General features: G+C 70.7%; 47 protein-coding genes and 1 pseudogene (1 of these 48 only partly in view). 23 read left to right on the top strand and 25 right to left on the bottom strand.

Annotated features, from left to right (window positions below; all coding sequences use genetic code 11):
• Positions 1–276: 276 nt before the first annotated feature.
• Positions 277–993 (top strand): transcriptional repressor LexA, encoded by a 717-nt coding sequence (lexA, locus tag ACQPXB_RS12610; protein ID WP_364046754.1) that lies wholly within the window; start codon positions 277–279, stop codon positions 991–993.
• A 661-nt stretch (positions 994–1,654) separates the two neighbouring features.
• Here the strand turns inward: lexA and ACQPXB_RS12605 are convergent.
• From ACQPXB_RS12605 to ACQPXB_RS12595, 3 genes are read right to left on the bottom strand one after another with little or no spacing between them, the layout of a single operon-like run.
• The gene (locus ACQPXB_RS12605) at positions 1,655–2,680 is read right to left on the bottom strand and encodes a hypothetical protein (RefSeq protein ID WP_432851645.1); all 1,026 of its coding nucleotides are present in this window, start codon (positions 2,678–2,680) and stop codon (positions 1,655–1,657) included.
• Positions 2,681–2,733: 53 nt separating this feature from the next.
• Positions 2,734–4,167 (bottom strand): GTPase HflX, encoded by a 1,434-nt coding sequence (gene hflX, locus ACQPXB_RS12600; protein ID WP_366583775.1) that lies wholly within the window; start codon positions 4,165–4,167, stop codon positions 2,734–2,736.
• A gap of 42 nt (positions 4,168–4,209) precedes the next feature.
• Positions 4,210–4,713, bottom strand: coding sequence for a winged helix-turn-helix domain-containing protein (locus tag ACQPXB_RS12595; protein ID WP_366583774.1), 504 nt, complete (start codon positions 4,711–4,713; stop codon positions 4,210–4,212).
• A gap of 63 nt (positions 4,714–4,776) precedes the next feature.
• On the opposite strand from ACQPXB_RS12595, the gene ACQPXB_RS12590 reads away from it, so the two are divergent.
• The gene (locus tag ACQPXB_RS12590; RefSeq protein ID WP_366583773.1) at positions 4,777–6,030 is read left to right on the top strand and encodes an MFS transporter; all 1,254 of its coding nucleotides are present in this window, start codon (positions 4,777–4,779) and stop codon (positions 6,028–6,030) included.
• 9 nt (positions 6,031–6,039) lie between these two features.
• Positions 6,040–8,571: a valine--tRNA ligase gene (gene valS / locus ACQPXB_RS12585; protein WP_432851642.1), complete on the top strand. Its 2,532-nt coding sequence runs from the start codon at positions 6,040–6,042 to the stop codon at positions 8,569–8,571.
• Between the two features lie 89 nt (positions 8,572–8,660).
• Here the strand turns inward: valS and dapF are convergent, their stop codons facing one another.
• Together dapF and miaA are read right to left on the bottom strand one after the other, a co-directional pair.
• Entirely contained in the window at positions 8,661–9,488 is an 828-nt protein-coding gene (gene dapF, locus ACQPXB_RS12580; protein ID WP_432851640.1) for a diaminopimelate epimerase, read from the bottom strand.
• A gap of 10 nt (positions 9,489–9,498) precedes the next feature.
• Entirely contained in the window at positions 9,499–10,419 is a 921-nt protein-coding gene (gene miaA, locus ACQPXB_RS12575; protein WP_432851638.1) for a tRNA (adenosine(37)-N6)-dimethylallyltransferase MiaA, read from the bottom strand.
• A gap of 218 nt (positions 10,420–10,637) precedes the next feature.
• Between miaA and ACQPXB_RS12570 the strand changes: the two genes are divergently transcribed.
• A complete protein-coding gene (locus tag ACQPXB_RS12570) occupies positions 10,638–11,951 on the top strand; it encodes a DUF349 domain-containing protein (RefSeq protein WP_366583769.1) in 1,314 nt (437 codons plus the stop codon).
• 308 nt (positions 11,952–12,259) lie between these two features.
• Here the strand turns inward: ACQPXB_RS12570 and ACQPXB_RS12565 are convergent, their stop codons facing one another.
• Together ACQPXB_RS12565 and miaB are read right to left on the bottom strand one after the other, a co-directional pair.
• Positions 12,260–12,736 (bottom strand): Rv2732c family membrane protein, encoded by a 477-nt coding sequence (locus ACQPXB_RS12565; protein ID WP_366583768.1) that lies wholly within the window; start codon positions 12,734–12,736, stop codon positions 12,260–12,262.
• Positions 12,733–14,220 (bottom strand): tRNA (N6-isopentenyl adenosine(37)-C2)-methylthiotransferase MiaB, encoded by a 1,488-nt coding sequence (gene miaB, locus ACQPXB_RS12560; RefSeq protein WP_432851636.1) that lies wholly within the window; start codon positions 14,218–14,220, stop codon positions 12,733–12,735. Before miaB ends, ACQPXB_RS12565 begins: the two co-directional genes overlap by 4 nt.
• A 132-nt stretch (positions 14,221–14,352) precedes the next feature.
• On the opposite strand from miaB, the gene ACQPXB_RS12555 reads away from it, so the two are divergent.
• Together ACQPXB_RS12555 and ACQPXB_RS12550 are read left to right on the top strand one after the other, a co-directional pair.
• Entirely contained in the window at positions 14,353–15,189 is an 837-nt protein-coding gene (locus ACQPXB_RS12555; protein WP_432851634.1) for a YwqG family protein, read from the top strand.
• A gap of 40 nt (positions 15,190–15,229) precedes the next feature.
• Positions 15,230–16,159 carry a TAXI family TRAP transporter solute-binding subunit gene (locus ACQPXB_RS12550; RefSeq protein ID WP_366583765.1) on the top strand — a complete coding sequence of 310 codons (930 nt, stop codon included), beginning with the start codon at positions 15,230–15,232 and terminating at the stop codon, positions 16,157–16,159.
• On the opposite strand, the gene ACQPXB_RS12545 is transcribed toward ACQPXB_RS12550, so the two are convergent.
• Both ACQPXB_RS12545 and ACQPXB_RS12540 read right to left on the bottom strand, forming a co-directional pair.
• Positions 16,156–17,553: a sensor histidine kinase gene (locus ACQPXB_RS12545; RefSeq protein ID WP_366583764.1), complete on the bottom strand. Its 1,398-nt coding sequence runs from the start codon at positions 17,551–17,553 to the stop codon at positions 16,156–16,158. The two genes, ACQPXB_RS12550 and ACQPXB_RS12545, sit on opposite strands and share 4 nt — an antisense overlap.
• A gap of 3 nt (positions 17,554–17,556) precedes the next feature.
• Positions 17,557–18,225 carry a response regulator transcription factor gene (locus tag ACQPXB_RS12540; RefSeq protein WP_366583763.1) on the bottom strand — a complete coding sequence of 223 codons (669 nt, stop codon included), beginning with the start codon at positions 18,223–18,225 and terminating at the stop codon, positions 17,557–17,559.
• A 344-nt stretch (positions 18,226–18,569) separates the two neighbouring features.
• Between ACQPXB_RS12540 and ACQPXB_RS12535 the strand changes: the two genes are divergently transcribed.
• The 5 genes from ACQPXB_RS12535 (at position 18,570) to ACQPXB_RS12515 (ending at position 22,697) form a co-directional block, all read left to right on the top strand.
• On the top strand, positions 18,570–19,298 hold the full coding sequence (locus tag ACQPXB_RS12535) for an amino acid ABC transporter ATP-binding protein (protein WP_366583833.1): 729 nt from the start codon (positions 18,570–18,572) through the stop codon (positions 19,296–19,298).
• 79 nt (positions 19,299–19,377) lie between these two features.
• Complete coding sequence (locus tag ACQPXB_RS12530) at positions 19,378–20,292, top strand: glutamate ABC transporter substrate-binding protein (protein ID WP_366583762.1); 915 nt, start codon at positions 19,378–19,380, stop codon at positions 20,290–20,292.
• Between the two features lie 84 nt (positions 20,293–20,376).
• Positions 20,377–21,024, top strand: coding sequence for an amino acid ABC transporter permease (locus ACQPXB_RS12525; RefSeq protein ID WP_366583761.1), 648 nt, complete (start codon positions 20,377–20,379; stop codon positions 21,022–21,024).
• Positions 21,021–21,914: an amino acid ABC transporter permease gene (locus ACQPXB_RS12520; protein WP_432851630.1), complete on the top strand. Its 894-nt coding sequence runs from the start codon at positions 21,021–21,023 to the stop codon at positions 21,912–21,914. Before ACQPXB_RS12525 ends, ACQPXB_RS12520 begins: the two co-directional genes overlap by 4 nt.
• A 129-nt stretch (positions 21,915–22,043) precedes the next feature.
• Positions 22,044–22,697, top strand: coding sequence for a class I SAM-dependent methyltransferase (locus ACQPXB_RS12515; protein ID WP_432851628.1), 654 nt, complete (start codon positions 22,044–22,046; stop codon positions 22,695–22,697).
• A gap of 16 nt (positions 22,698–22,713) precedes the next feature.
• Here the strand turns inward: ACQPXB_RS12515 and ACQPXB_RS12510 are convergent, their stop codons facing one another.
• The 11 genes and pseudogenes from ACQPXB_RS12510 to ACQPXB_RS12460 form a co-directional block, all read right to left on the bottom strand.
• Positions 22,714–23,739 carry a DUF4037 domain-containing protein gene (locus ACQPXB_RS12510; RefSeq protein ID WP_432851626.1) on the bottom strand — a complete coding sequence of 342 codons (1,026 nt, stop codon included), beginning with the start codon at positions 23,737–23,739 and terminating at the stop codon, positions 22,714–22,716.
• 43 nt (positions 23,740–23,782) lie between these two features.
• Positions 23,783–24,913 (bottom strand): amidohydrolase family protein, encoded by a 1,131-nt coding sequence (locus ACQPXB_RS12505; protein WP_432851624.1) that lies wholly within the window; start codon positions 24,911–24,913, stop codon positions 23,783–23,785.
• Positions 24,906–25,223, bottom strand: coding sequence for a hypothetical protein (locus ACQPXB_RS12500; RefSeq protein ID WP_432851622.1), 318 nt, complete (start codon positions 25,221–25,223; stop codon positions 24,906–24,908). Before ACQPXB_RS12500 ends, ACQPXB_RS12505 begins: the two co-directional genes overlap by 8 nt.
• A 15-nt stretch (positions 25,224–25,238) precedes the next feature.
• A complete protein-coding gene (locus tag ACQPXB_RS12495; protein ID WP_432851620.1) occupies positions 25,239–25,529 on the bottom strand; it encodes a hypothetical protein in 291 nt (96 codons plus the stop codon).
• Positions 25,526–26,272 carry a succinate dehydrogenase/fumarate reductase iron-sulfur subunit gene (locus ACQPXB_RS12490; RefSeq protein WP_285969195.1) on the bottom strand — a complete coding sequence of 249 codons (747 nt, stop codon included), beginning with the start codon at positions 26,270–26,272 and terminating at the stop codon, positions 25,526–25,528. The genes ACQPXB_RS12495 and ACQPXB_RS12490 overlap by 4 nt, the downstream gene beginning before the upstream one ends.
• A complete protein-coding gene (locus ACQPXB_RS12485) occupies positions 26,269–28,188 on the bottom strand; it encodes a fumarate reductase/succinate dehydrogenase flavoprotein subunit (protein WP_366583756.1) in 1,920 nt (639 codons plus the stop codon). Before ACQPXB_RS12485 ends, ACQPXB_RS12490 begins: the two co-directional genes overlap by 4 nt.
• A 64-nt stretch (positions 28,189–28,252) precedes the next feature.
• Entirely contained in the window at positions 28,253–29,083 is an 831-nt protein-coding gene (locus tag ACQPXB_RS12480; protein WP_386956021.1) for a hypothetical protein, read from the bottom strand.
• On the bottom strand, positions 29,080–29,367 hold the full coding sequence (locus ACQPXB_RS12475; RefSeq protein ID WP_220238087.1) for a hypothetical protein: 288 nt from the start codon (positions 29,365–29,367) through the stop codon (positions 29,080–29,082). The genes ACQPXB_RS12480 and ACQPXB_RS12475 overlap by 4 nt, the downstream gene beginning before the upstream one ends.
• Before the next feature lie 193 nt (positions 29,368–29,560).
• Positions 29,561–29,881 (bottom strand): annotated as a pseudogene (locus ACQPXB_RS12470) (tyrosine-type recombinase/integrase); the annotation flags it as partial.
• A 31-nt stretch (positions 29,882–29,912) separates the two neighbouring features.
• Entirely contained in the window at positions 29,913–30,479 is a 567-nt protein-coding gene (locus ACQPXB_RS12465) for a hypothetical protein (protein WP_432851617.1), read from the bottom strand.
• A 58-nt stretch (positions 30,480–30,537) separates the two neighbouring features.
• Positions 30,538–31,458, bottom strand: a complete 921-nt coding sequence (locus ACQPXB_RS12460) for a hypothetical protein (RefSeq protein WP_432851615.1) — start codon at positions 31,456–31,458, stop codon at positions 30,538–30,540.
• A gap of 1,005 nt (positions 31,459–32,463) precedes the next feature.
• Here ACQPXB_RS12460 and ACQPXB_RS12455 point away from each other — a divergent pair.
• The 3 genes from ACQPXB_RS12455 to eda all read left to right on the top strand — a co-directional run bounded on the left by ACQPXB_RS12455 (position 32,464) and on the right by eda (position 36,415).
• On the top strand, positions 32,464–33,690 hold the full coding sequence (locus ACQPXB_RS12455; RefSeq protein WP_432851613.1) for a cytochrome P450: 1,227 nt from the start codon (positions 32,464–32,466) through the stop codon (positions 33,688–33,690).
• 176 nt (positions 33,691–33,866) lie between these two features.
• Complete coding sequence (edd, locus tag ACQPXB_RS12450) at positions 33,867–35,792, top strand: phosphogluconate dehydratase (protein ID WP_432851611.1); 1,926 nt, start codon at positions 33,867–33,869, stop codon at positions 35,790–35,792.
• Positions 35,789–36,415, top strand: a complete 627-nt coding sequence (gene eda, locus ACQPXB_RS12445) for a bifunctional 4-hydroxy-2-oxoglutarate aldolase/2-dehydro-3-deoxy-phosphogluconate aldolase (protein WP_432851609.1) — start codon at positions 35,789–35,791, stop codon at positions 36,413–36,415. The genes edd and eda overlap by 4 nt, the downstream gene beginning before the upstream one ends.
• Positions 36,416–36,764: 349 nt before the next feature.
• On the opposite strand, the gene ACQPXB_RS12440 is transcribed toward eda, so the two are convergent.
• The 4 genes from ACQPXB_RS12440 to ACQPXB_RS12425 form a co-directional block, all read right to left on the bottom strand.
• A complete protein-coding gene (locus tag ACQPXB_RS12440) occupies positions 36,765–37,292 on the bottom strand; it encodes a regulatory protein RecX (protein ID WP_366583831.1) in 528 nt (175 codons plus the stop codon).
• Between the two features lie 412 nt (positions 37,293–37,704).
• The gene (gene recA, locus ACQPXB_RS12435; RefSeq protein WP_366583751.1) at positions 37,705–38,754 is read right to left on the bottom strand and encodes a recombinase RecA; all 1,050 of its coding nucleotides are present in this window, start codon (positions 38,752–38,754) and stop codon (positions 37,705–37,707) included.
• Positions 38,755–39,001: 247 nt separating this feature from the next.
• Positions 39,002–39,196 carry a DUF3046 domain-containing protein gene (locus ACQPXB_RS12430; protein ID WP_360605301.1) on the bottom strand — a complete coding sequence of 65 codons (195 nt, stop codon included), beginning with the start codon at positions 39,194–39,196 and terminating at the stop codon, positions 39,002–39,004.
• A gap of 75 nt (positions 39,197–39,271) precedes the next feature.
• Positions 39,272–41,113, bottom strand: a complete 1,842-nt coding sequence (locus ACQPXB_RS12425; RefSeq protein ID WP_432851606.1) for an Hsp70 family protein — start codon at positions 41,111–41,113, stop codon at positions 39,272–39,274.
• Positions 41,114–41,429: 316 nt separating this feature from the next.
• On the opposite strand from ACQPXB_RS12425, the gene ACQPXB_RS12420 reads away from it, so the two are divergent.
• Both ACQPXB_RS12420 and def read left to right on the top strand, forming a co-directional pair.
• Positions 41,430–46,106, top strand: coding sequence for an ATP-dependent helicase (locus ACQPXB_RS12420; RefSeq protein WP_432856587.1), 4,677 nt, complete (start codon positions 41,430–41,432; stop codon positions 46,104–46,106).
• A gap of 764 nt (positions 46,107–46,870) precedes the next feature.
• Entirely contained in the window at positions 46,871–47,371 is a 501-nt protein-coding gene (gene def, locus ACQPXB_RS12415) for a peptide deformylase (RefSeq protein WP_366583749.1), read from the top strand.
• A gap of 852 nt (positions 47,372–48,223) precedes the next feature.
• On the opposite strand, the gene ACQPXB_RS12410 is transcribed toward def, so the two are convergent.
• On the bottom strand, positions 48,224–49,219 hold the full coding sequence (locus ACQPXB_RS12410) for a hypothetical protein (RefSeq protein ID WP_432851603.1): 996 nt from the start codon (positions 49,217–49,219) through the stop codon (positions 48,224–48,226).
• A 200-nt stretch (positions 49,220–49,419) separates the two neighbouring features.
• Between ACQPXB_RS12410 and ACQPXB_RS12405 the strand changes: the two genes are divergently transcribed.
• From ACQPXB_RS12405 to ACQPXB_RS12375, 7 genes are all read left to right on the top strand, one after another.
• Positions 49,420–50,214, top strand: a complete 795-nt coding sequence (locus ACQPXB_RS12405; protein WP_366583747.1) for an IclR family transcriptional regulator — start codon at positions 49,420–49,422, stop codon at positions 50,212–50,214.
• Between the two features lie 134 nt (positions 50,215–50,348).
• Complete coding sequence (locus ACQPXB_RS12400) at positions 50,349–50,951, top strand: hypothetical protein (protein WP_386956016.1); 603 nt, start codon at positions 50,349–50,351, stop codon at positions 50,949–50,951.
• A 19-nt stretch (positions 50,952–50,970) separates the two neighbouring features.
• On the top strand, positions 50,971–51,948 hold the full coding sequence (locus tag ACQPXB_RS12395) for an amidohydrolase family protein (protein WP_432851601.1): 978 nt from the start codon (positions 50,971–50,973) through the stop codon (positions 51,946–51,948).
• Positions 51,949–52,173: 225 nt separating this feature from the next.
• Positions 52,174–53,085, top strand: a complete 912-nt coding sequence (locus ACQPXB_RS12390) for an ABC transporter ATP-binding protein (RefSeq protein ID WP_432851599.1) — start codon at positions 52,174–52,176, stop codon at positions 53,083–53,085.
• Positions 53,082–54,440, top strand: coding sequence for an ABC transporter permease (locus ACQPXB_RS12385; RefSeq protein WP_432851597.1), 1,359 nt, complete (start codon positions 53,082–53,084; stop codon positions 54,438–54,440). The genes ACQPXB_RS12390 and ACQPXB_RS12385 overlap by 4 nt, the downstream gene beginning before the upstream one ends.
• Before the next feature lie 4 nt (positions 54,441–54,444).
• Positions 54,445–57,198, top strand: coding sequence for an alkaline phosphatase family protein (locus ACQPXB_RS12380; RefSeq protein ID WP_432851595.1), 2,754 nt, complete (start codon positions 54,445–54,447; stop codon positions 57,196–57,198).
• A 133-nt stretch (positions 57,199–57,331) separates the two neighbouring features.
• A protein-coding gene (locus ACQPXB_RS12375; RefSeq protein ID WP_432851593.1) for a carboxylesterase/lipase family protein crosses the window boundary here: on the top strand, positions 57,332–57,671 show its 5' portion. 1,016 nt of this gene lie beyond the right edge of the window; 340 of the gene's 1,356 nt are visible here — the first part of the coding sequence; its start codon is at positions 57,332–57,334; its stop codon lies beyond the right edge, outside the window.

Genomic DNA, 57,671 nt, shown 5'->3' with positions numbered 1-57,671 from the left:
TTCAGGTCGAACAGGCGTTCTATCGAACGTCCGTGCGAAGGTCTACCACCCCGCACCGACAAAATCGAGAGGACACGGCGTGTCGATCGAACAGATGTTTGAAATCGTCACGCTCGGTGGGCTAACGTCGGTGACCAGGACATCTGCCGGGCAGATGTCGCCGGCGAGGGCACCCGCGTCCGCGGGAGCCGGCCGGCGCACGCGTTACCCGCGGGCCGCCGGCGAGGCGACCGTGAAACATCTGGGAGGCGACGCCCAGTGGGGAGAGGACACACAGTGGCGAAGGAGAGCAAGGCGGGCACCACGCCCGGTGGCTCGGGCAAGGTGACGGCCCTGCCCGAGGTCTACGACGTGGACGAGACGCTGACTGTGCGGCAACAGCAAGTGCTCGACGTGATCCGCACCTGGGTGGCCCGGTTCGGCTACCCGCCGAGCGTCCGCGAGATCGGCGAAGCCGTGGGGCTCACGTCGACCTCGTCGGTGTCCCACCAGCTGCGGGCGTTGCAGCGCAAGGGATACCTGCGCCGCGACGCGAACCGGCCGCGGGCCGTGGGCGTGCTCTCGACGACGGACGACAACCCGATGGGCATCGACATCGACCAGCAGCCGTCCATGCCGAAGGCGGCGTACGTGCCGCTGGTCGGCCGGATCGCGGCCGGTGGCCCGGTGCTGGCGGAGCAGGCGATCGAGGACGTGTTCCCGCTGCCGCGCGAGATCGTCGGCGAAGGTGAGCTCTTCCTGCTCAGCGTCACCGGCGACTCGATGGTCGACGCCGCCATCACCGACGGCGACTGGGTCGTGGTCCGCCAGCAGCCCGCCGCCGAGAACGGCGACATCGTGGCCGCCATGATCGACGGCGAGGCCACGGTGAAGACGTTCAAGCGCAAGGACGGCCACGTCTGGCTGATGCCGCACAACGAGGCCTACGAACCGATCCCCGGCGACGACGCCACCATCCTCGGCAAGGTCGTCGCGGTCCTCCGGCGCCTCTAGACCAGGAACCCCACCCACGCGGCCGCGGGCCGGCGACGAGGATGCCCGGCCTCGATCGTCCCCGCGCCGCGGGCGGGAGCGTCCCGGTGTCCGGTGTGGACGGTGCCGTACGGCCCGGCGGGTGCTGAGTGGCCCGTTGAGTGGTCTTGGCTTGTGGTCTTGCCGCTGTGTGCGCCACGCCCCGGTCGCCTCCCCGGAGCGGACCTCGGCGGCCAGGACGCAGCCAGCCAGGCCCAGCGACCAGGACTCACCGGCGTGGGTTCACCGCTGAAGCGTGCGGCCGTTCACCGACGCGAGTTCTGGCGGCGCAGGTTCATCAGCGTGGGTTCGCCACCCCGGGTTTCCTCAGCGCGAGTCGACCGGAGTCAGCCCGACAGGCCGCGGGGAACGCAGCTGAGCCGACCCGCATTCAGCGGCCCGGACCCAGCCGGTCAGACCTCCGCGGCGCTGAGGCCACCGGCGCGGGTTCACTGCTGCAGCGTGCGCCCGTTCACCCGCGCGAGTTCCGGCGGCGCAGGTTCATCAGCGTGGATTCGCCACCGCGGGTTCTTCAGCGCACAGAGTCAGTTCGACGGGCCAAAAGGCAAACGCAGCCGAGCCGGCCCGCGACGACCATGACCCAGTCGGGCAGCCCCACTGACCAGGCCCCAGCGGCTACGACTCAACGGCGCGGGCGGCGCCGAAGCCGGCTCAGCAGGAACCAGCCGATCAGCACCACGACCACCGCGATGCCCACCACCGGCAGCAGTGGCAGGCCGGACGAGTCGTCCGAGCCGCCGGTCGCGCCGGAGGCGGGGGGCTTGGCCGCCTCGCGTTGGGGTGCGGCGGCGCCCGCCACCAGGGCCGTCGCGTTTTTCACCGCGCGGATGGGCTGGCCGACGCCTTCGCTGCCCGACAGCAGGGTGCCGTCGGGTTCGAAGGCGAGGGCTTCGCCCTGCTTCTCGTTCGGCAGGGGGATCCGTGCGGGGTTGCGTTTGAGCGCCTCCAGCACGTCGCCGTCCGGGGCGGGGTACAGGTACGCGTCGGTGTAGGTGCGGAGGGCCACGACATGGCCGTCGGCGCTGGTGGCGCCGCCCGTGACCAGCACGGAGCCGAAGGCGCCCACCGGGCCGCCCACCGTGTCGGTGTCATGGATGGTCAGCGAACCGACCTTCTCCAACGCGGTCGGCCCGGGCGTGGCCAAGGGGCCCGTCGGCCGGTAGACGGCCGCGTCGCCCAGCACTTCCTTGGTGATCAGGTACGGCGTGCCCGAGCGGTCGAGCAGCAGGGCCTCGGTGTCGTGCGGCCCGTCGGGGTAGGTCAGGCGGTGCAGCGTCACGCTGCCGCCCGAAGGTTTCATCGCCATGAGCGCCACGGTCGTGCGCTTGTGGCTGTTGTCGCCGGTGTCCGAGAGCCACAGGGTGCCGTCGGCCGCGCGTGCGAGGTCCTCGACGTCGTACGGGTCGGTGCTCGCGGAGAGCACCTTCTGCACCTTGCACGAGTGGTCGAGGACGAAGACCTGCACCTTCGTGCCGCCGTCGTTGATCGCGTACCAGTGCTCGCCGTCGGAGACGAGGCCGGAGAGCTCCCCCAGCCGCGAGTCGGTGACCTTGCACAGCGATGAGGGCGCGGGTGGTGGCGCCGCCGCGGCAGCGGGCACAGCGCCCAGCACCAGCAAACCCGCCGTCACCGCGAGGACGACCCGCACCAGCTCACCTCCGTAGTGTGCGGCCCGGTCCGGCCGCACACTACGGAAGACGTTCAGAGCGCCGAGGAGTTGGTTTCGTACCGGCGCAAAGCCGCCGCGAGGTCCGGGTGGACCCGCACGAGCAGCCGCGTGCCGTCGGCCACGTGCTCCTCCTCGAGCACCTCGCCGTCCGCGTGGGCGCGGGCCACGAGCTCGCCACGCGAGTACGGGACCAGCGCCTCGACCACGACCTGCGGCCGCGGCAGGCGGTCGGCGAGCACCTCGGCCAGCTCCGGGATGCCCGCGCCGGTCCGGGCGGACACCAGCACGGAACCCGCCAGCTGGTGCCGCAGCCGGGCGAGCGTGACCTGGTCGGCCGCGTCGGCCTTGTTGATCACCAGCAGCTCGGGCGGCAGCGGCTCCTTGCGGGTGCGGGTGATCTCGCCGAGCACCTCGCGCACGGCGTTCACCTGCTCCTCGGGCGCCGGGTCGGCTCCGTCGACGACGTGCAGCAGCAGGTCGGCGTCGGCCGCCTCCTCCAGCGTCGAGCGGAACGCGTCCACCAGCTGGTGCGGCAGGTGCCGCACGAACCCGACGGTGTCGGTGAGGGTGAACGTGCGCCCGTCGGCCGTCTGGGCCCGGCGCGTGGTCGGGTCCAGGGTGGCGAACAGCGCGTCCTCCACCAGCACCCCCGCGCCGGTCAGCGCGTTGAGCAGGCTCGACTTGCCGGCGTTGGTGTAGCCGACGATCGCCACGCTGGGCACCTCGTTGGCCACGCGCCGGCCGCGCTTGGTCTCGCGGATCGTGTCCATCGACGCGATCTCGCGGCGCAGCTTCGCCACGCGCTTGTTGATCCGCCGCCGGTCGGTTTCCAGCTTCGTCTCACCGGGACCGCGCAGGCCCACACCGCCGTTGGCGCCACCGGCACGGCCACCGGCCTGCCGGGACAGCGACGCACCCCAACCGCGAAGCCGCGGGATGAGGTACTGCAGCTGGGCCAGCTCGACCTGCGCCTTGCCCTCCTTGGAGCGGGCGTGCTGCGCGAAGATGTCGAGGATCAGGGCGGTCCGGTCGATCACCTTGACCTTGACCTTCTCCTCCAGCTGGCGCAGCTGGCCGGGCGAGAGCTCGCCGTCGCAGATCACCGTGTCCGCGCCGGTCGCCACCACCACGTCACGCAGCTCCCGCACCTTGCCGGAGCCGACGTAGGTGGCCGGGTCGGGCTTCGTGCGCCGCTGGACGAGGCCCTCGAGCACCTCGGAACCGGCGGTCTCGGCCAGCCTCGCCAGCTCGGCGAGGGAGGCTTCCGACTGCTCGGCGGTGCCTTCGGTCCACACGCCGACCAGCACGACGCGCTCCAGCCGCAGCTGGCGGTATTCGACCTCGGTGACGTCTGTGAGTTCGGTCGACAGGCCTGCGACGCGGCGGAGCGAGGCGCGGTCCTCGAGCTCCATCTCCCCGGTCGACGGGTCGTCGTCGTACAGGTCTTCGTGTGTCAGTTCTGTCATCGTGCCTCCATGCTCCCACGATTCGGCGCGGGAGCCGAGTGATTACCTGCTGGGATAGACGGACAAATAGATCGCGGTCCGGTCGGCGCCGGGCCGGGCGGGCCGTTCACGGAACTCCTCGAGCAGCTGCGTGAGCCGGTCCTTGAACTCGGCGACCTCGGCGGGCGAGACCTGGAACACGAGCCGGCTGGCGTCGACCTCGGCGGGGTCGGCCTCCCCGATCTCGGCGAGGTAGGCCTCGAGCATGGCCTGGCCGACGGACGCGCCGGCCTCGCCGTTGTCGAGCTGCCAGGACAGGCCGGTGGACAGGTACGGGATCTCCTTGGCACCACGAGCGCCGCGGCGCTCCTCCTGCGGGGCGAGAAAACCCGTTTCCACCAGGCGCCGCACGTGGTGCAACGTGGTCGCCGGGTCGCGGCCGAGCCGCTCGGCCAGCTCCTTGTTGGTCATGGCCTCGAAGGAGGTCAACCGGATGATGCGCAGGCGTATTCCGGACGCGAGCGCGGCGGCCTCGGCCTCCGTCGAAGGGCGTCGTGGGGTCGGCACCCGCACAGCCTAGGCACGAGTAAGTGATTGACACTTTCCAATCACTCGTCGACACTCGATCGAGTGAACCGGGACTCCCTCTTCTTCCACGCCGACTTCCGGCGGCTCTTCACCGGCGACACGGCGAGCCAGCTCGGCACGTTCGTCGGCATCACGGCGATCCCGCTGCTGGCGGCGGTCACGCTGGCGGCGACGCCGTTCGAGATGGGCCTGCTGACGACGGCCGAGACGCTGGGGTTCCTGCTCATCGGCCTGCCGGCGGGCGTGTGGGTGGACCGGATGCGCAAGCGGCCCGTGATGCTCGCGGCCGACCTCACCCGGGCCCTGCTGATCCTGAGCATCCCGGTCGCGTGGTGGACCGGCGTGCTGACGATGCCGCAGCTGATCGGCGTCGTGCTGTTCGTAGGCATCGGCACGGTGTTCTTCGACGTGTCCTACCAGGCCTACCTGCCCGCGCTCGTGGGCCGCGACCGCCTGCTGGAGGGCAACGCGAAGCTGCAGGGCGTGCAGTCCTCGGCCCAGATCGCCGGGCCGAGCGCGGCGGGTGTGCTGGTGCAGTTCGTGGGCGCGGCCAGCACGGTGCTGGTCACCGGCCTCGGTTACCTCGCCTCCGCACTGTGCCTGTGGCGGATCCGCACGGTCGAGACGCTGCCCGAGAAGACCGGCCACGAACGCCTGCTGCCACAGATGCTCGAGGGCCTGAGGTTCGTGTTCACCGACAAGCCGCTGCGCGCCATCGTCGCGTGCACCGCCACCGCGAACCTCTTCGGCGCCGCCGCGCAGGCCGTGGAGGTGCTGTTCCTGACACGCACGGCCGGGCTGCCACCGGCGGCGGTCGGCGGGCTGCTGGCCGTCGGCGGCATCGGCGGGATCCTCGGCGCGCTGTTCTCGGGCCCGATCATCCGCCGCGTCGGGCAGGCGCGGTCGATCTGGCTGCTGCCGATGCTCGTGTGGCCCGGCAACCTGCTCGTGCCGCTGGCGGGACCCGGCTGGCGCGTGCCCCTCGCCGGCTTCGGCCTCGCGCTGGCCGGGTTCGGCGTGATCCTCTACAACGTCGCGCAGGTCTCCTACCGCCAGGCGATCACACCCGACCGCCTGCTCGGCCGGATGAACGCGAGCGTGCGGTTCATCGTGTGGGGCACGATGCCGCTCGGGGGCCTGCTGGGCGGCGCGCTCGGCGAAGGGCTCGGGCTGACCGGTGCCCTGTGGACGGCGGTGATCGGCCAGCTGGCCGCCGCGCTGTGGGTCGTCTGCTCGCCGCTGCGGCGCATGCGCGACCTGCCGGTGGGCGAGAAAGCGGTGGAGGCGCCCGCCTAGAGTTGGTTCATGAACGCATCCCCCCAGCCCAGCCCTCGTGTCCCGGACAAGGTCGGTGTCGACGGTCTGGAGGCCAAGTGGGTAGCGGTATGGGAGCGCGACGGCGTCCACCGCTTCGACCGCACGAAGCCGCGCGAGGCCGTCTACTCGATCGACACCCCGCCGCTCACGGCGAGTGGTTCGCTCCACATCGGCCACGTGTTCTCCTACACCCACACCGACGTCCTCGCGCGCTACCAGCGCATGCGCGGGCGTGAGGTGTTCTACCCGGTCGGCTGGGACGACAACGGCCTGCCCACCGAGCGCCGCGTGCAGAACCACTACGGCGTGCGCTGCGAGCCGGCCCTGCCCTACGACCCGTCGTTCACGCCGCCGGCCAAGCCCGGCAAGGACGTGATCCCGGTGTCGCGCCGCAACTTCGTGGAGCTGTGCCGCACGCTGTCCGAACAGGACGAGAAGGTCTTCGAGGACGTCTGGCGGCGCGTGGGCCTGTCGGTGGACTGGACGCTGGCGTACCAGACCATCGACCCGGCCACCACGGAGATCTCGCAGCGCGCCTTCCTGCGCAACCTCTCCCGAGAGGAGGCCTACCAGGCCGAGGCGCCGACGTTGTGGGACACCACGTTCCGCACCGCCGTCGCGCAGGCCGAGCTGGAGGACCGCGAGCGGCGCGGCGCGTACCACGACCTCGTGTTCCGCACCGGCGAAGGCGCCGAGGTGCTGATCTCGACCACGCGGCCCGAGCTGCTGCCCGCGTGCGTCGCGCTCGTGGCGCACCCGGACGACGAACGCTATCGCGACCTCGTCGGGAAAACGGTGCGCACGCCCGTGTTCGGCGTCGAGGTGCCGGTGCACGCGCACCACCTCGCCGATCCCGAGAAGGGCACCGGCATCGCGATGGTCTGCACCTTCGGCGACACCACCGACGTCACGTGGTGGCGCGCGCTGCGGCTGGAGACGCGCCCGGTGCTCGGGCGCGACGGCCGGTTCCTGCCCGAGCCGCCGCGGGGGGTGCCCGCCGAGGCGTACGCGCCGCTGGCCGGCAAGACCGTCCACACGGGACGCCAGCTGCTCGTCGAGGCGCTGCGGGCCGAGGGGTCGCTGCGCGGTGAGCCGCGGACGATCACGCACGCGGTGAAGTTCTACGAGAAGGGCGACCGGCCGCTCGAGATCGTCACGAGCCGCCAGTGGTACCTCACGAACGGCGGGCGCGACGAGAAGCTGTGCGCGAAGCTGATCGAGCGCGGCGGCGAGCTCAACTGGGTGCCGCCGCACATGGAGGTGCGCTACCGCGCCTGGGCCGAGGGCCTCACGAGCGACTGGCTGGTGAGCCGCCAGCGGTTCTTCGGCGTGCCCATCCCCGTCTGGTACCCCCTCGACGAGCACGGCGAGCCCGACCACGACGCCGTGCTGGTGCCCGCGGATGCGGCCCTGCCGGTGGACCCGACCACGGACGTGCCGCCCGGCTACACCGAGGACCAGCGTGGGAAACCGAACGGGTTCGCCGGCGAGGTGGACGTGATGGACACGTGGGCCACGTCGTCGCTCACGCCGCAGATCGCCGGGCGCTGGAGCCTCGACGACGACCTGTTCCGCCGCGTCTACCCGTACTCGCTGCGGCCGCAGGCGCACGAGATCATCCGCACCTGGCTGTTCTCCACGGCCGTGCGCTCGGAGCTGGAAGAGCACGTGCTGCCCTGGCGCGACGCGGTGATCTCCGGCTGGGTGCTCGACCCGGACCGCAAGAAGATGTCGAAGTCGAAGGACAACGTCGTCACGCCGGCCGCGCTGCTGGACCAGTTCGGGCCCGACGCCGTGCGCTACTGGGCGGCGAGCGCGCGGCCCGGCGTCGACACGGCCGAGGATCAGGGCCAGATGAAGGTCGGGCGGCGCCTGGCGACGAAGCTGCTCAACGTGAGCCGGTTCGTGCTCGGTCTCGGCCTGCCCACGCCCGGCGCGTCCGTGACGGAACCGCTGGACCGCTCGGTGCTCGCCGCGCTCGCGCGCGTGGTCACCGAGGCGACGGCGGCGTTCGAAAGCCTGGACCAGGCGCGGGCACTGCAGATCACGGAGACGTTCTTCTGGACGTTCTGCGACGACTACGTCGAGCTGGTCAAGGCCCGCGCGTACGGCGACCGCGGCGAGGCTGCGGCCGACTCGGCGCGCGCGGCGCTGACGACCGCGCTTTCGGTGCTGGTGCGGCTGTTCGCGCCGGTGCTGCCTTACACGGCCGAGGAGGTCTGGTCGTGGTGGCAGGAGGGTTCGGTGCACCGCGCGCCGTGGCCTTCGGCGCCGTCGATCGAGGGTGACCCCGCGCTGCTGCCGCTGGCCGGCTCGGTGATCGCGGCCGTGCGGCGGGCCAAGACGGACGCGAAGGTGTCGATGCGCTCGGCCGTGGAGACGCTCACGGTGAGCGCCTCCGACGACCTGCTGACCGGGTTCGCCGCGGTGTCGGACGACGTGCGGGCGGCCGGAGTGATCTCCGCGGTGACCACTCGTCCCGGTGACGGTGAGCTGGCCGTCGAGGTGACGGTGGGCTGAGCGCTCCCCCAATGTGGCGTTCGGTGCGTTGAACGCAACCAACGCCACATTGGGTGCGCTCAGCACAACCAACGCCGCATGGGGGTGCGTTACGCCCCGGCGGCGGCCCACCAGGCTTCGTCGAGCTCGCCGCGCGCGACGATCTCCGCCGGGCCGGTGAGGGTGGCCGCACCGCGTTCGACGGTGACGACCACACGGCCGCCGGGGATGTGCACAGTGGACTCGCCCGTGTCGGTGCCGGCGAGGTGCAGCGCGGCGGCGACCGCGGCCACCGTGCCGGTGCCGCACGAGCGCGTCTCCCCCACGCCCCGCTCGTGGACGCGCATGCGCAGCGCGCCCTGGCCGAGCAGGTTCACGAACTCGAGGTTCACGCCGGTCGGGAACACGTCGTGGTCGAAGTCGGGCTGCTCACGCAGGTCGAGGTCGGCGACGTCGTCGTCGAGCACCGACACCAGGTGCGGGTTGCCGACGTCCACGGCCACGCCGGAGAACGGGCTGCCGGCCACCACCGTGACCGAGGTGCCGGTGATCGTGGCCGGGCCCATGCCGACGGTCACGGAGCGGTCGGGGTGGACCACCACCGGCCGGTCGCCCGCGCGGGTGCCGACGGTGAAGTGGCCGTCGCCCGCCAGGCCGGCGTCGACGAGGTAGCGGGCGAACACGCGCACGCCGTTGCCGCACATCTCGGCGATGGAACCGTCGGCGTTGCGGTAGTCCATGAACCACTCGCCCTCGGACGCCTCACCCGCCGCGTTGGCGCGCACCACGCGCAGCACGCCGTCGGCGCCCAAGCCGCGCCGGCGGTCGCACAGGGCCGCCACGCGCTCCGCCGTGAGGTCGAGGCGGCCGGACGCGTCGGGCAGCAGCACGAAGTCGTTCTGCGTGCCGTGCCCCTTGAGAAACTCGATGCCGCCCATGGGGACAAGATTACTGGGCCAGGGCGTCGAGCACGCGCGCGGCCAGGTCGGGGGAAGCGCCGTCGAACCACCGGATCCGCTTGTCGCGGCGGAACCAGGAGCGCTGCCGCCGGACGAAGCGGCGGGTGGCCTGTGCGGTCGCGGCGGCGGCCGCGGCGAAGTCGCCTTCGCCGTCGAGCTCGGCGAGCACCTGCTGGTAGCCCAGCGCCCGCGACGCCGTTTTGCCGTCGCGCAGGCCGCGGGCTTCGAGCCGCCGCACCTCGTCGACGAGCCCGGCCTCGAACATCCGCTCCACCCGCAGGTCGACGCGCTCGTCGAGCTCGCCGGCGTCGCGGTCGATGCCGATCAGCACCGTGCCGTAGCGCGCGGGGCCGGGCTTGGGCAGGTTCGCGGAGAAGGGCTCTCCGGTCAGCTCCATGACCTCCAGGGCGCGCACGATCCGGCGGGTGTTCGTCGGCAGGATGGCGGCGGCCGCGACCGGGTCTTTTTCGGTCAGGCGCGCGTAGAGGACTGCCGTGCCGCGTTCGGTCGCTTCTTCGTCGAGCCGGGCCCGGACGCCCGCGTCGGTGCCGGGGAACTTCAGGTCGTCGAGCACGGCCTGCACGTAGAGGCCGGAGCCGCCGGTCAGGACGGGCACGCGACCGGCGGCGAGGAGGTCTTCGATCACGCGGCGAGCGTCGCGCTGGTAGGCCGCGACGGACGCGGTCTCGGTGACGTCGAGGACGTCGAGCAGGTGGTGGGGCACGCCGCGCCGCTCGGCTTCGGTGGCCTTGGCCGTGCCGAGGTCCATGCCGCGGTAGAGCTGGAGCGCGTCGGCGTTCACGACCTCGCCGCCGAGAGCGAGGGCCAGCTCCACGGCCAGCGCCGTCTTCCCGGTGGCCGTGGGACCGACGACAGCGACCGGACGAGGCGGCTGAGCAGGGCTGATCACGCTGGCCGAGGGTACCTGGACGGGGAGGACCGCCGACACGGAGCGTCAAGGAGAAGTAGGATCACTGGCTTCAGGTGGCTCATCCAGTACCACAGCAGGCGCTGAGCTGCTTGAATGCCGCTGGGGCCCCATGCCCCCGGAAGCACCACCGCGTAACCCGGCCCCGCAGCACGCGGGGCGCCCGCACCAGCGGGCGTACAGGCGATAAGGAGCCTGCGATGGCCCAGGAGAACACGTCCAGCGGCACCCCGGCACCGCACCCCGTGCCCCACGCGCCCGGCGGCGCCCAGACCGCACCCCCGGTTCCGGCCGCCGAGCCCAGCCCGTCCACCTGGGGCCGGGTCGACGCCGAGGGCACAGTTTTCGTCTTCACGGCCGACGGCGAACGCGCGGTCGGGGTCTGGCAGGCGGGCACGCCCGACGAAGGACTGGTGCACTACGCCCGCCGCTTCGACGACGTGCGCACCGAGGTCGAGCTGCTGGAGACCCGGCTGAGCTCGGGCGTCGGCGACCCGAAGCACGCGCTGTCGAACGCCACGCAGATCCGCGACGGGCTGGCCGAGTCGGCGGTGGTCGGTGACCTCGCCGCGCTGGCCGCGCGCGTCGAGTACGTGATCGCCGCCGCCGAGAAGGCGCTGGGCAAGGTCAAGCAGGAGCGCGAGGAGGCCCGCGCGGCCGCCGTTTCGCGCAAGCAGGAGCTGGCCGAGGAAGCCGAGAAGATCGCCGCCGACTCGACCCAGTGGAAGGTCGCGGGCGACCGGCTGCGCACGATCCTGGACGAGTGGAAGACGGTCAAGGGCGTCGACCGCAAGACCGACGACGAGCTGTGGAAGCGGTTCTCCAAGGCCCGCGAGGCGTTCAACCGCCGCCGCGGCTCGCACTTCGCGGAGCTGGACAAGCAGCGCGCGAGCGCCAAGCACCGCAAGGAAGAGCTCATCGCCGAGGCCGAGTCGCTGGCCGAGTCCGACGACTGGGGCGCCACCGCCGGCCGCTACAAGGAGCTCATGGCCGAGTGGCGCGCCGCGGGCCGCGCACCCAAGGACAGCGACGAGGCCCTGTGGCAGCGCTTCCGCGCGGCCCAGGACGCCTTCTTCGCCCGCCGCTCCGCCGTGTTCACCGAACGCGACGCCGAGTTCGCCGGCAACGCCGCCCGCAAGGAAGAGCTGCTGGTCGAGGCCGAGAAGATCGACGTCGCCGCCAACCTCGACGCCGCCAAGTCCGCGCTGCGCCGCATCCAGGAACAGTGGGACGAGATCGGCAAGGTCCCCCGCGAACGCATCCGCGAGCTCGACGGCCGCCTCAAGGCCGTCCAGGACGCCGTCAAGTCCGCCGAGGACAGCCGCTGGCGCCGCACCGACCCGGAGGCCCAGGCCCGCGCCGCCCAGTTCCGCGAGCGCGTCGAACAGTTCGAGTCGCAGGCCGCCAAGGCCCGCGCCGCGGGCGACGAGCGCCGCGCTCGCAAGGCCGATGAGCAGGCGGCCCAGTGGCGCGAGTGGATGGAAGCGGCGGAGGCCGCGGTGGCGGATCGCTGATTGTTTCCGGAGAGGGCCGCTCCTCGGGTTTCGCCCGGGGAGCGGCCTTTTTCGATCGTTCGGGTTGTTGGTGGTCGCAACGGGTGATCAGCTGACCGGCTCGGTACTCGCGGTGGGCTGGCCTGCTCGCTACGCGTGTGGCGTGGGTGCTCGCGTCGGCTGAAGGAATGAAGGGTCCCTTCACGACCGCCCAGGGGGACCCCCGGTTTCCATTCTCTCACTCCGGCACGACGAAAATCGCACCACGAGCAGCGCGACGGGGACCGCCGCGCCGTCGGATCAAGGCGCGGCGAGGCTTCCCCCGGTTCTCAAGCGCGCGAGAAAGCCGTCCGCATCCACATCGTCGCCAGGACGATCGTGGCGATCCACGCGACGATCATGCCGATTCCCGGGCCGCCGCCGGTGGCGCCGTTGGCGTGGGCCGACTGTTGGGACCACACGGACAGCAGGCCGTCCACCGAGGCGAACCAGCCGCCGGCGGCGCAGCACCAGGCGACCCACCAGCGGCGCGTCGCCACACCCACTGCGCCGGCGAGGACGCCGATGCCCGTGGACGTCGCGGCGAACAGTTGCGGGATGCCGCCGCCGGCGCCCTGCAGCACCTGGTAGCCCGCGTGGTCGCCGACCCAGGGCAGGAACTGCGCCACGAGCAGCACGACGATGAACACGGCGATGTAGAAGCCGCGACGGCCCAGCTCCACCGTGCGAGACGCGCGCGCTCCCGCCTGGTCGATCTGATCGGTCAGCTCCTCGTCGACCTCGGCCGGCGTTCCTGGCTCGCTCACAGCGCACACCCACTCACCGGGGCCGGCTCGACGGCCGGGGCTCCGAAGCCCGGCAGTCCCAGCGTGACCCCGCTCGTCTTGGGCCGAAGACCCGCTTCGGCGTTGTCGCCCGCTCGCGTGCGGCGGTGCGTCAGGAGGTCGCCGTCGGCGACCAGGTGGTGCGGGGCGCCGTAGGTGATCACCGTCTCGACGACGTCGCCCGGGCGCACCCCACGGTCCACAACGGACCCGGCGGGGGTGAAGTGCACGAGCCGGCCGTCGCGGGCGCGGCCGCTCATGCGGTGCGTCTCGGCGTCCTTGCGGCCCTCGCCCGCGGCCACGAGCAGCTCGACCTTGGTCCCGACCAGCTTCTTGTTCTCCGCCCAGGAGATCTCGTTCTGCAGCTCGACCAGCCGGTCGTAACGCTCCTGCACGACCTCCTTCGGCAGCTGGCCGTCCATCGTCGCGGCCCTCGTGCCGGGGCGCTTCGAGTACTGGAACGTGAACGCGCTGGAGAACCGCGCCTCGCGCACCACGTCGAGCGTCGCCTGGAAGTCCTCTTCGGTCTCGCCGGGGAAGCCGACGATGATGTCCGTGGTGATCGCCGCGTCGGGCATCGCCGAGCGGACCTCGTCGAGGATCTTCAGGTAACGCCCGGAGCGGTACGAGCGCCGCATCTCGCGCAGCACCCGGTCCGAACCCGACTGCAGCGGCATGTGCAGCTGGTGGCACACGTTCGCGGTGTCGGCCATGGCGTCGATCACGTCGGACGTGAACGCCGCGGGGTGCGGCGAGGTGAACCGCACACGCTCCAGGCCGGTGATCCCGCCGGTCGCGCGCAGCAGCTTGCCGAACGCCAGGCGGTCGCCGAACTCGACGCCGTAGGAGTTCACGTTCTGCCCCAGCAGCGTCACCTCGAGCACGCCCTCGGCCACGAGCGCCTCGACCTCGGCGAGGATCTCGCCCGGGCGGCGGTCGCGTTCCTTGCCCCGCAACGACGGCACGATGCAGAACGTGCAGGTGTTGTTGCACCCCACCGAAACCGACACCCAGCTCGCGTACGACGACTCGCGGCGCGCGGGCAGCGTGGAGGGGAACGTCTCGAGCGACTCGAGGATCTCCACCTCGGCCTCGGCGTTGTGCCGCGCGCGCTCCAGCAGCGTCGGCAGCGCGCCGATGTTGTGCGTCCCGAACACGACGTCGACCCACGGGGCGCGCTTGACGATCTCCCCGCGGTCCTTCTGCGCCAGGCAGCCGCCCACGGCGATCTGCATGTCCGGGTTGGCGACCTTGTCCGGGCGCAGGTGGCCCAAGGTGCCGTACAGCTTGTTGTCCGCGTTCTCCCGCACGGCGCAGGTGTTGAACACGACCAGGTCCGGCTTCGCCTCCGCGCTCGCGGGGACGTACCCGGCCTCCTCGAGCTGACCGGCGAGCCGTTCCGAGTCGTGCACGTTCATCTGGCAGCCGAAGGTGCGGATCTGGAAGGTCTTGCGATTCTCGGTCATCAGGTAGCCAGGGTAACCCCCGCCGACCTCGGCTAAGCCGCCGCCCACCTGGTTGAACGCGGTCCCGGCCGGATCTCGCTCGGCTCGTCCCGCGCGCGGTTTTTGTCGGTGTGCACTGCGATGATCCTCTCTGTGACCGCATGGAGACAACGACTCACGGCCCTCGCCCAGGAGCACCTGCCCGCCGAGGCCGTCGGCGCATGGCTGGGGCTGGTGCGTCCCGGAGTGCACCTCGTTCCGGAGGGCGACGGGGCGCCGGTGGGGCAGCTGGGTGGTGACCCGGCGCTGCCCGCCGGCGTGGAGTGGCCGACGTGGGGCGAGCGGGGGCCGCTCACGTTCGTCGCGTCGGTGGACTGCGGTGCGTTGCCGCGCGAGCTCGAAACGTTGCCGGAGGCCGGCACGTTGCTGTTCTTCTCCTTCGACGGCCGCTACGACGAGGAGGACGACGAACCGGCGTACGGCGAGGACCTCGACGGCCACCGGGTGATCTTCGTCCCGGCCGGCACTCCGGTCGCCGAGCGGGCCGCGCCCGTCGAGCACCTCGCGTACCCGCGCCGCGACCTGCACGCGCGGGTGGTGGGCTCGGCGCCGGACGTCGGTCGCGTGCTGCTCGACAGCACCACCACGCCGGAGGGAGCGCCGCTGGTGAAAGCGGTCCGCCCTGGGCTGCTGGGCGAGCTCGCCTGGGCAGAAACCGAGCAGACCGCGCGGCACCAGGTCGGCGGGTACGCCACGGCCATCCAGGACGCCCCGGAGACGGAGGTCGCCGTGATGGCCCTGGGCGGCGGCTACCGCGACCCCGCCCTGGCCGGGGAAGGCGCGCGCTGGGTGCTGCTCGCCCAGTTCGACAGCGACGACGAGGCCGACATGATGTGGGGCGACGTCGGCACGATCTACTGGGTCATCCGGTCCGACGACCTCGCGGCGGGGAGGTTCGACGCGGCCCGGTTCACGATGCAGTGCACCTGAGCCGCGAACGCGGGGGCGCGCGTCTGGCACGATCCACTCCATGGGGTGGCAGCGAAGGCTCACGGCGGTGCTCGTCGCGGTGCTCGTGGCGGGGCTCACGGCCGCGTGCGGGCCGAGCTTCGAGGGCCTGCGCCTGCGGATCGCGACCGGCGCGGTCGGCGGCGTGTACAACGACCTCGCCCGGCCGCTCGCCGACGCGTGGGCCAAGGACCTGGGCATCACCCGGCCGGAGGTCCTGGCGACGCAGGGCTCGCGCGACAACCTCAACCGCGTGCTCTCCGGGAGCGCCGACGTCGCGTTCGTGGCGGCCGACCTCGCCGCCGAGTCCGCCGCGCAGCACCCGGGCCGGCTGACCGCACTGGCGCGCATCCACGACGACTACCTGCACATCGTCGTGCGCGCCGACTCGCCCTACACGTCGGTGTCGATGCTCAAGGGCCGCCACATCGCGGTCGGCTCGCCCGAGTCCGGCGTGGAGTACATCGCCAACCGGGTGCTGGCCGTCGCCGGGCTGACCGATTCCGTGACCGTGCAGCAGCTGGGCCTCGGAGACTCCCTCAAAGCCCTCGAAAACCACCAGCTCGACGCCCTGTTCTGGTCCGGCGGCCTGCCGACCCCGCTGATCACGACCTACACGCAGAAGGTCGGCCTGCGGCTGCTCGACATGGCCAGCCTGCAGGAGGGCATGCAGGCCTACAGCCCCGTCTACAGCACCGCGACCATCCCCGGCAGCACCTACAACCAGGCCGGCCCCGTGACCACGCTCGTGGTGCCCAACTTCCTCGTCGTCCCCGCGAACATGGCCGGCGACGTCGCCGAAGCCCTCACCCGCGGCCTCTACGACGCCCGCCCCGCCCTCGCGGACGCCAACCGCGCGGCCCTGTCGATCGACGTCCACCCGGGTATCGAGACCGAGCCGCTCCCCCTGCACCCGGGCGCGCTCGCCTACTACCGCAGCCTCAAGGTCTAGGGCGCGACCCGCAGGTCCAGCTCGATCCGCAGCCCGCCGCCGTCCGGCAGGGACAGGCGCATGTCGCCGCCGGAGTGGCGGACGATCTCGCGCACGATCGCGAGCCCCAGGCCCGAGCCGGGCACGTTCTGGTGCGCGCTGCTGCGCCAGAAGCGGTCCACGGCGCGCTCCAGCTCGTCCTCGCGCAGGCCCGGCCCGTGGTCCCGCACCGCCAGGGTCACCCGGTCGCCGCCGTTCACGGCCGAAACATGCACCGAAGTGCCCTGGCCGGTGAACTTCAGCGCGTTGTCGATCAGCGCGTCCAGGATCACCTCCAGCCCCCTCGGTGGCAGCAGCACCCGCGCGCCGTTGACGTCCGCGTCGGTTTCCAGCGCGACGTCACGCGCCGCACCCACCACGCTCCAGTCGGCGACGCGGTCGGACACCACCGCGCCGAGGTCCTCCGCCACGAGCTCACCGCCGGCCGACTCGGCGCGGGCCATCGACAGCAGCTCGTCGAGGATCTGGTTGAGCCGGCCGGCGTCCACGCGGGCGGCGTCGAGGTCGGCGGCCGCGGCGTCGTCGTCCACGTGGCCTTCGAGGTTGCCCAGCCGCAGCTTCAACGCGGTCAGCGGGTTGCGCAGCTGGTGCGACGCGTCGGCGACGAATGCCCGTTGCGCGGCCAGCGCCTCCGACACGCTCGCCGCCATCCGGTCGAAGGACCGGCCGAGTTTCCGCAGCTCAGGCGGCCCGCCGCTCTCGCCGACCGGCTCCGCCTCACGCCCGCTCACGACGGCCGCCACCAGCGCGCCCGTCGCTTCGTCGAGCCGGCGCACGGGCCGCAGCGTCCACCGCACCACCGGGATCGCGACCAGCAGCGCGAGCCCGAACGCGACCACCGCGCCCGCCGCGAGCACGAGCCACTGCCACAGCAGCCGCGTGCGCACGTGGTCGGTCGAGGACTCCGTGACGACGACGCCGCGCACCTCACCGTCGATCAGGATCGGCTCGGCCAGCACCAGCGGGGCCGTCGACCACGGCATCAGCAGCGGACCGGGCTCCGGGTGGCGGCCGGCGAGCGCCTCGTTCACCGGCGCCGCGATGGCCGAGCGGTCGATACGGGCCGCGTCGGTGCCGCCCAGCGAGCTGAGCACCGCGACGCCGTCCTGGTTCACCACCACGACCTTCACGCCGTAGACCTCGGTGTAGCGGCGCAGCTCCGGCTCCAGCAGGGCGGGCCGGTTGTCGATCAGCGGCCGTTGCGCGAGCGAGGCGAACCGCGCGGTGTCGGTGAGCCGGTCGAGAAAGAGGTTCTGCTGCAGGCTGCCCGCCATCGTCAGCGCCAGGGGGATACCGAGGCCGAACACGAGCAGCGCGACGAGCGTGACCACGATCCCCTGGAGGCGGACGCGCACGGCTCAGCCCCGCCCGCCGCCGAGGCGGTACCCGACCCCGCGGACGGTCTCGATCAGCGCCGGGCGCCCCAGTTTCGTGCGCAGCGTGGCCACGTGGACGTCGAGCGAACGGCTCTCCGCCGCGCCCCGGTGGCCCCACACCTCGGTGAGCACGTGCTCGCGCGAGCACACCGAGCCGCGCGCGCCCGCGACGAGCGCGAGGACCTGGAACTCCTTGCGGGACAAGGCGATCGGCTGCCCGGCGACGAGCACCTCGTGGCGCGCGAGGTCGATGCTCACGTCGCCGACCTCGATCACCGGCGCGGGCCCGTCGGTGCGCTCGCCACGACGGCGTCGCACGGCTTCGACGCGCGCGAGCAGCTCCTCCACGTCGTAGGGCTTCACGAGGTAGTCGTCGGCGCCCGCGCGCAGCCCCTGCACCCGGTCGTCCACCTCGCCGCGCGCCGACACCACGATCACGGCGACGTCGCTGACCGCGCGGATGCGGCGGCACAGCACCACGCCGTCGACGTCGGGCAGCCCGAGGTCGAGCAGCACCACGTCCACGTCGTGCACGCGGTCCAGCACGCCGGCGCCCGAGGCCAGCCGTTGCATCTCCAGGCCGCGCCGCGTCAGCGCGGGCACGAGGGCGCCCGCGACCCGGTCGTCGTCCTCCACCAGCAGCACCCGCACCGCTCGCCTCCCCGGTGATCCAGCCCACGGTAGCGAGGAACTCTAGGGGGCACCCGCCCGCGACCACGACAGGGCACAAAGGATGACTCTCCGTCACCCTTCCGACCCGCAACGCGTGATGCCGGGATGCGCGCGTGGCTAGGCTGAGCAGCGCGGAAGGCCGCCGACCAGGTCGGACGGCGCCGGAAGTCGATACGTACTTGAAACCCTAAGTATTGCTCAAGCCGCCTTTACAAAGGGTCCGACGGGAGTAGGTTTCCGCCATCGACGGGGGATCCGGTCCCGCGGATGCCGGTGGTGAAGGAGCTCTGGAGGCCAAGATGACCGCGGAGGTGGCGGCGCCGATGATCAAGGCGACCGCCGTGAACAAGTTCTTCGGCGACCTGCACGTGCTGAAGGAGATCAACCTCGAGGTGCCTCGCGGCCAGGTCGTGGTGGTGCTCGGGCCGTCCGGGTCCGGCAAGTCGACGTTGTGCCGCGCCATCAACCGGCTGGAGCCCATCAACGACGGCGAGATCGCCGTCGACGGAGTGCCCCTGCCGGCCGAGGGCAAGGCGCTCGCGGCGCTGCGCGCGGACGTCGGCATGGTCTTCCAGTCGTTCAACCTGTTCGCGCACAAGACGATCCTCGAGAACGTGATGCTCGCGCCGGTGAAGGTCCGCAAGGTCTCCTCCGCCGACGCCCGCAAGACCGCCATGGAGCTGCTCGAGCGGGTCGGCATCGCGAACCAGGCGGACAAGTACCCGGCCCAGCTCTCGGGCGGCCAGCAGCAGCGCGTGGCCATCGCCCGGGCGCTCGCGATGCGCCCCAAGGTGATGCTGTTCGACGAGCCGACCTCGGCACTGGACCCGGAGATGGTCCAGGAGGTGCTCGACGTGATGACCGGCCTGGCCAAGGACGGCATGACCATGCTCGTGGTCACCCACGAAATGGGCTTCGCCCGCCGGGCAGCCGATCGGGTGATCTTCATGGCCGACGGCGAGATCGTCGAGGACACCAAGCCGGACGAGTTCTTCACCCAGCCGAAGAGCGACCGGGCGAAGGACTTCCTCGGCAAGATCCTCACCCACTGACGATTACCGGATTTCCCCGGCACCTGCCGTACCCGGTGGCCGCACCGGCCATACCGACGACAGATACAGGAGACACGTTATGAGGATCCGCACCCTCGCGGCAGGGCTGCTCGCCGGCGGCCTGCTGCTGACCGCTTGCGGCAAGGAAGGCACGCCCGCGGCCCCCGGTGGCGACGCCAGCGGCACGAACACCGCCGCCCTGCCGACCTACACCGTGGCGCAGAACGTCGACCTCCCGGGCTCGGCCACGTTCGCCAAGATCAAGTCGGCCGGCACGGTCACCGTCGGCGTCAAGGACGACCAGCCGGGCCTCGGCCTGAAGGACCCGACCACCGGCAAGTTCGAAGGCTTCGACATCGAGATCGCCCGGATGATCGCCGCCGGCCTGGGCGTCAGCCCGGACAAGATCAAGTTCACCACGGTCGACTCCGCCGCGCGTGAACAGGCCATCTCCAACGGCCAGGTCGACTACTACGTCGGCACCTACACGATCACCGACAAGCGCAAGACCCAGGTTTCGTTTGCCGGCCCGTACTTCCAGGCCGGTCAGGACCTGCTGGTGCGCAAGGACGACACGTCGATCACCGGCCCGGAGACGTTGAAGGGCAAGAAGGTCTGCTCGGTGACGGGGTCGACCCCGATCCAGCGCGTGCGTGACCAGGGCCTGACGGAGCCCGGCAACATCGTCGAGTTCCAGAAGTACTCGCAGTGCGTGGACAAGCTGAGCACCAAGGAGGTCGACGCCGTCACCACCGACGACGCGATCCTCAAGGGCTTCGCCGCCCAGGACCCCGACTCGTTCAAGGTCGTCGGCAAGCCGTTCTCGCAGGAGCCCTACGGCATCGGCCTGAACAAGGACGACAAGGTGCTGCGCACGAAGATGGACGACCTGCTGCAGGCCAGCCTCGACGACGGCACCTGGCAGAAGATCTACGACGCCACTCTCGGCAAGTCCAACGCGACCGCGACGAAGCCGACGATCCAGCGCTACTGATCAAGCTCGGCGGCCGGTGGACGGAGTCTCCGTCCGCCGGCCGCTCCACGTAAACTTCCGTCCCACGGACGCGGGGAAGGCTCCATGGACGTCCTGCTCGACAATCTGGACCTGTTCGGTCCGTTCTTCCTTCGCACGATCGAACTGTTCCTGATCGCCGGCGTCGGCAGCCTGGTGTTCGGCACGATCCTGGCGATGCTGCGGGTGAGCCCGGTCCCGGTGCTCCGGTCGATCGGCACGGTCTACGTCACCGTCGTGCGCAACACACCGCTCACGCTGGTGTTCGCGTTCTTCGTGTTCGCCTACCCGCGGCTCGGCATCGTCGACCTCGACTACTTCACCTACGCGGTGATCGCGCTGACGGTGTACACGTCGGCGTTCATCTGCGAGGTCGTGCGCTCGGGCATCAACACCGTGCCGGTCGGCCAGGCCGAGGCGGCCCGCGCGCTCGGCCTCACGTTCGGCCAGATCCTCGGCCAGATCGTGTTGCCGCAGTCGCTGCGCTCGGTCGTCCCGCCGCTGATCAGCACCCTGATCGCGCTGCTCAAGAACAGCACGATCGCCAGCGGGTTCTCGGTCGCCGAAGCGGGCGCGATCCGCCAGTACATCTCCGAGCGCGGCGACAGCCAGCTGGTCGCCCTCCTCTGGGTGGCGCTCGGTTTCATCATCCTGGTCGCCGTGCTGTCCCTGGTTCAGCGCAGCCTGGAGAAGCGCTGGAGTGTGGCCCGATGAGCAGCGTCCTGTTCGACCTTCCCGGCCCGAAGTCGCGGGTCCGGCACCGGATCTACGCGGTGATCGGCATCCTCGCGGTCGTCGCCCTGATCGCGTTCGTGGTCTACAAGTTCTACGAGAGCGGCCAGTTCACCGCGCAGAAGTGGGCCTGGCTGCAGTACTCGCAGGTGCAGGCGGACCTCGCCAACGCCGTGCTGGCCACGCTCGAAGCGTTCGCCCTCGGTGCGGTGTTCGCCCTGATCTTCGGCGCGGTGTTCGCGGCCGGCCGGCTGTCCGAACGCGCGTGGCTCCGCGGGATCTCCACGTTCATCGTGGAGTTCTTCCGCGCGATCCCGCTGCTGATCCTGATGTTCCTCTTCTACTACGGTCTGCCGGCAGTGGGCGTCGAGACCTCACCGCTGTTCGCCGTGGTGCTGGGCTTGACGCTGTACAACGGTTCGGTGCTCGCGGAGGTGTTCCGCGCCGGCATCAACTCGCTGCCGAAGGGCCAGTCGGAAGCGGCGTACGCGCTGGGCATGCGCAAGACGCAGGTCATGTTCACGGTGCTGCTGCCGCAGGCGATCCGGGCGATGCTGCCGACGATCATCAGCCAGCTCGTGGTGCTGCTCAAGGACACCGCGCTCGGCTTCCTGGTCACCTACCCCGAACTGCTCTACTACGCCCGCTACATCGGGTCGCAGGGCGTGTTCGGGCGGCCGATCGTGCCGTCGACCCTCGTGGCGGCCGGCATCTACATCGTGCTGTGCCTGCTGCTCACCGCCCTCGCGACGTGGGTCGAGAAGCGCAACCGGCGGAGCAAGAAGCACATCGAGACCACGGACAACAAGGCGGAGCAGGTCGTGCTCGGCAACGCCGCGGCCGGTGGTGGTTTCGTCGGCGGCAGCGGCTGACGCTCCGGTCGTTCGAAAAGGCCCCCGCACCCGCGGGGGCCTTTTTCGTGCGCTGCTCCGGATGCACCTGTCGGGTCGCCGGGCCGCGGATTAGCGTCGGGGGCACAGCCGTCAGGCAGGAGCCCGCCCGTGCCGGATCTCCCCGAACGCCACGAACTGGTCCACCACAGCCCCGTCGGCATCGCCGAGACCGCGACCGTCATGGCGGCCGCCGGTCCCGTGGCGGGACGCTGGGTGCTGGTCGTCGGCGCCGGCACGGGCTTTTACCCTCGGCAGTTCCGCGCGGCGGGCGCGTCGCGGGTCGTCGGGGACCGCTCGCTGATCGCGTATGCGCAACGGCACGAGGAACGGGATCCGGTGGGGATCTCCTGCGAGGTGCACTCGCCGTTGAAACTGCCGGTGATCGGTGACTTCGACGTGGTCACGGCTCTCGGCGTCGGCGGGCCGCTCGACGTGGTGGTCGCGAGGCTGGCGGCGAACGTCCGGCCGGGCGGGCTGCTCGTCTTCGCGCACCTGACGCCGGCCGCGCTCTCCGGCGCCGTGCCGGGTTTCACCGTGACGCCGCTGGACGAGGACGCGCGGGTTTCCGTCCGCGTGGAGGCCGAACCGCCGGTGTCGTTCGAGTCGGTCGTCCGGGCACCGGAGACGGTCGAGGCGGCCCTTGCTGCCGCGGGGTTGCACTCGATCGAGCTGCAGCCGGTGACGGTGCCGGCTGACGACGAGTCCTGGCGGCCGCTCGTCGCGAACCCGCCGTTCGCGGTGCTGACCGCGCGGCGGCCCTGAGGTTTCCGTCCCGGGATCACGCGAGGCCGCGGCCGGCCGCGCGGGTCCGTGCGTGGCGGCCGAGGACGTCGGTGCTGTCCACCCACTGGTCGATCGCCCCGATCGCGCCCGGGTGGAGCGCGGCGACGAAGCGGTCGGCGCCGAGAACGCGGTAGGGGCGGTTGTGGAAGCCGCGGGTGCGTGGGTCGATCGGCTCGGTCAGCCCGAGGCTGTTGTGTTGTGCCGCAACGGTTTCGTAGGCGCAGGCCAGGTGCGTCTCCCGCTCCTGCCACGAGGTGGCGGCCAGGGCGCCGGCGAGGTGTGGCGTCAGCTCCGGCGCGAGGGGCAGCCGCGCGAACGCGCTGCCGAGCCACTTCGAGTACGGCGGGTACCGGCGCGCCATCAGCAGGCACAGGCGCATGAGGTCCCGCACGAGCCGCGCGGCGACGACGGCGGACCCGAGCTCGTCGCCGACCTCGCCGCAGCGGCCGACGAACGCCTCTTCCTGGGCGATGCGCCGCCACTGCCCGGCGAGGACCTCGCGCCACACGTCGTCGGGGTACCAGGCCAGCGTGGCCCGGAGAGCGCCGAGGCGGCCGAGGCCGTCGTGAAAGACCGCACCGCCGGTGAGCTCGGCGAGGGTCTGCGTCGGGGTGGTGAGCCAGTCGTCCCGGGACACGGCCTCGCCGGGCAGGAAGCCCAGCCGCGCGGTGAACCAGGTGTCGACGTCGGCGATCTCCACGGCGTGGCGGACCGGGCCGTCGGCCGGGGCCATGCGCTTCGTCGGATCGCCTTCGTTGTCGGCGAAGTGGGTGGAGTAGCCCAGGAATTCGCGCGGCAGCTCGTGGGCGAGCAGGTCGTCGAGGCCGCCGGGCTCTCGGACGAACAGTTGCAGGCGCGGACCCCAGTCGTGGTCGGTGGAGCGTTCGGTGTCGAAGCCGAGGACTTCGGAGCCGGCGCCGATCAACGCGGCGGAGTACGTGAGGCCGCGGCGTTCGAGGATCGGGCGTACGGCGTCGGAGTGGAAGCGGCGGGCGAGCTCGACACCGGGCAGGAAGTCCACGCCGGCGAGTGTGTCGCGCGCGGCCGCCGCTTCGCGAGCGGTTTTAGCCGCGCACCCGGTGCCCGGCTTGCCAGACCGCGCGAATGCGACCGGCGAGATCGGCGACGTCCAAGGCGGGCCCGTCGAGCAGCACGAGGTCGGCGCGAAGCCCTGGGGCGACGCGGCCGCGGTCGTCGAGGCGCAGGAGCCGGGCCGCGTCGCTCGTGGCGGCGCGCAGAGCGCCTGCGGGACCGAGGCGGGCGGCGGCGAGCAGCCGCAGCTCGGTCAGCAAGTCGACGTGGGGCCGCGGCGCGAGGTCCGAGCCGGCGGCGATCGGAAGGCCCGCTTCGACGGCGAGGGCGAGGGAGCGGCGGTGGGTTTCGCCGTGTTCGGCCGGAATCGGGGCGAGGGTGGGCACGAACCAGCAGCCACGCTCACGCATCGCGGCGACGGCGTGTTCGTCGAGGAACACCCCGTGTTCGACACTGCGCACACCCGCGCGGGCGGCGGCTGTTGCGGCTGCGGCCGTGTGCGCGTGGGCCATCACGTCCCGGCCGGCGCGGCAGGCTTCGTCGGTGACGGCGTGGAGCTCTTCGTCGGTGGGGCGGACGTCGCGCCCTTCGGCCAGGGCGGCCAGCGCGCCGCCGGCACCGAGCTTCACCCAGTCGGCGCCCGCGCGCACCATGCGCCGCACCGCCGCGCGCGCCTGGTCCGGGCCGTCGAACACGGCATCGGGCAGGGCCGGGTCGTCGATGCGATCGAGGCGGCCGGTGTCCGCGTCCCACCAGTCGCCGAGCCCACCCGTGGGCGACAGCTGGCGCAGGCTGACAAGCAGGTCGGGGCCTTCGATCCAGCCCTTGGCGAGGGCGTGCTTGAACCCGGCATCGGCACCCCAGGCGTCGCGGACGGTCGTGACACCTCTCGCTCGCAGGCGGCGCAGCGTGGCGACGGCTTCGAGGATCCGCGTGCTGCGCGGAAGTCCTTCGCGGCCGGGAAAAGCGACGTGGGCGTGGCAGTCGATCAGGCCGGGGATGAGGAGACCGCCGTTGCCGTCACAGGGGTCCGGGCCGTCCGCATCGGGCCCTACCGCGATGATCCACCGGCCCTCGACGAGCACGTTCGCCGCGTCGGTGGTGCCGGAGTCGGGGTCGAAAACCCGGACGTTCTTGATGAGCACGCCACCGGCCTCAAGCACCGAGTTCCGCCGCAGCCAACGCGATCGTCTCCTCTGCCAACGGCAAGAGCTCGGCTTCCCGAGCAGCAGCCGCACGGGAGAGCCGCGTGACGTCGTCGACCCACCGCCGCGTGGCGGCGTCCGGTTCGCCGATCCGCGCGAAACCCCGGTCCAGTAAGCCGGTCGCATCGGCCAGGCGGCCGCGGGCGACGGCCTTGATCGCGCCGAGGGCGTTGGCCAGTGCGCTCGCCGGGCGGGACCACTCGCCGTCGCGGGCGTGCGCCGCGGGGTCGCCGGGACCGGGATCGGGAGCCGCCGAAGTCTCTCGCACCGCCAAGTCCAGGCGTCAGAACAGGGGCACCCCCGCGAAGCGGACGAACAGCAGCCGGCGTTGCGCTGAGTGGAAGAAGTCGGGCGAAGTGCGTACGGCGGCGACCGGGCGTACGCGGTCCAAGACCGCGCGGACGTCGGCCACACAGGCGGGCACGAGCCTATCGGGGACGAGCCACTCCACGTCGATGTCGCTGAAGGCGTCGGCGGTACCGGCGGCGAGTGAGCCTCGCAGCCGGGCCACCGACGAAGGGCACGCAGCGGCCAGCGCGGTGGCGACGGCGTCGGCCAGCTGCGCGCGCGTCACCTGCGGAAGAGCTTGTTGCCCAGCCACACGATCGGGTCGTACTTGCGGTCGGCGACCCGTTCCTTCATCGGGATCAGGGCGTTGTCGGTGATGTGGATGCCTTCCGGGCAGACCTCGCTGCAGCACTTCGTGATGTTGCAGTACCCGAGGCCGTGCTCCTCCTGTGCGGCGTCACGACGGTCGGCCACGTCGAGCGGGTGCATTTCCAGCTCGGCGATGCGCATGAGGTACCGCGGGCCCGCGAACGACTCCTTGTTCTCCTCGTGGTCGCGCACCACGTGGCAGGTGTTCTGGCACAGGAAGCACTCGATGCACTTGCGGAACTCCTGCGAACGCTCGACGTCCACCTGCTGCATCCGGTACTCCCCCGGCTTCAGGTCCGGGGGCGGCGTGAACGACGGGATCTCGCGGGCCTTGGTGTAGTTGAACGACACGTCCGTCACGAGGTCACGGATCACGGGGAACGTGCGCATCGGCGTGACCGTGATGACCTCGTCCTCGGTGAACGTCGACATGCGCGTCATGCACATCAGGCGCGGTTTGCCGTTCACCTCGGCCGAGCAGGAGCCGCACTTGCCCGCCTTGCAGTTCCAGCGCACGGCGAGGTCGGAGGCCTGCGTGGCCTGCAAGCGGTGGATGATGTCGAGGACGACCTCGCCCTCGTTCACCTCCACCTTGAAGTCCTGCAGCTCGCCGCCGGTCTCGTCGCCGCGCCACACCCGGAAACTGGCCTTGTAGCTCACGCGTTCCTCCCGGAGTGGTTCTCCAGCTCGGCGTCGGTGAAGTACTTGCCGAGCTCGTCGAGCTCGAACAGCTCGAGCAGGTCCTCCCGGAGCGGGATCTGCTCCTTCTCCACCACGTCGACGTCCGGTACCACGGGATTGTCCCCCGCATTCGCCGAGCACACCAGCAGCTTGTGCCGCCAATCGGCGTCCATGCTGGGGTAGTCGTCGCGCGTGTGGCCACCACGGCTCTCGGTGCGCAGCAGCGCGGCGCGAGCGACGCACTCGCTCACCAGCAGCATGTTGCGCAGGTCCACGGCGAGGTGCCAACCGGGGTTGAACTGCCGGTGGCCCTCCACGGTCACCTGCGCCATCCGCTGCCGGATCTCGCCGAGCTTCTCCAGCGCCTGGCGGATCTCGCCCGCCTTGCGGATGATGCCGACGAGGTCGTTCATCGACTGCTGCAGCTCGGTGTGCAGCGTGTACGGGTTCTCGGCCACGCCCTGGGCGGGCGGGTCGAACGGCGCCAGCGCCATCTTCGCGGCGGCGTCCACATCGGACTCCGCCACGGCCGGGCGCGCGTCGCCGAGCCCGTCCACATAGGACGCCGCGCCGAGACCCGCGCGGCGGCCGAACACCAGCAGGTCGGACAGCGAGTTGCCGCCGAGGCGGTTGGAGCCGTGCATCCCGCCGGAGCACTCCCCCGCCGCGAACAGGCCGGGCACGCTCGCCGCGCCCGTGTCCGGGTCGACCTCGATGCCGCCCATCACGTAGTGGCAGGTGGGCCCGACCTCCATGGCCTCCTTGGTGATGTCGACGTCGGCCAGCTCCTTGAACTGGTGGTACATCGACGGCAGCCGGCGGCGGATCTCCTCGGCGGGCAGGCGGCTCGCGATGTCGAGGTAGACGCCGCCGTGCGGGGAGCCGCGGCCCTCCTTGACCTCGGAGTTGATGGCGCGGGCCACCTCGTCGCGCGGCAGCAGGTCGGGCGTGCGGCGGTTGTTGTCGGCGTCGGCGTACCAGCGGTCGGCCTCGTCCTCGCTGTCCGCGTACTGGCCCTTGAACACGTCGGGCACATACTCGAACATGAACCGCTTGTCCTCGGAGTTCTTGAGCACACCGCCGTCGCCGCGCACGCCCTCGGTGACGAGGATGCCCTTCACGCTCGGCGGCCAGACCATACCCGTGGGGTGGAACTGCACGAACTCCATGTTGATCAGCTTCGCGCCCGCGCGCAGGGCCAGCGCGTGGCCGTCGCCGGTGTACTCCCACGAGTTCGACGTGACCTTGAACGACTTGCCGATGCCGCCCGTCGCGAGCACCACTGCGGGCGCGTCGAACAGGATGAACCGCCCGCTCTCACGCCAGTAGCCGAACGCGCCGGCGATCTTGCCGTCGCTCAGGAGCAGCTCCGTGACGGTGCACTCGGCGAAGACCTTGATCCGCGCCTCGTAGTCGCCGTACTTCGCGAAATCCTCCTGCTGCAGCGAAACGATCTTCTGCTGCATCGTGCGGATCAGCTCGAGCCCCGTGCGGTCACCGACGTGCGCGAGGCGCGGGTAGGTGTGGCCGCCGAAGTTGCGCTGGCTGATGCGCCCGTCGGCCGTGCGGTCGAACAGCGCGCCGTAGGTCTCCAGCTCCCAGACGCGGTCCGGGGCCTCCTTCGCGTGCAGCTCGGCCATGCGCCAGTTGTTGAGGAACTTGCCGCCGCGCATGGTGTCGCGGAAGTGCACCTGCCAGTTGTCGTTCGGGTTCGCGTTGCCCATCGACGCCGCGCAGCCGCCTTCGGCCATCACGGTGTGAGCCTTGCCGAACAGGGACTTGCACACCACAGCGACGCTGAAACCGCGTTCGCGGGCCTCGATCACCGCGCGCAGACCGGCGCCGCCGGCACCGATCACCACCACGTCGTAGCTGTGCCGTTCGACCTCGGTCATGAATAGAGCCACCTCGGAGCTTGGACGCCGTTGTCTTACTACTGCCGGAGAGAGGGTGCCGACGCTAGCCGACGAAACGCAGATCCGCGATGGCTCCGCTCGACACGAGCATCACGTAGAGGTCGGTCAGCACCAGCGTGCCGAGCGTGGTCCACGCGAGCTGCATGTGCCGGGTGTTGAGCTTCGAGACCTGCGTCCAGACCCAGTACCGGACGGGATGTTTCGAGAAGTGCTTCAGCCTGCCGCCGGTGACGTGCCGGCACGAGTGACAGGAGAGCGTGTACGCCCAGAGCAGCACCACGTTCGCGACGATGATGATGTTGCCCAGCCCGAAGCCGAACCCGCTGGGGCTCTGGAACGCGACCACGGCGTCGTAGGTGTTCACCAGCGACACGATCACCGCGACGTAGAAGAAGTAGCGGTGCACGTTCTGGATGATCAGCGGCAGCTTCGTCTCGCCGGTGTACTTCCCGTGCGGCTCGGCCACGGCGCACGCGGGCGGCGAGAACCAGACCGAGCGGTAGTACGCCTTGCGGTAGTAGTAGCAGGTCAGGCGGAAGCCGAGCAGGAACGGCAGGACCAGCGCCCCGAGCGGGATCCAGCTCGGGAAGTCGCCGAACCAGTGCCCGAAGTGGCTCGAGCCTTCGACGCAGGAAGTGGACACGCACGGCGAGTAGAACGGCGTCAGGTAGTGGTAGTCGGGCACCCAGTACGCGGTGCGCACGAAGGCGCGAACGGTCGCGTAGACGATGAAGGTCGCCAGCCCCAGCACGGTGAGCAGGGGTTGCAGCCACCACCGGTCGGTGCGCAACGTCCGGTCGGCCAGAAGCGCCCGCCCCGGGGAGCGGACGCCGGCGCCGGCCCGGCTGACGTCGTTGTCAGCGGGGGCGCTCACCGCTGGTCGCGCTTGTAGCCGCCAACGCCCTCGTCATCGGCGCCTTGCCACAACGCCGGATCGTAAGGAGTGTCCGGGACGGGCACGCGGTCCACGGGTTTCGCCTGCGCCGGCACGGCGTGCGGGTGGCCGTCCAGCTCCGCGGTGTCGATGTCGAGGCGCTCGACATCGTTGGCCAGCCGGCGCACCGCCGACGCGTCGCCGTACCGAGAGCGCAGGGCGCCCACGCACTGCCGCAACTGGCCGATGGTGCGCCGCAGTTCGGCGAGCTCTGTGGTGGACATCGGGAGCCTCCCTGTTCGGTGGGGCTGACAGGAACCGGGTGACGATCACTTTCGCCACGTACGACTCTGCCTCGCGTTGTGCTATGTGACAAGTAGCACATTTGCCAGACTCATGCCTGTTGACCAGGGAAGTCAACCCCTGTCGAGCCCCTCTGAGAGGGCCCAGGCCGTGTCCAGGCCGTGTGATCGCTGGTCAGGCCGCGTTTGCGAGCCGGTCGGCCGGTCGGAAGACGCTGTCGATCGCCGCGCGGGCACGTTCGTGGCTGGTTTCCATGAGGTGGGTGTAGACGCGGAGAGTGAAGGCTTCACTCGAATGACCTAGGTACACGGCGAGTTCCTTGATGCTCACTCCACGTGACAGCATGAGGAATGCGAACAGGTGCCGGAGGGCATGCATCCCGTCGACGTCCTTCGTGTAGACGAGGCCGGCGGCCACGAACGCGGGCTTCCAGACACCCTCGTAGAACGACTGGTTCTTGTACGGCATCCCGTCGCTCTTCGTCATCAACAGGTTGACCGTCTCGAACTCTTTGCCGTCCTGCTCCCTAGGGAAGCGTCACGGCGACCGGCGGGTACTCCTCGGCGTAGGCGTCGAGCTCCTCCAGGAGGCCGTACCCGAGCGGGATCTCCCGTACCTTCCGTCCCTTGGGCAGCTTGAACTTCCGGACCCCCTTGGCGACGATCTGCTGACGCGTGCAGCGATACACCATTCGCTCCCGGTCGACGTTGTCGAGGCTAAACGCCAACGTCTCGCCTTGGCGCAACCCGAGTCCGGCGCCGATCGGGACGACCGGCTTGAACCGGGGCGTAATCGACGCCTCGATCGCCCACATCCTGCGCTCAGGCCACACCTGCACTTCCTGCGTCGTCGCCTTAGGCGCGGTGATGGAGGCACTTTTGCAGGGGTTCTTGGTCATCTCTTCGTCGACGACCGCCGCGTCCCAGATGGACGACACCATGTCGAAGAGCTGCTTCCGATAGCTGCCCGCAAGCGGTTTCGGCCGCTCGTTGAGCCAGCTCAACCACTTCCTCAGGAGATCCGTACTTTCACACGTGGCCAAACTGCGCTCTCCGTAGAACGGGAACACCTGACTTTCCAGCTGGGAAATCATGTGGTCCAGCACTTTAGCTAAAAATTCATTTAATCAGGCATTCCGCAACATATCACAGCTATCTACGTAATGAGTTTCGTTGTTGCAGAGTATTTATCGTTAACTCCAATAGTGTCACAGAATTTCTCATTGTCATTGTTTTGCCTATTTCATCAATCAATCCATCGAATAGCCTTTCGTCTGGCAATCCATAAGGCGCCACCATTTGCCCGTTCTCTATAAGCGAGATCAACCTGTCTATGTCCGCAACAAAAATCTCCGCCGGAGAATATCGCGGCCGCCCCTCGGTTAGATTAACGTAAGCATCTATCGGAACCCAAGACCCCACTTGCTCCGCAATCCTCGGCCGAATAACAGTATCTATCGTCTGCCAATCGGAATATGCTTGCAAGCTCTTTGACTTCGCCTCAATCCTGCCATTAAATAGAGATAAGACGAGCGTCCTCAACTCCTTCAATTCGTCCACGGCGACCTGAAGGGATTCCTTCATTAAATTGTACCCCTGAAGCGCAAGTTCCGTGCCAGGCCCCACTACGGCAGGATAACTCTTAGGCCCCGTTATTTGAACCATCTTTTGATTCAGCGCAATGATTCCTCGGCCGATTGAAATAGCTCGCCTGCGCATGTAAACAATCTCAGAATCACACCCGTCGCGAGTTTCCATCGAACCAGAGTTCTTCCTCAAAGAAGCGGTAACCTGAAGCGCGTAGCGCCATGTCGAGTTCCACTGCTGGGCATCAGATTGAGCTTTACCAAGCCTGTTAACCACACTTACAGCAAAAGGTATCCCGATAGCGGCTCCAGTTGCAGCAGTTAGCATGTTTGTACTGTATGGCCAACCGGACCACCAATCGCGGCGATCACCAATTATCCCAACAATTAAAAGAACCACAAAAATCGGTACGCCGAACATCCAGAGGTAAACCAGGAAAGCACCGCCACCACTGAAGCGATTTCGCCCAAACATGCCGGACAGCATATCCGAAGGCCAGGAGGTCCAAGCGGTTATGCAACAATCATTCACCCCGATAACGCTTGGCAAGATTTCAGTAAACTTGGTGAATCAGCACCGGACGCTGATCCTACGAACTGGAACGGTCCCCTCCACCACCCGTCCCGTACAAGGGGAGCCCCTCACGCCTTTTCGCGGTACCTATGCTCGCTGCCGAATTTGGCTCTATGGGATCAAGGCGCGCCGCCAGCGGCGGCGCGCGAACGGTCGCCTTACGTGCAGCGGGCGTCGCCGATGGCGGACCGGCCTCCGCTCCGCTCTGGCCGGCCGCCGGGCGAGCCCGCCGGAGGAGCGGCCGAGGTGCGCACACCGCCGCCAGCGGCGCATACGACCACAGAGCCGCCATGAGGCAGCCAGACAGACTCCCAGACGCTCACCTTCAGAGTCAGGCCGTCATCCTCGCGCCCGAGGGTCGAACGCCGAGCCGCCGGCATCAAGGGCGCCTGCGGCGTCGCTGCGCGGTGAGCTGCGCTCACCCTTGACTCCGACACCACGGCACTCAAGCGGGCAAGGGCGAGGACGACGGATCAGTCCGCCCGACGCACGACAGTGGACACGCTGAGTAGCTGGGCGGCGGGCATGGCGAAGGGCCGGCCGACCGAGCCCCGAAAGACTCAGGTGGCCGGCCCCAGGCCGTCTACAGGCCGTCAGAGGTTCGGACCGGCCCGGACACAACCAGACTCGACCAGCCGAAAACCCCAGGTCAAAGCACTACACAGACGCTGCCCTGCAGGTCAGAAACCGGGGTGGCATAAGCAGCACATTCCCTAGCGTATTGCCTCTTGACCTTGGGAGTCGACCCCTCTCGGGGCGTGTCGTGGCGGACCGGCCGTGAGGGTGCTGGTCAGGCGGTGGATGGCACGGCGGGTTTCAGTCCGGACACGGCTGCGACGGCGGTGTCAGAGCGGTATCAGGGCCGTGTCAGCCGGTGCCGCCAGAGTGGTCCCCAAGACCACCACGAAAGGAAGTCCCATGAGCCAGACGGTGTCCGACCCGCAGGGGTTGCCGATGGAGCGCGACGCGGGACCGTTCGATCCGCCGCGGGAGATCACGCGGTTGCGGGAGGCGCGGCCGGTCAGTCCGATGCTCTTCCCGGACGGGCACGAGGGCTGGCTGGTCACCGGGTACGACGAGGTGCGGCAGCTGCTGGCCGACACGCGCTTCAGCTCGCGGCAGGACCTGGGGGTCATGCACGTGCCCTACGAGACGCCCGGGATGCCGCCCGCCACGGAGCCGTCGCCGCAGGTGCCCGGGTTGTTCATCGCGATGGATCCGCCGGACCACACGCGGCTGCGGCGCAAGCTGACGGGCGCGTTCACCGTGAAGCGGATGAAGCAGCTGGAGGACCACATCGCCGAGGTCGTGGAGCGGCAGCTGGACGCGATGGCGCGGCTGACGCCGACGGTGGACCTCGTGAAGGAGTTCGCGTTGCCGGTGCCGTCGCTGGTGATCTGCGAGCTGCTGGGGGTGCCGTACGAGGACCGGGCCGACTTCCAGGCCAACTCCGCGAAGTTCCTGGTCAAGGAGCAGGAGCTCGAGGAGAAGATGGCGGCCTACGGTGCGCTGACCACGTACCTCGGCACTCTGGTGGCGGGAAAGCGCGAGAACCCGGGCGAGGACATCCTGTCCGACCTGGCCCGGCAGGAGGACCTCAGCATCGAGGAGCTCACCGGCATCGCGTTCCTGCTGCTGCTCGCCGGCCACGAGACCACGGCGAACATGCTGGCGCTCGGCACGTTCGCGCTGCTGGAACACCCCGAGCAGCTGGCCGAGCTGCGCGCCGACCCGGAGCTGCTGCCCGGGGCCGTCGAGGAGCTCATGCGGTACCTGTCGGTGGTCGACATCAACTTCCGCTACGCCACCGAAGACCTCGAGCTCGGCGGCGAGACGATCCCGGCCGGTTCGACCGTCGTCGTCTCGACGCTGGCTGCCAACCACGACCCGCGGCGCTTCGAGAACCCGGACACGCTGGACATCCGCCGCAACTCGCGCGGCCAGCTGGCGTTCGGCCACGGCGTGCACCAGTGCCTCGGCCAGCAGCTGGCCCGCATCGAGATGCGCGCCGGGTTCGCGGCGCTGCTGCGGCGCTTCCCCACCCTGGAGCTCGCAATCCCCGCTGACCAGGTGAAACTCCGGACGGACATGAACATCTACGGCGTCCACGAGCTGCCCGTCACCTGGACGACCACGGCCCCGTGAGCCCGGAACGAGCGAGCCGCACCCGACACGCGGGTGCGGCTCGCTGTTTGCCGGGGATTTACTGAATCGATTTTGATAACCCGCCCGACACCGGCTACCGTGGTGGCCGTCACGTTCCTGAGACGCCAGTGCTGCCGTCCCGCGGACCCCACCACGAAGTGAGCCGGGAGCCGGACATGAGCAGCACACCCGACCCGGCGGTGCACCCCGTCGTCGCCGAGGTCACCGCCCGCATCGTCGAACGCAGCGCCGAAACGCGCGCCGCGCACCTCGCCCGCAGCGCCGCCGCCCACGAAGAAGGCCCGGTGCGCCGTGGTCTCGCGTGCAGCAACCTCGCGCACGGGTTCGCCGCGATGGACGGCGTGGACAAGGCGGCGCTGCGCGAGCTGCGCGCGCCGGGCGTGGCGATCGTGTCGTCCTACAACGACCTGCTGTCGGCCCACCAGCCGATGCAGGAGTACCCCGCGTGGCTGAAGAAGTCGGTGCGCGCGGCGGGCGGCGTCGCGCAGTTCGCGGGTGGCGTGCCCGCGATGTGCGACGGGGTCACGCAGGGCCGGCCGGGCATGGAGCTGTCGCTGTTCAGCCGCGAGGTGATCGCGATGGCGACGGCGATCGCGCTGTCCCACGACCTGTTCGACGCGTCGCTGCTGCTGGGCGTGTGCGACAAGATCGTGCCCGGGCTGCTGATCGGCGCGCTGTCGTTCGGGCACCTGCCGGCGATCCTGGTGCCGGCCGGGCCGATGAACTCCGGCTTGCCCAACAAGGAAAAAGCCCGCGTGCGCCAGCTCTACGCCGAGGGTCTCGCGACGCGCGAAGACCTGCTCGATGCGGAAGCGGCGTCGTACCACTCGGCCGGCACGTGCACCTTCTACGGCACGGCCAACTCGAACCAGATGGTTGTCGAGGTGATGGGCCTGCACCTGCCGGGTGCGAGCTTCGTGCCGCCCAACACGCCGCTGCGCCAAGCGTTGACGGAGGAGGCCGGGCGGCGCGTGGTCGAGCTGTCGCGTGGCGCGTCCTACACGCCGGTTTCCCGGGTGCTGGACGAAAAAGCGTTCGTGAACGGCATCGTCGCGCTGCTCGCCACGGGTGGTTCGACCAACCACACGATGCACCTCGTGGCGATCGCCGCGGCGGCGGGCATCCAGCTGACGTGGGACGACTTCTCGGACCTGTCGGCCGTCGTGCCGCTGCTGGCGCGCGTGTACCCGAACGGCAGCGCGGACATCAACCACTTCCACGCCGCCGGCGGCATCCAGTTCCTGGTCGGCACGCTGCTCGACGCCGGGTTCCTGCACGAGGACGTGCACACCGTCGCCGGGTTCGGGCTGCGCCGCTACACGCAGGAGCCGATCCTGTCCGACGGCGAGCTGGTATGGCGCGACGTGCCCACCCGCAGCCTCGACGAAGACGTGCTGCGCCCGGTGTGGCGGCCGTTCGCCCCGGACGGCGGGCTGCGCATGGTCGCCGGCAACCTCGGCCGGGCCGTGACGAAGGTGTCGGCGGTGGCGCCGGAGCACCGCGTGGTGCAGGCGCCGGCGCGGGTGTTCACGTCGCAGGAGGCGTTCGCGGTCGCGTTCGAGGCCGGTGAGCTGGACCGTGACGTCGTGGTGGTGCTACGGCAGCAGGGGCCGCAGGCCAACGGCATGCCGGAGCTGCACGGCCTCACGCCGGCGCTGGGTGTGCTGATGGACCGTGGTTTCCAGGTCGCGCTGCTCACCGACGGCCGCATGTCGGGCGCGTCGGGCAAGATCCCGGCGGCCATCCAGGTCACGCCGGAGGCCGCGGTGGGCGGGCCGATCGCCCGCATCGCCGACGGTGACGTCGTCCGCTTCGACGCCCGCTCCGGGACGCTCGACGTGCTGGTCGACGCCGACGAGTTCGCGCACCGTGATCTTCTGGACGCTCCGCCGGCATTCGTGGAAGGCACCGGCAGGGAGCTGTTCGGCGCGCTGCGCCGCGCGGTGGGTCCCTCCGACCAGGGCGCGAGCGTCTTCGGCCCGCTGACGGCCGAGCTGGACCTGCTCCGCGGCGCGCCCACGGGGCGGGGCACACTCGGACTGCCGTTGCACACCTTGGAAACCCAGGAGGTCGGTCAGTGACCACCGGTCCGGACCTGCTCGCCCTTTCGCCCGTGATGCCCGTGGTCGTGATCGACGACGTCGACGACGCCGTGCCCACCGCGCGCGCGTTGCTCGCCGGCGGGATCGGGGTGATCGAGCTGACGCTGCGCACGCCCGTGGCCCTCGCTACGATCGAGCGCGTGGCCGCGGAGGTGCCGGACATCGTCGTGGGCGCGGGCACCGTGACGTCGCCGGCGCAGGCCGCGCAGGCCGCCGACATGGGCGCGAAGTTCCTGGTGACGCCCGGCTGCACCGACGCCGTGCTCGACGCCTGCTTCGCCACCGGGCTGCCGTTCCTGCCGGGCGCCGCAACGGTGTCCGAGGCGATGCGCCTGGCCGAACGCGGCTTGACGGCGCTGAAGTTCTTCCCGGCGGAAGCCAGCGGCGGGGTAGCTTACCTGAAGTCGCTGACGGGACCGCTGCCGGACCTGCGCTTCTGCCCGACCGGCGGGATCACCGTGGACTCGGCGCCGTCGTACCTGGCGCTGCCGAACGTCGGCTGCATCGGCGGTTCTTGGCTGACGCCGGCGAAGCTGTTGGCGGCCAAGGACTTCGGGACGGTCGAGAAGCTGGCCGCGGAGGCCGCCGCACTGCACAGCTGAACCGGCTTGCTCTGCCGTTCCCCGTGCGGGGTGGGGAACGGCAGGGCCGCAGTGCTTCGCCGCAGCCGTAGGTCGTCGCAGCCGCGCCTCACCGCGACCGTGCCTCACCGCAGCCGTGCCTCACCGCAGCCGTGCCTCACCGCAGCCGTGCCTCACCGCAGCCGTGCCTCACCGCAGCCGTGCCTCACCGCAGCCGTGCCTCACCGCAGCCGTGCCTCACCGCAGCCGTGCCTCACCGCAGCCGTGCCTCATCGCGACCATGCTTCGCCGCGGTCGTGCGCCTGGCGAATCGCCGGGTAGTTCGAAGTTCGGCTTCCGGGAACGGGTTTCGCGGCGCCGGGTGGCGAGATCAGTCGATGGTGGCGTCGTCCAGGAGGCTGGATTCGGCGCCGAATTCGCGGAGCTCGTCGCGGATGACGGTGTAGGCGAGGCCCTGCGGGTAGCCCTTGCGGCCGAGGAAGCCGAGGAGGCGGCGGATGGCCGTCTGCTCGTCGACGTTGCCGAGGGACCCCAGGCGTTTGCGAACGAGCTCACGGGCCCGCTGTTCCTCCGCCTCGCGGTCGACCTCGCCGGCGGCCTGGGTGGCGATCTCGTCGTCGACGCCTTTGCGGCGCAGCTCGGCGACGAGCGCCGTGCGGGAGAGGCCCTGACCGGCGTGCCGGGCTTTGACCCACATCTCGGCGAACTCGGCGTCGTTGACGAGGCCGGCGCGGTCGAGCTTGCCGAGCAGGGTTTCGGTGGTGTCGTCGTCGAAACCCTTGCGCCGCAACGTCTGCCGCAGCTCCTCGACAGTCCGCGGCCGCGCCGCCAGGAGATCGAAGCAGATCTCCTTGGCTTTCTTGGCCCGCTCCTCCGGCGGCAGCTCCGCCGGCTCCACCTTCGGCGCCCTCGCCACTACGCCCTTCCTCCCTCACGCACCCTCTGCACCTCCGCCCCGCCGAGCCCTCTCCGCCCGACGACGCGCCACCACTCCCCCACCCACGGGCCGACCCGGCCACGCGGGCGAACTCACCTCACCAACGCAACTACGCCAGGTTCTGCAAACTTGCCTAGCGAGGCTTGGTGCGGGTTCGCACCCCACAAGACACCGACGAGAGAAACCGGCGAGCGCCCTCAACGAGCACGCCACACCCATCCCTCCCCGGCGACTTCACCTCACCAACGCAACCCCGCCGGGGTCCAGGGGGCTTGCCCCTTGGCGGGGGTGTAGGGGTTCGACCCCACAAGACACCAGGGAAGGGGATCGGCGAGCGCTCACCGCGAGCGCACTCCACCCCTCCCCTTCCCGATCAGAAGTCGACCGGCGCCGGAACCGCAGCTTCGACGACCTCGGCGTCGACCTGCGGGCCGATGCCCAGCTTCTCCTTGATGCGCTTCTCGATCTCGTTGGCGATGTCCGGGTTGTCACGCAGGAACTTCCGCGCGTTTTCCTTGCCCTGGCCGAGCTGGTCGCCCTCGTAGGTGTACCAGGCGCCGGACTTGCGCAGGATGCCCTGGTCGACGCCCATGTCGATGAGCGAGCCCTCGCGGGAGACACCGACGCCGTAGAGGATGTCGAACTCGGCCTGCTTGAAGGGCGGGGCCATCTTGTTCTTCACGACCTTGACGCGGGTGCGGTTGCCGACCGGCTCGCCGCCGTCCTTGAGGGTCTCGATGCGGCGCACGTCGAGGCGGATCGAGGCGTAGAACTTCAGCGCCTTACCACCGGTCGTGGTCTCCGGAGACCCGAACATGACGCCGATCTTCTCGCGCAGCTGGTTGATGAAGATCGCGGTGGTGCCGGAGTTGTTCATCGCACCGGTCATCTTGCGCAGCGCCTGGCTCATCAGCCGGGCCTGGAGGCCGACGTGCGAGTCGCCCATCTCGCCCTCGATCTCGGCGCGCGGCACGAGCGCGGCGACGGAGTCGATGACCAGGATGTCGAGCGCGCCGGAGCGGATCAGCATGTCCGCGATCTCCAGCGCCTGCTCACCGGTGTCCGGCTGGGAGACCAGCAGCGCGTCGGTGTCCACGCCGAGCTTCTTGGCGTACTCCGGGTCCAGCGCGTGCTCCGCGTCGATGAACGCCGCGATGCCGCCGTTCTTCTGCGCGTTGGCCACCGCGTGCAGGGCGACCGTGGTCTTACCGGAGGACTCCGGGCCGTACACCTCGATGACGCGGCCGCGGGGCAGCCCGCCGATGCCGAGTGCGACGTCGAGGGCGATCGCGCCGGTCGGGATCACGGCGATGGGCGCGCGGCCCTCTTCGCCGAGGCGCATCACCGAGCCCTTGCCGTACTGCTTGTCGATCTGCGCAAGGGCAAGTTCGAGCGCCTTGTCCTTGTCGGGTGCTGCTGGCATTGGGGTCCACCTCGCTGGTTGGCCTGTGTGGCTTGTTCGGTTGTCCAGATCAAGCTCTGTCCGGTCCGACGCTACGGGGAGGGACCGACAATTCCCGGCACGGCGACCGATCTGTGGATCGCCGGCCCCCGGTGTGCACAACACTGTAGACGAACAGGTGTTCGAGGGTTGTGGCGACACGCCCGTCCGCTAGGATTTTTCGCCCTTCCGAGCTCCCCTTCCCCGGGACGAACCAGTGAACCGCAGGTCAGCGCCGTTCCGGCGGGATGTCGAAGGCTTCGCACACCTCACGCCAGATCTGCTTCGCCGGGATCCCCGCCGCCAGAGCCTGGTCGACGGTCCTCCCCCCGAGCCCGCTGAGCACGTGGTCCTGGGCCAGGACCTCGGCCCGTCCGGGGCCGAACTCGTCCGCCATGAGCCGCCGGAACACCGTGATACGCATCGGCCGAATGCTAACTCGCGACCTTCCCGGCGGCGCGAACGGCCCGTTCGCGCCGCGGCAGCGAACGAAAACTTCTCACTCGCCGGGCTGCACGCTCTGCTCGAAGTAGTCCGCCAGCGTCCCCGGGGTCGGTGCGGCGCTCTGACTTGCGGAATTGACCTGGTAGATGAACCCGGCGAGCGGCCGGTCGGACACCGTGAACACCAGCACCGCCGCGTTCTGCCCGGCCGCTGACGAGTAGTGGCCCTCCAGTCCGTTGCCCTTCCACGCGGCCTCCACGCGGTCGCCGCCGGCGGAGGCGAGCAGCCCGTCCGTGTACTGCTTCAGCACCGCGGCCGAGGTGCCCTGCACGTACGTCACCTGCGAGCCCGCGCGGCCCGGTGCCGCGCACGTCGAGGTGGCGCCGAGGCTCTGCGCGGGCGCGGCGGGGCCGTTGCCCATGCCTGGATGGCAGCCGCCGGTGTCGGCGATCTTCCCCGCGAGCTGGCGCAGGCACCCGGTGAGGCCCTGGGCGTCGGCCGGCCCGGGCGTGCGGCACTGGTCCGCGGTGTAGGTCTGCACCGACGAGGACGACGTCAGGAACACCGTGAGCCCCGCGGCGAGGACCACGACCACCGCCACCGCGACGCCTATCCACAGCTTCGTCCGGCTCTTCTTCGCCGGCGCGGCGGCAGCGGTGGCCGGCGAATACGTCGGGAAGTTCGACGGCGCCGGTCCCACCGGAAACGACGGCTGCGCGTACCCGGCCGGAGGCTGCTGCGGGGGCGGCGGCGGATACCCGCCCGGCGCGTACGCGGGCGCACCCGCCGCGACCTGGCCTTCCACGTTCTGCGTCCGCATCGACAGCCCGTCGCGCGCCACGTGCTGCGCGCCGAGCGCCACGGCCGTTTCCGGCTGGTCGAGGCTCGCGGGCACCACGCCGATCTTCTCCGCGATCATCGAGCCGACCAGCGGCAGCCGGCTCGACCCGCCGACCAGGTAGATGCCCGCGAGGCGGTCCGGCGTGAGCCCGGCCGTCCGCAGTGTGCGCGCGAGCAGCTCCACGCTGCGCAGCATCGCCGGGCGCACCAGGCCTTCGAGCTCGCCGCGCGTGACCAGCACGTCCTTGAACGGCTCCGGCATCGGCACCTCGGTCTGCGGGTGCCGCGACAGTGCCTCCTTGGCCGCCTTCACGTCCTCCTGCAGCGCGCGCCGCGTACGCCGGTCCGCGGTGGACTCCGGCCGCAGAAGGCGTTGCCAGCGCTGGGGATCCGAGTGCGAGACCTCACGCCCCACGTGCACCATCAGCGCCTGGTCGACGTCGAGGCCACCGAGGTCGGGCAGGCCGTCTTCGGCGAGCACGACGTAGCCGTTCTGCGTCGCGCCGACCACGGCCACGTCGAACGTGCCCGCGCCCAGGTCGTACACCGCGAGCGCCTGACCGGGCGCGAGGCCCTTGCCCGGGAACGACGCGAAGTGCGCGGCCGCGGCGACGGGTTCGGGCACCAGGACCACGCTCGCGCCGATGCCCGCGAGCCGGGCCGAGGACAGCAGGACGTTGCGGCGCACCGGTCCCCACTGCGCGGGGTGCGTGAGGCGGACCTCGTCGGGCTGCTCGCCGCCGAGCTGGCGGGTCGTCTCGTCGAGCACGCGGCGCAGGATCGCGGCGAGGGCTTCGTTGACGGGCACGACGTCGGTGCCCAGCAGCAGCGTCTGCTCGTCGATGCGGCGTTTCGGGTTGGGCTCGAACCGGGTGGGGTCCAGGCGCGCGCGGCGCTCGGCGTCGCGGCCCACCATGATCGTGCCGTCCTCGCCGGCGAAGATCGCCGAGGGCATGTTGGCCGACCCGTCCACCTCGACGACCCGCGGCGGCCTGCCGTACGCCGAAAGGACGGCGACCGTGTTGGACGTCCCCAGGTCCACCGACAGGATCCGCACTTCCACTCCCCCTGTGTTTCTGCCCCGGCTCCGCCGGGGCGTGCGAGATCGCCTTTGAGCCGGCTTCGGGATTGTACGGTCGGACCGGCCCGGGGGCCGATCGCACCGCACAATCCCGAAGCCGGCGCGATCTCGCTGGTGGGTCGCCTGGAGAGGACGACCGGGCGGAGGGGTTGGGGCGAGTGGTCATGGACGTGACGCAGTGCACGTCCGGGTCGCCCGGTCGGGTGGTCGGCAGCGCCGTGACCTGGTCTTTCGTCGCGAAGGGACCGTTCGCGACAGCGGGAATCGGAAACTGTCGGGGGTGCCGCGCATCATGGAGGACGTGGCAGCAGACGTCCTCGACCTCTTCTCCCCCGCGACCCGCACGTGGTTCGAGGGGGCGTTCGCCGCGCCGACCGCGGCGCAGGAAGGGGCCTGGCGGGCCGCGCACGCCGGGCAGCACGCCCTGGTCGTGGCGCCCACCGGGTCCGGCAAGACGCTGTCCGCGTTCCTGTGGGCGCTCGACCGGCTGTCGGTGGAACCACCGCCGGTTGAGCCGCGCAAGCGCTGCCGGATCCTCTACGTCTCGCCGTTGAAGGCGCTGGCGGTCGACGTGCAGCGCAACCTGCGCGCGCCGCTCGCGGGGATCTCGCAGGCATCGCGGCGGCTGGGGCTGCCGGTGCCGGAGATCGAGGTCGGCATGCGCACCGGCGACACCACGGCGGCCGAGCGCCGGTCGTTCGGCAAGACGCCGCCCGACGTGCTGGTGACCACGCCGGAGTCGCTGTTCCTCATCCTCACTTCGTCGGCGCGAGAGTCGCTCGCCGGTGTGGAGACGGTGATCGTCGACGAGGTCCACGCCGTGGCGGGCGGCAAGCGGGGCGCACACCTGGCGGTGTCCCTGGAGCGGCTCGACGCGCTGCTGCCGAAGCCCGCGCAGCGGATCGGACTGTCGGCCACCGTGCGGCCGGTCGACGAGGTGAGCTCCTTTCTCGCCGGCGGGCGGCCGGTCACGGTGGTGCAGCCGAAGCTCGCGAAGACCATCGAGGTCCGCGTCGAGGTGCCGGTGGAGGACATGGCGAACCTCGACGGACCGGCGCCGTCGCCGATGGAGCGGCTGGAGAACCTCACGTCGTTGTCGCAGCTGCCTTCCGAGGGCGGCATCGGCACGCAGGAGGAGGTCGCGGGCGCCGAGGTGAAGCGGCCGTCGATCTGGCCGGCGGTCGAGGAACGGGTGCTGGAACTGATCCAGGCGCACCGGTCGACCATCGTGTTCGCCAACTCGCGGCGGCTCACCGAACGGCTCACGGCGCGGCTCAACGAGCTGGCGGCCGAGCAGACGGAGCTGCGGGCCGGCGACGCGTTCCCCGCCGAGGCGATCGGGCAGTCCGGGCTCACGACCGGCGCGGCGCCGACGATCGCGCGCGCCCACCACGGGTCGATGTCGCGGGAGCAGCGCACGCACGTGGAAGAGGAGCTGAAGTCCGGGCGGCTGCCGTGCGTGGTGGCGACGTCGTCGCTGGAGCTGGGCATCGACATGGGCGCGGTCGACCTCGTGGTGCAGATCGAGGCGCCGCCCACGGTCGCGTCGGGGCTGCAGCGGGTCGGGCGCGCCGGGCACCAGGTGGGGGCTGTGTCGTCCGGGGTGATGTTCCCCAAGTTCCGCGGTGACCTGGTGTCGTGCGCGGTGGTCGCGGAGCGGATGGCCGCGGGCGCGATCGAGGCCGTGCGGTACCCGCGCAACCCGCTCGACGTGCTGGCGCAGCACGTGGTGGCGATGGTGGCGCTCGAGTCGTGGACGGTGCCGGAGATCGCGGCGCTCGTGCGGCGGGCGGCACCGTTCTCCGCGTTGCCCGACGACGCGTTGCACGCGGTGCTCGACATGCTGGCCGGGCGGTACCCGAGCGAGGAGTTCGGCGAGCTGCGGGCGCGGATCACCTGGGACCGCGTGACCGGTGAGCTGCACGGGCGGCCGGGCTCGCAGCGGCTGGCGGTCACGTCGGGCGGCACGATCCCCGACCGCGGGCTGTTCACCGTGATGACACCGGGGGCCGACGACAAACCGGGCTCGCGCGTGGGCGAGTTCGACGAGGAGATGGTGTACGAGTCGCGTGTCGGCGACACCATCCTGCTGGGCACGTCGTCGTGGCGGATCACGGACATCACCCACGACCGCGTGATCGTGGTGCCTGCGCCGGGCGAGCCCGCGCGGATGCCGTTCTGGAAGGGCGACGCGGCGGGACGGCCGCTGGAGCTGGGGCGGGCGCTGGGCGCGTTCGTTCGGGAACTGTCCACTTCGGACAGCGCGGCGGCGCGGAACCGGGCCGCGGCGGCGGGGCTCGACCAGCGGGCATGCGACAACCTGCTGGCGTACCTGGAGGAGCAGAAGGCGGCGACGCGGCATGTGCCGAACGACCGCACGATCCTGTTGGAGCGCTACCGCGACGAGCTGGGCGACTGGCGGATCGTGGTGCACTCGCCGTTCGGGGCGCAGGTCAACGCTCCGTGGGCGCTGGCGATCGCCGCGCGTTTGCGGGAGAACCGGGGTGTCGACGCGCAGGTGGCGCACTCCGACGACGGCATCGTGCTGCGGCTGCCCGACGCGCTCGACGCCGAGGGCGGCGAGGTCACCATCGGCGCCGACGACGTGCTGCTGGACCCGGAGGAGGTCGAGCAGCTGATCGTCGCGGAGGTCGGTGGGTCGGCGGTGTTCGCCGCACGGTTCCGCGAGTGCGCGGCGCGGTCGCTGCTGCTGCCGCGGCGCGACCCGCGGCGCCGGACGCCGTTGTGGCAGCAGCGGCAGCGGGCGTCGCAGCTGCTGTCGGTGGCGGCGAAGTACGAGCGCTTCCCCGTGGTGCTGGAGGCGATGCGGGAGGTCCTGCAGGACGTCTACGACGTGGGCGGGCTGCGGGAGCTGATGGCCGACGTCCGGGCGCGGCGCGTGCGGCTGGTGGAGGTGGAGACGCCGGCGGCGTCGCCGTTCGCGCGGAGCCTGCTGTTCGGGTACGTCGGGATGTTCCTGTACGAGACCGACGCGCCGCTGGCCGAGCGGCGGGCGGCCGCGTTGTCGCTGGACTCCGGGTTGCTGGCCGAGCTGCTCGGCACGGAGGCGATCCGGGAGCTGCTGGATCCCGACGCCGTGCGCGAGGTGGAGCGGTCGCTGCAGCGGCTGGATCCGGAGCGGCACGCGCGTTCGGCGGAGGACGCGGCCGACCTGTTGCGGTTCCTCGGTGATCTGTCCACTGTGGAGGCTCTGGAACGGGGGATCCAGCCGGAGTGGCTGGAGGAGCTGGAAGCCGCGCGGCGGGCGATCCGGGTGCGGATCGCGGGCGAGGAACGGTTCCTGGCGATCGAGGACGCCGGGCGGGTGCGCGACGCGCTGGGGGTCGCGCTGCCGGTGGGGGTGCCCGAGGCGTTCACGGAACCGGTGGAGGACCCGCTGGGCGACCTGCTCGGGCGGTACGCGCGGATCCGCGCACCGTTCCCGGCTTCGGCGGCGGCCGCGCGGTTCGGGCTCGGCCCGGCGGTGGTCACGGGCGTGCTGGAGCGGCTGACCGGGCAGGGGCGGCTGGTCCGGGGTGAACTGAGCCCGGTCGGGCACCCGGACACCCACGGCGTGGGGCTCGAATACTGCGACGCGGCGGTGCTGCGGCGGCTGCGAAGGGCGTCGCTGGCGAAGCTGCGGGCGGAGGTCGAGCCCGTGGAGCCGGCGGCGCTGGGCCGGTTCCTGCCGTCGTGGCACGGGATCGGCGCGCGGGTGCGCTCGGCGCCGACGGCGGACGACGTGCTGTCGGTGGTCGAGCAGCTGGCGGGTGCGCCGTTGCCGGCGAGTGCCGTGGAGTCGCTGATCCTGCCGAGCCGGCTGCCGGGCTACTCCCCCGGCCTGCTCGACGAGCTCACCACGGCGGGCGAGGTCACGTGGGCGGGCTGCGGCGCGCTGTCCGGCGGGGACGGGTGGCTGGCGCTCGCGCCGACGGACGTGGCCGACCTGTTGCTGCCGGAGGTCGAGGAGAACGCGCCGTCGAGTCCGGTGCACGAGGCTCTGCTGTCCACTTTGGAGGGTGGTGCGTTGTTCTTCCGGCAGCTGGTGGACCGGGTTTCGCCGCAGCTGGAGTCACCGCCGAACGACGGTGACATCGCGGGTGCGCTGTGGGATCTGGTGTGGGCCGGGCTGGTCACGGGCGACACGCTGGCGCCGCTGCGCGCGCAGGTCGCGGGCCACGGCGCGCACAAACCTCGGCGGCAGGCTCCGCGCGGCCGGTACGCGCGGCTGCGGGCCGGGCGCCCGGCGATGCCGTCGCGCACCGGTCCGCCGACGGTCGCGGGCCGCTGGGCCCTCACGCCGGTGCGGGAGACCGATCCGACGCGCCGGGCCCACGCGCGCACGGAGGCGTTCCTCGAACGGCACGGCGTGCTCACGCGCGGCGCCCTCGACACCGAACGGGTCACGGGCGGTTTTTCCGGGATCTACAAGGTGTTGCGCGGCATGGAGGACTCGGGGCAGGTCGTGCGCGGCTACGTGGTGGAGGGCCTCGGCGCGGCGCAGTTCGCGGCGAGGGGCGCGGTCGACCGGCTGCGTGCCTTGTCGGGCCCCGCGCCCGGCACGGACGGCTGGTCCGGCTCTCCGGCCCGGGCCGGCAGCGACCGCGCGGTGGTGCTGGCCGCCGCCGACCCCGCCCAGCCCTACGGCGCGGCCCTGCCCTGGCCCGCCGCCACCGGCGACACGAAACACCGCCCCGCGCGCAAGGCCGGCGCCCTCGCGGTCCTCGTCGACGGCGTCCCCGCCCTCTACGTCGAACGCGGCGGCCGCTCCCTGCTGAGCTTCACCGAGGACCGCGCCCCCCTCCAAGCCGCGGCCGCGGGCCTCTCCACCGCCGTCCGCGAGGGCTGGCTGGGCCAACTGGCCGTCCAACGCGCCGACGGCGAACAAGCCCTCACCTCCGAACTCGCCGACATCCTCCGCGAGGCCGGCTTCCGCGCAACCCCGAAGGGACTGCGATTGCGGGCCTGAGCGCCGTAAGTCAGATCGACGGAGAAGAGCCGTCGGTACCGAAGGGCGGCCGGCTGCTCGCCACGGGCGCCGGTGCGCTCGTGGCGAGCAGCCGGCCGCCGACAACAGCCGAGGTCGAAGGCTCGGTGAGTGTGGAGCTCGCCGCCGCAGCGGCCGGTGGGTGACTGGGCGGGCGCCGCGAGCGGTGGAGGGCGGCGAGCGGCGGCGGCCCGGCACAGGGCGAAATGCAGGGCGGGAGGAATGCGGCTGCGTAGCCGACCGCTGTGGGTCGTGGTCGACGGCGGAAGTCGTGCGCGGCCTGGGCGAGGTCGGCGAGGAGCTGCGGCGGGTGCGCGGCTAAGCGATGAAGAGTTCCGGGATCCGTCGAAGGGCTCCGGACCGCGGGGCTGACCAGCCGTGGGTGCGGGTGGGGCGGGGTCGAGAGCGGAAGCGGTGCGCAGCCGGGGCCGGGCCGGCGAGAAGGGGCGCCGGGTGCGCGGCTAAGCGATGAAGAGTTCCGGGATCCGTCGAAGGGCTCCGGACCGCGGGGCTGACCAGCCGTGGGTGCGGGTGGGGCGGGGTCGAGAGCGGAAGCGGTGCGCAGCCGGGGCCGGGCCGGCGAGAAGGGGCGCCGGGTGCGCGGCTAAGCGATGAAGAGTTCCGGGATCCGTCGAAGGGCTCCGGACCGCGGGGCTGACCAGCCGTGCGTGCCGGGTGGGGGTGGGGTGGGGGCGGTGGTCATTAGACTTCGTCGGGATAGTCGGTGGGAAGAAGGACGTTCGATCATGGCGATGCGCGCTCTGCGCTACTTCGGGGACCCGGTGCTCAAGACGGTGTGTGATCCCGTGACGACTTTCGACAAGAAGGTCGAGGCGCTGGTCACGGACCTCATGGATTCGGTGAAGCCGGACGGGCGCGCGGGGTTGGCGGCGCCGCAGATCGGGGTCGGGCTGAGGGTGTTCAGTTACGACGTGGGCGGGCTGACGGGCTACGTGATCAACCCCGAGATCGTCTCGCTGTCGGAGGAGACGCACGAGATCGACGAGGGCTGCCTGTCGGTGCCGGAGCTGTGGTTCCCGACCGTGCGGGCCAAGCACGCGGTGGTGCGGGGTGTTGACCTGCGCAACGAGCCCATCGAGGTCGAAGGCGTCGACGTGCTGGCGCAGTGCCTGCAGCACGAGACCGACCACCTGGACGGCATGCTCTACCTGGAACGCCTGACGCCAGAGCGCAAGAAGCAGGCGCTCAAGCAGGCGCGGGGCAAGGACTGGTTCTGGAACCGCTGAGCACAGTCGAAATGCGCGCGGAAAAGCTTTCCGCGCGCATGAAGCGCCGGGGTTGTTCACGCTCTTGAATCTCGCACGCGGAATAGTCCGGTGAAAGGGGAGAAGGGCAGCGCCGGAGCACGGTAGTCCTCGGTCGCGGTGAAATCCTCGGTCGAGCGCCGCAGGTTCGGGAGCGAGGAAAGCCGGCCTTGCTGCCGATGCCGGGGTGGGTGCTGATGGCGGCGCCGCGAGGGAGCTGTTGGGATCAGCCCGACCATCGAGCAACTCGCCCGGCTACCGCACCACAGACACCTGGACCACCGCCCACGCCTGACCACACGGGAGAAGCAGCCCCGCGCCAGCTCGCCCGGCTTCCGCACGGTGGACACCCGGGCCACAACCCTCCTGATCGCATGGGAAAAGGAGCCCCGCGCAGCTCGCCCGCCTTCCGCACCGCGGACACCTGGACCACGACCCACGCCTGATCACGTGGGAGAAGCACCCCCGACCCAGCTCGCGCGGCTTCCGCACCGTTGGACACCTGGACCACCACCCACGCCTGATCACACGGGAGAAGCAGCCCCGAGCCAGCTCGCCCGGCTACCGCACCACAGACACCTGCACCACCACCCACGCCTGATCACATTGGAGAAGCAGCCCCGAGCCAGCTCGCCCGGCCTCCGCACCGCGGACACCTGCACCACCACCCACACCTGACCACGCCGGAGAAGCAGCCCCGAGCCAGCTCGCCCGGCCTCCGCACGCGGACACCTGGACCGCCGCCCACGTCTGATCTCGGGGAGAAGCGGCCCGAGAACCCGCTTCCCCCACAACCGAAACCTCACCGGCACCAGTCCGGATCGCCCGCCGTCATCAGTGTTCGACTGCCTTCTGCGAGAGCGCGGCGAGTGTTGCGTCGTCGGTGAAGGAGCCGTCCCAGACGGCGGTCGCGCGGGTGATCAGGCCGCGTGCGTCGAGTTCGAGGGCGGTGACGCCGTGGGGTACGGGGCCGCGAGAGGTCCACTCGTAGCCGCCGCCGAGTGGGCCGCCCAGGGTGTGGCGCACGGCCGAGCCCGGGCCGGCGTACGGGAGCAGGTCGCGGGCCGAGGTCAGGAAGCGCGTGATCGCGGCCGGGCCCACCAGGTGCAGGTGCGCCGTGACGTCCTCGAACACCGCGTCCTCCGCGAAGAACTGCTGCGGAGACGCGCCGGTGGCCAGTGCGCCCGCGAGACCGGCGACGGCGCGGCGCATCACCGGGGCGGCCGTCTCGCCGACGGTCCCCTCCTTGAAGTCCGCGGGGAACGGCTCGCGCTTGCCGCGCACGTAGTCGATGCCGACGTGGCGGCCGTCCCAGTAGTCGACCCAGCGCGCGATCTTGCCGCCCTGCAGGTTGACCACGCCGGTCGCGCGGATCTCGCCAGGCGCGAAGAGGCCTGGCGTGTTCGAGAAGAAGACGATGGCGCTGCGGTCGTCGCCGAGGATGCGCGTGGCGTAGGACTTCCCGTCGGCGGGCCACTTCAGCATGTTCTTCGCGAAAAGATCGTGCAGCGACTGCCACGACGGCCAGATCTCCCCGGTCACCGCGTCGAGGTAGTTCATCTGCGCGCGGTTGACCTGCGCCATCGTCTGTTCGGGTTGCTTCCCGGTCTTGGCGAGGAAGTACGCGCTCAGCACCCGCGAAACGCCGGGCGTCGCGTGCGAGGTGTCGATGACCGTGCCGATGCCCGAAACCTGACGCACACCCGAGCCATACCCTCGCGAAGCCGCGCTCGCGGTCGCTGCCGGCAGCACCGTCGCGACGGCCGCCGCGGCCCCGGTGATCGCGGCACCCTTCAGCAACGCCCGGCGACCCAGATTCCGCTCGTTCACCACTACCTCCTCGCGAGGCCGCCCGCGCGGCCCGCCTCTTTCGATCAGTGTCATTCACTTATCTGCATCGAGTTTACGGAAAGTGGACGAGTTGTCGAGGCGAGCGCGGGAAGCACCGCCGTACGCAAGGGCAGACCGCGGCTCGCCGAGGCGGCTCACCCCGCCGGATCCGGCGCCGGACCGGCCGTATAGTCCAGAACGTGGCAGCCCGGGAACCCGAAGACGACCGCCAGGGCATCCAGTCGGTCGAGATCGCGATGACGGTCGTGCGCGCCCTCGAGCAGGGCCCGGGTCCCATGAGCCTCAAGCAGGTCGCCGAGGCGAGCGGGATGGCGCCGAGCAAAGTGCACCGCTACCTGGTCAGCCTGTCGCGCGAAGGCCTGGTCGCGCAGTCGCCGAACTCCGGGCGCTACGACCTCGGCCCCGCGCTGCGCCGCCTCGGCATGGAAGCACTGCGGCGCATGGACGAGGTCGAGGTCGTCTCCGAACACCTGCCGGGCCTGCGCGACCGCACCGGCCACTCCGTGAACCTCGCCGTATGGGGCGACCACGGGCCGGTCATCGTCGGCTGGCACTACGGCGCCCACGTGCTGCCGATCACCGTGCGGGTCGGGGCGATCCTGCCGCTGCTGTCCACGTCGGTCGGCCGCGTTTTCCTGGCCCACCTGCCGGAGACGATCACCGCCCCCGTCCTGCGCGGCGACTTCGACCCCGGTTCGGCACCCGAAATCCCTTCGCCGGCCCAGGTCACGCGCATCATCCGCGACGTCCGCCGCTCCGGCGCCGCGGTGACCACGGACGCCATGATCCCCGGCGTCACCACGGTCGCCGCGCCCGTGTTCTCCGAGGCCACGCCGCTGCCGCTGGCCGTCGCGCTCGCGATGCCCGTCGGCCACGCCGGCCCGGAGCAGGTCGCGAGCGCCACCGAGGAACTGCTGCGCACGACCACCGCCGCGTCGGTGGAGCTCGGCGGACGCGGCCCCGCCGCCGGCTGACCCCCGGCTCGAACCCTCAGCCACACCACCGGAAAGCCAGGCCGGCCCTGGTCCCTTCGCGCCCACCCCTGGACACGATCATCCACTTTTCGTAAACTCGATGCACATAAGTGAACGAGCCGAAGGAGGCTCCCGTGTCCACGAGCATCGTCGCTCCCCGGCCTGAGCGCGCCGGCCCGCGCGGCCTCACCGATCTGCGCCCGGACCGCGAGTGGTTCCGCTGGTCGGGGCGCCACCCCATCGGCGCCTTGCTGGTCACCGCGTTCGTCGCGACGCAGATGGCCACCACCGCCGGCTACTTCATGCCCGCCATCGGGCTGCCGGAGCTGCCGTGGCCATTGCACAACGGGCACGTCGCCGCACCGGCGACTCCCGAGGGCACGGCCGCGTCGTACTTCGCCGGGCAGTTCATGCACTACTTCAACGGGATCGCGTTCGTGTTCGTCTTCGCGCTGCTCGCGTACCCGAAGCTGCCCTTCCGTGCCACGAACACCGGGAACCTGCTGAAAGCGCTTACCTTCTGCACCGTCCTCGCGCTCGTGGCCGCGGGCCTGCTCGCGCCACTGATCTACCGGCCGGGCACCGGGCTCGGGTTCTTCTCGTTCGGGCACGGCTGGAAGTTCCCGTTCGCGATCCTCGTGTGGCACCTGTTCTTCGGCGTCCACATCGCCGCGCTGCACAACCCTGTGCGGGTCAGGCAGATCCAGCTCGAAGACGCCCAGCGCGACCAGGACTGATCCGGAAAGGACTTCCACTGTGGACGGCAAGATCGCCCTCGAAGAACACTTCGCCACCGAGGAGACGCTCGGCGACTCCGAGCCCTACGCTCCCCCGGCGCTGTGGCCCACCCTGCGCGCCCGCCTGCTCGACGTCGACGGCCGGCGGCTGCGGCTGATGGACGCCCACGGCATCGAGCTGATGCTGCTGTCGCTCAACTCCCCTGCGGTGCAAGGGATCCCGGACGCGGTGAAGGCCGCCGAGCTCGCCCGCCGCGCCAACGACACCCTCGCCGAGCACGTCGCCGCGCGGCCCGACCGGTTCCGCGGGTTCGCCGCGCTGCCCCTGCAGGACCCGGACCTCGCGACGGCCGAGCTGCGCCGCGCGGTCACGGACCTCGGATTCGTCGGCGCACTCGTGAACAGCTTCACCGAGCTCGACGACGCCGGCACCGTCACCTACTACGACACCCCCGAGTACGACCCGTTCTGGGCCGAGGTCGAACGCCTCGGCGTGCCGTTCTACCTGCACCCGCGCAACCCGCTGCCGCAGGACGCCCGCGTGTACGCCGGCCACGAGTGGCTGCTCGGGCCGGCCTGGGCGTTCGGCCAGCAGACGGCCGTGCACGCGCTGCGCCTGGCCGCGTCGGGGTTGTTCGATCGCCATCCCGGTGTCACGATCATTCTCGGCCACCTCGGCGAAGGGCTTCCTTACTCCCTTTGGCGGATCGACCATCACAACAAATGGACCAACGCCGAGCTCCCCTATCCCGCGAAACGGCCGATCACCGAATACTTCACCGAGCACTTCTACGTGACGACCTCCGGCAATTTCCGCTCCCAGTCCCTGCTCGCCGCGATGTCGGAACTGAGCGCCGACCGCATCCTCTTCTCCACCGACTGGCCGTTCGAAAACGTCGACCACGCGGCCGGCTGGTTCGACTCCGCACCCCTGAACGAGCCCGACCGCCGCAAGATCGGCAGGGACAACGCGCGAGCCCTGTTCCGACTCCCTTAATGCAAGCCGACGGTTAACTCAAGGCAAGATCACGATTTAATCCGGACAATCCACGAGTACGACTTGCTTCGTCCGAGCCCCGTTTCCCGATAGTTCACCCGGCACCGGTTCGAGATTAATTTACCGTCCCTAAGTTCCTGACGCACGTTTCACGACGAAAGCAAAGGGACCATGGACACACCTGCGGCAGTCCGGGCTCGGGGAATCACCAAAAGTTTCGGCGAAGTGATCGCACTCGACGAAATCGATCTCGACATCGCCCCGGGGCAGATCCACGGCGTGGCCGGGCCGAACGGCGCGGGCAAAACCACGCTGCTGGGACTGTTCCTGGGCCTCGCCGTCGCGGACGAGGGCCGGCTGGAGATCCTCGGCTCGCCCGTCGGGCGGACCCTGGACGCGCCCGGCGGCGTCGCCGGGTTCGTCGACGGCCCCGGCCTCTACCCCTCGCTCACCGCGCGCAAGAACCTCGCCGCGCTGGCCGCCCTGCGCGGCGGCGACACCCGCGCGGCCGACCTCGACGACGCGCTCGCCCAGGTCGGGCTCACCGACGTCGCCGACGACCGCGTGCGCGGGTTCTCCCTCGGCATGCGCCAGCGGCTCGGCCTCGCCGCCGCACTGCTCACCCGCCCGCGCCTGCTCGTGCTCGACGAGCCCGCCAACGGCCTCGACCCCTCCGGCAAGAAGCACGTGCACGGGGTCCTCACGCGCCTCGCGGCCGAAGGCGCCACCGTCGTGCTGTCCAGCCACCGCATGGACGACCTCGAAGCGCTGTGCTCGGAGGTCACGATCATCGCGACGGGCCGCGTCGTCTTCACCGGCCCGCTGGGCAAGCTCTCGTCGGAGAGCCAGGAGCTCGACTACCGGCTCATGACCTCCGATCGCGAGGCCGCGCGCAAGCTCGCCCTCGAAACCTCCGGCATCCGGCTCGGCGACGAGTCCGGAAAGGACAGTGGCGTCCTCGTCGTGCGTGCGCTCGTCCCCGCCCTCGACGAGCTCGTGGTGCGCCTCGTCCGCGACGGCGTGGCCATTCGCGAGCTCGCCCCCGTGGTTTCGCCGCTCGAAGCCGCGTTCCTCGCCCTGACCGAAACCGAGGCCGAGCCCGAAACCGGGGCCCGGCAGCAGGAGTCCGCCCGATGACCGCGACCCTCACCGAACGAGAAGCAGCGCCCGTCCGCCCCGCCTCCGTGGCCCGCGGCTACCGCTTCGAGCTCGTCAAACTCGTCTCCCAGTGGCGCGTTCGCCTGCTGGTGCTCGCCTGCTGGATCGCCCCGGCGCTGTTCGTCGCCGCCGTGAGCCAGCAGAGCGACCTGCCGGTGGACACCGTCTTCGGCCGCTGGATGAACGCCACCGGCTGGGCCGGCTCGCTCGTGATGCTCGGCTTCGCCGGCAGCTACGCCCTTCCGCTGCTCACGTCGGTGGTCGCCGGTGACGTGTTCGCGTCGGAGGACCGGCTCGGCACCTGGCGCCACCTGCTGGTGGCGGTCCGGTCGTACCGGCGGATCTTCGTGGCCAAGGCGCTGGCCAGCCTCACCGTGATCTTCGTGCTCGTGGCCGGGATGGCGATCTCCAGTGCGGTCGGCGGTGTCATCGGCGCCGGCAGCCGGCAGCTGGTCGGGCTCGACGGGCACCTCCTTTCGCCCGGCTCCGCCGCCGCCACCGTGTTGCTCGCCTGGGTGTGCGCACTGGCGCCGACGCTCGCGCTGGCCGCGGTCGGGCTGCTGGGGTCGGTCGCGCTGGGCCGGTCGCCGATGGGCCTGCTGCTGCCCGCCGTCGTCGCGCTCGCGATGGCGGTCGTGCAGCTGCTGCCCCTGCCCGTGGCCCTGCGCCTCGCGCTGCCGACCTACACGTTCATCGCGTGGGAAGGCCTGTTCACCAGCCCCGCCCAGGCCGGGCCGTTGCTGATCAGCATCCTCGTCTGTCTGGTGTGGACGGTCGTGGCGACCTCGCTGGCCTACCTGCTGTTCCTGCGCCGCGACTTCACCAACCTGAGCTACGACGGTTCGGCCCGTCGCACGATCACCGCCGGCGCGCTGCCGCTGGTCGGGCTGATCGTGGTCGCCTTCGCGGTGATCGCCGTGGCCACGCCGTCACTCGGCTCCGGCGTCACGCAGGACAAGGTGCAGCAGTCGCTCTCGACGACGTTCGCCCACCTCTACCGGCTGCAGACCGACGAACTACACCGCCCCGCCGTCACCGAAGCGCAGCTCGGCGTCACGTCGGCCTGCCAGAAGGGCGGCGGCCTGGTCGCCCAGGAAGGCCCCGGCAACGACTGGCGGTGCGTCGTCTCGTGGCATCTCCCCGACGTCGAAGCGACTGGTCAGGCCATCTACCAGCTCGACGTCACCTCAGACGGGCGGTTCGTCGCCGACGGCGACGGACCGAAGGAAGTGAACGGTTACTTCCAGGTGCGGACCCCGATCGGGGACCAACCCAACCCGCTGTGGCAGTTCGACGCCAGCGTCGAACTGCTGTCCTCCACCCCGAAGGGATGACCCCATGCAGGTAACACGCCGCCGCAGGCGTGGTGGGAGAGCCGCGTCCGGCTCTTCCGATGCCGGCAGAGCGCGGAAGATCCGCCTCGCCACCGCCGGCACTGCCACTCTCGCTCTGGTCGTGACGGGCTCCGGCATCGGCACCGCGTCGACGCAGGAGTTCGGCAAGCAGCACGTCGGCGAGAACACCAAGGACGGGCTGGTCGTCTCGAGCGACCAGTATCTCGACCCGATCGGTGACCGGCTGGTCGTGAACGACGGCAAGATCATGGCGTCGTCGATCAGCCCGGACGGCACGCACCTCGCCGCGCTGACCACCGACGGCGACGCCGCGCTGACGATCGTGGACCTCAAGAGCTACAAGGTCCAGCAGCTGATCGGCACCTCGGCGAAGGTGAACCTCAAGATCGCCGGCAACGACGTCGGCCAGGAAGGCCCGTCGTACTCCCCCGATGGCAAGTTCCTGTGGCTCGCCCAGACCGACGGCTACACCAAGTTCTCGGTGAACGCCGACGGCTCGCTCGCGAACCCCGTCTCGATCAAGATCCCCGCCGACGGACCCAAGCACGCGCTGGTCGCCCAGGCGGTGTTCTCGCCTGACGGCGCCGTCGCGTACGCCGCGGTGAACGGGCAGAACCGCGTGGTCGCCATCAACGCGTCGACCGGCGCCGTCCAGCAGAGCTGGAACACCGGCATCGCGCCGCGCGACCTCGTGCTCGTGGGCAAGAAGCTCTACGTCAGCAACGAGGGCGGCCGCCTGCCTCGCCCCGGTGAGACGACGATCAACTCCTACAACACCCAGGTGCCGGCCGACCCGTTCACGGGTGCCTCCACCACGGGTACGGTCTCGGTGATCAACACCGCGAAGCCGGCCGCCGCCGTGGGGACCATCAACGTCGGGCTGCACCCGACCGCGGTGTACGCCAGCAACGGCACGGTGTTCGTCGCGAACACGTCCAGCAACAACGTGTCCGTGATCGATTCGGGCAAGGACAAGGTCATCCAGACCATCGCGACCCAGCCGTGGCCCGAGGCCACGGTCGGGTACGAGCCCGACGGCATCACGCTCACCAAGGACGGCCACCTGCTGGTGACGCTCGGCCGCGCCAACGCGATCGCCGTCTACAAGTACTCCAGCCCCAAGGAGCCGGCCAGCTACATCGGCCTGCTGCCCACGGACTACTTCCCGACCGCGATCGCCACGGTGGGCAAGGACATCGTCGTGTCCAACACCCGCGGCATCGACGCCCAGCGCCCGACCACGGCCGCCGGGCACGGCACGCACGACACGACGGCCAGCGTGCAGCGCTTCCAGCTGCCCGACGACCGCACGATCAAGTCGTACACGCCGAGGGTGTTCAAGCAGAACGGCTGGACGGACAAGTCCGTCCTCGTGTCGAACGGCAAGAACAAGAAGCCGGTTCCCGTGCCCGCGCGCCTCGGCGACCCGTCGCCGATCAAGCACGTGTTCCTGCTCGTGAAGGAGAACCGGACCTACGACCAGGTCTTCGGTGACCTGCCGCAGGGCAACGGCGACGCCGCGCTGGCGCAGTTCGGCGAGAACGTGACGCCGAACCAGCACGCGCTGGCGCAGCAGTTCGGGTTGTACGACAACACGTACGACATCGGCACGAACTCCGCCGAGGGCCACAACTGGCTCATGCAGGCCGACGACCCGGAGTACACCGAGTCCTCGGCCGGCGAGTACCTGCGCAGCTACGACACCGAGGACGACGTGCTGGGCCACCAGGCCTCCGGCACGCTGTGGTCGGGCGCGGAGGCCGCGGGCAACACCGTCCGCGACTTCGGCGAGTTCCAGCAGTTCCTGACCAAGCCGTCGGGCGCGTCGTGGCAGAACCTGTACTGCGACAGCAAGAACATGGCCGCGACGGGTGAGCCCAGCGCCTACCCGCTCGTGTCGTCGTCGCCGATCCCGTCGCTCAACGACGTGTCGGTGCACGGCTTCCCGAAGTTCGACACCAGCGTGCCGGACGTGTACCGGGAGCAGATCTGGCAGCAGGACTTCGAGAAGAACGGTCCCGCGAACCTGAACATGTTCTGGCTGTCCAGTGACCACACCGGTGGTCCCGCGAACGCCGCCGCCCAGGTCGCGGACAACGACCTCGCCGTGGGCAAGATCGTCGACACGATCTCGCACAGCCAGTACTGGAAGGACTCCGCGATCTTCGTGGTCGAGGACGACTCCCAGGCCGGGCTGGACCACGTCGACGGGCACCGGGCGCCGATCCAGATCATCAGCCCGTACGCCCAGCACGGGGCCGTGGACAGCACGTACTACTCGCAGATCACGATGGTTCGCACGATCGAGCAGATCCTCGGGATCCAGCCGATGAACCAGAAGGACAGCGCGGCCACCCCGATGGCGAGTGCCTTCACGGACAAGCCGAACCTGGCGCCGTTCAACGCGGTGGCGAACCGCACGTCGCTCACGGGCGGCCTCGCGACGCAGCCGTCGTGCGGTCCGGACGTGGTGGCTCCGCAGTTCGCCTCCGTCCAGCCCGACACCGCGGTGCCGGCGGACAAGCAGCAGGTCGCTTCGCAGTGGTCGGCCTGGCAGAAGAACCAGCGCCTGACCGGTCCGAACGCGACGGCGGACTACGCGAACCCCGCGCAGATGAACCACTTCACGTGGTACCAGACGCACGGATTCAAGACCCCGTACCCCGGTGAGAACAAGGTGTTCGCTCCGGACCAGGTGCCGGGTGCGTACATCCCGTCGGCCGAGTCGGACGGCTGAGTTTCCGGTTGAGTGACACGGGCCCCCGGCCGGCTTCCCGCCGGCCGGGGGCTTCGTGCTTTCGGGACAGGAATCCCTGGCGATTCGGGCAGCCGCGCCCCGGTGCGGGCCCGGCGCTGGTAACGATGGGGAGATGACCGGTCCCGTCGTCACCACCCCGTACGGCCGGGTGCGGGGCAGCGTGCGCGAAGGCGTCACGCGGTTCCTCGGCATCCCCTACGCGGCCGCGCCGTTCGGCGAGGCCCGGTTCCGGGCGCCGCGCCCGCCCGAGCCGTGGGACGGCGTGCGGGACGCGCTCGAGTTCGGGCCGACCGCGCCTTCGGCACCGTTGCCGGGTTCGTTCCTGGCGGAGCCGGTGGTCGAGGGGCCGGACTGCCTCAACCTCAACGTGTGGACACCCGACCCGTCCGCGGCGGGCCTGCCGGTGCTGGTGTGGCTGCACGGCGGCTCGAACGTCACCGGCTCGTCGGCGA

Origin of the sequence: Amycolatopsis sp. CA-161197 (assembly GCF_050942255.1) — a bacterium.
Lineage (GTDB): Bacteria > Actinomycetota > Actinomycetes > Mycobacteriales > Pseudonocardiaceae > Amycolatopsis.
Note: the sequence above shows the minus strand (reverse complement) of the source record. Positions and strands in the feature narration are given on the sequence as shown.

Excerpts from the sequence above, each read along its gene's own strand:
- hflX (WP_366583775.1), bottom strand. The coding sequence starts at position 4,167 with ATGACAGAACTGACACACGAAGACCTGTACGACGACGACCCGTCGACC.
- valS (WP_432851642.1), top strand. The coding sequence starts at position 6,040 with ATGAACGCATCCCCCCAGCCCAGCCCTCGTGTCCCGGACAAGGTCGGT.
- dapF (WP_432851640.1), bottom strand. The coding sequence starts at position 9,488 with ATGGGCGGCATCGAGTTTCTCAAGGGGCACGGCACGCAGAACGACTTC.
- ACQPXB_RS12570 (WP_366583769.1), top strand. The coding sequence starts at position 10,638 with ATGGCCCAGGAGAACACGTCCAGCGGCACCCCGGCACCGCACCCCGTG.
- miaB (WP_432851636.1), bottom strand. The coding sequence starts at position 14,220 with ATGACCGAGAATCGCAAGACCTTCCAGATCCGCACCTTCGGCTGCCAG.
- ACQPXB_RS12550 (WP_366583765.1), top strand. The coding sequence starts at position 15,230 with ATGGGGTGGCAGCGAAGGCTCACGGCGGTGCTCGTCGCGGTGCTCGTG.
- ACQPXB_RS12535 (WP_366583833.1), top strand. The coding sequence starts at position 18,570 with ATGATCAAGGCGACCGCCGTGAACAAGTTCTTCGGCGACCTGCACGTG.
- ACQPXB_RS12530 (WP_366583762.1), top strand. The coding sequence starts at position 19,378 with ATGAGGATCCGCACCCTCGCGGCAGGGCTGCTCGCCGGCGGCCTGCTG.
- ACQPXB_RS12525 (WP_366583761.1), top strand. The coding sequence starts at position 20,377 with ATGGACGTCCTGCTCGACAATCTGGACCTGTTCGGTCCGTTCTTCCTT.
- ACQPXB_RS12520 (WP_432851630.1), top strand. The coding sequence starts at position 21,021 with ATGAGCAGCGTCCTGTTCGACCTTCCCGGCCCGAAGTCGCGGGTCCGG.
- ACQPXB_RS12485 (WP_366583756.1), bottom strand. The coding sequence starts at position 28,188 with ATGACCGAGGTCGAACGGCACAGCTACGACGTGGTGGTGATCGGTGCC.
- ACQPXB_RS12475 (WP_220238087.1), bottom strand. The coding sequence starts at position 29,367 with ATGTCCACCACAGAGCTCGCCGAACTGCGGCGCACCATCGGCCAGTTG.
- ACQPXB_RS12465 (WP_432851617.1), bottom strand. The coding sequence starts at position 30,479 with ATGATTTCCCAGCTGGAAAGTCAGGTGTTCCCGTTCTACGGAGAGCGC.
- ACQPXB_RS12460 (WP_432851615.1), bottom strand. The coding sequence starts at position 31,458 with ATGCTGTCCGGCATGTTTGGGCGAAATCGCTTCAGTGGTGGCGGTGCT.
- ACQPXB_RS12455 (WP_432851613.1), top strand. The coding sequence starts at position 32,464 with ATGAGCCAGACGGTGTCCGACCCGCAGGGGTTGCCGATGGAGCGCGAC.
- edd (WP_432851611.1), top strand. The coding sequence starts at position 33,867 with ATGAGCAGCACACCCGACCCGGCGGTGCACCCCGTCGTCGCCGAGGTC.
- recA (WP_366583751.1), bottom strand. The coding sequence starts at position 38,754 with ATGCCAGCAGCACCCGACAAGGACAAGGCGCTCGAACTTGCCCTTGCG.
- ACQPXB_RS12430 (WP_360605301.1), bottom strand. The coding sequence starts at position 39,196 with ATGCGTATCACGGTGTTCCGGCGGCTCATGGCGGACGAGTTCGGCCCC.
- ACQPXB_RS12420 (WP_432856587.1), top strand. The coding sequence starts at position 41,430 with ATGGAGGACGTGGCAGCAGACGTCCTCGACCTCTTCTCCCCCGCGACC.
- def (WP_366583749.1), top strand. The coding sequence starts at position 46,871 with ATGGCGATGCGCGCTCTGCGCTACTTCGGGGACCCGGTGCTCAAGACG.
- ACQPXB_RS12385 (WP_432851597.1), top strand. The coding sequence starts at position 53,082 with ATGACCGCGACCCTCACCGAACGAGAAGCAGCGCCCGTCCGCCCCGCC.
- ACQPXB_RS12380 (WP_432851595.1), top strand. The coding sequence starts at position 54,445 with ATGCAGGTAACACGCCGCCGCAGGCGTGGTGGGAGAGCCGCGTCCGGC.